We start from the raw sequence: 46,396 nt of genomic DNA, 5'->3' as shown, positions 1-46,396 counted from the left end.
AAAGCGAGTAGATTCCATGACCATTTGAAAATCAACAATGGAATTTAACAGAGCCAAGAATAAAAAAGTATAAGAATTATTAGTTTGCAAAAACTATTTACATTAATAGAAAATGCGGGGTAACCATATTGGGATTCTTTAAGAAGAAATATAAGAATGAACAATCTATTAATGCTAATAAGTTAGAAATCGATGCTGTTTCTTTGAAAGATACACTCGCAACTTTTAAGGATTGTGATGACTTAACCCAAAATACCATCCCTCAGTATCAGCTGCACTATCTATATTTTGAGAATCTCGTAAATGAAATAAAAGTAAAGGAATTTTTAGTTGATCCCTTTGACGTCAATAAGTCTCCTGAAGTGGAACAAATCCTGGCACAGGAAAGATATACAGAAATTAAAGATAAAAACATTTTATATCAGGGTCTTTTAAGTGGGGAAGCCGCGATTTTTCATAAAGACAAGGCTTACCTCGTCAATGTTTTTGGCCCCGAGACCCGCGCAGTTAATGAATCTGAAACGGAGTCGGTAATCACCGGCCCGCATGAAGCTTTTAATGAATCAGCCGGCCAAAGCATCTCGCTAATCCGTCGAAGAGTAAGGAGTTCACATTTAAAAACTATTAGAATATCCGTTGGCGAGATAACAAAAACCGATATTTATCTTCTATATATTGAAAATATTGTTAACAAAGACTTTGTAGAAATGTTTAACAAGAGAGTTGGATCGATTAAAATTGATGGCATTTTCGATTCAAATATGCTCATTCAAATGATTGAAGATAATCCTTACTCGATCTTCCCGCAATACTTAACGACAGAAAGGCCTGATGTCGCTGCTTCAAAATTGATTGAAGGGAAAATTGTCGCCATTACGGATGGAAGCCCGACAGCTACTGTGGCTCCTACCAGTTTTTTTGATTTTTTTAACTCACCGGATGATTATTACCAACGGTGGGCACTTGGGTCTTTTTTGCGATTATTAAGATACATTGCCTTTGGGATCACTATTTTTTTCACTGCCTTTTATGTATCACTTACTACTTATCATTATGAAATGATTCCAAGGCCTTTACTCCTCACATTGTTGGAATCGCGCAGCAGGGTTCCTTTCCCTCCTCTGTTGGAAGCTCTGTTAATGGAGATTACCATTGAACTATTAAGAGAGGCCGGAGCCCGTTTGCCTACAAAAATCGGGCAAACAATTGGCATTGTAGGGGGTATCGTTATTGGACAGGCTGCGGTAGAGGCAGGATTCACAAGCAATGTCTTAATTATCTCCGTCGCAATATCAGCCATAGCTTCATTCGTGATTCCAAGTTATATGATGAGCGCTTCGATTCGGCTGGTCCGTTTTGGTATCATCATACTCGCTGGGATGTGGGGCAATTATGGTATCATGCTTGGTATTGCTCTCGTGCTGATTCATTTAACTGGTATCACTAATATGGGTACCTCTTATTTAACACCTATTACACCACTTTATCCGCAGGATTTAAAAGACGTTTTCATAAGATCTCCGTTTTCCATGTTGAAATCGAGACCGGTCCAATCAAGGACACCTAATCCAATTCGCGAAAAAAAGAAACTATAGGTGAACTAAAATGAAAGAAAAATTACATTACATCCATTTGGTCCTTTTAATTTACTTAATTCAATCGGGAGTAGCTTTGTTTACTCTGCCTAATGTACTAGCATATGATTTTGGAACAAATGGTTGGATTGCGGTATTGCTGGTGTCTTTGCTTGTTTCTTTGAATATTTTATTAATAGGAGGCGTATATAAGCTTGGGAATGGAAAATCTTTGTTCATTATTCTTGAAAATGGCTTACCTCGTCTTCTGCTGTATCCCGTCTATATCTTTCTTATCCTCTTATGGTCACTGCTTGCCTGTATTGTAGGAAAACAATATATTAACCTTTATCAGATTATTTGCTTTCATACCACTCCGGTAGCGATACTAAAGCTAACCTATGATGTATTAGTCTATTTACTCTTGATTAAAGGGCTTTATAATATTGCAAAAGCCTCGACAATCATATTTTCGATCACCATTTTCCTGGCCCTGTTATTTACGACTCAGTTTCATGGAATTGAGTTGGCCCGCTTTACACCCTTTCTTTTTAAAGAAGGCAATGATTGGTTACACGGTATGATCGATACGTACATTGCCTTTTTAGGATTCGAACTTTCCCTCCTTTTCATCCCGTATATCAATAAAGAATCAAGATTTATTAAAGCAATGCTTGTTGGCAATTTAATCACGACCTTTATCTATACATATACCTGTTTTGTGATTTTCGGATACTTTGGCCATGCTTATTTGAGAGAATTACTATTTCCCCTTATGAATCTGCTATCAACGATCCATTTTCCTTTTCTCGAACGGCTGGAAAACTTACTGTATGGGCTTTTCCTGTTCAAAGTTTTGATTACTTCTGTCATGTATTATTGGGCAGCAACGGAAGCAGCAAAAAGGATCTTCAAGAGAACAGATGAAAAGCTTTTATCCTTTTTAATCATTGCCATAACCTACTTCATTTCCTTAGTTCCCGGTACATTGGATCAGATCTCTGAATGGCTCTCATTTTTATCGAAAATAGAGATAACCATAGCGATTGGCCTCCCGGCTGCAGCCATATTGTTGCTAATGATCCAGAAAGGAGGAAAAAAATATAGTGATGTCCAGAAACGCTAAAATTAAAATCATGATTATTTTAAATGTGCTGTTCTTTCTTACCGGCTGCAACGATATAAGGATATTAGAGGACCAGGCGATGATCCAAACAATCACTTATGATCTTGAAAAGAAAAATGATGATTCCAAAGTGGAAGAAATTAATGTTTCCGTGTCGATTCCTATAGCTGAAGAAAAAGGGAAACAGAAGATAATCCATGCAAAAGCAGGAAGCAGTAAAGAGGCACGACTAAAATTGTCCTCCCAAACCGGCTGGAACTTGGTTAATGGGCAGTTAAGAACCATTCTGATCGGAAAAAGCCTTGCGGGTTTGGGAGTGCGGACCCACCTTGATGCTCTTGAAAGAGACCCTTCAATCGGAGGAAGGACAAAGGTTGCGATCGTTAATGGTGACGCTGCTGCGATGCTTTCCACCGACTATGATAAGCAACAAGGGACATATGAATACATTGATCGATTAATCGAAAAAGAAGTTCAAAATAATACATTTCCAGGACTAAGTCTTTACCATTTTGAAACAGATTATTATGACGATGGTGTCGATCCTGTGGCCCCGCTGCTCATTAAGAAAAAGACATATGTAGGTGTTGATGGAATCGCCTTATTTCAAGATGATCGTTATGTGACCAAAATTGATTCTACAAGGGCCATCATTTTCTCGCTCATCCATCAAGAATTAGACGATGGCCACATAAATTTTCGATGGACGGGTAATAAAGAGGCTGACCCTGAATTTGTAGCTTTCTCAAATGTAAAAAGCAGTAGAAAACTGAATGTCAAGCATGACCCAAAGTCGAAGGACTTCACGGTTAATATTTCAGTAAAAGTTAAAGGGTCTATTTTGGAATACTTAGGGAATAAAAGCATTAGAGAAAATGAAAATAGAGCCTACATAGAAAGAAAATTGGAAGAATATCTCGAGCATGACATGGAACGATTAGTTGCATTTACCCAAAGACATAATGTAGATAGCTTTGGACTAGGAAAGGCCGTCCGTAACAGCTTAGATTACGAAGAGTGGAAAAGCCTCAATTGGCGAGACGTTTATCCAACCGTAAAGGTCAATTGTAAAGCGACAGTCGAGATAAGGGATTATGGTTTGGTTAAATGAAATATTTGAGTAGTGGTCAATTTCTATTTTGTTGCGGGTTCCCTCTGTTTTGTAGCCGGAAGTCTTCCTTTTGTAGCGGGAATTTTCTTTTTGTAGCTGGGACCGTTTGTGTACCGGGAATTTCCGTTTTTACGCCGTTCCCCTTTTTTATTGCGAAGTTTCTGACTATCAACAGCTCTTTCAGGAAAAGGATAGCGTTCCTTATTTAAGGTTACGCTTGAAACAAAACATCTAAACAGTGTGTAATACTTGGTATAAAAAGGATTATAATTAGAATGTAGAAACAGAAATCCAGGGGGGATATCATGTGATGGGCACCAGTTTAATTTTGTTGACGACTATATTGCCAATCGCAATAGTTGCATTTATCGTAATGGCTATAGCGAAAAATGATAAGAAGGGTGGAAAGGATATGTTTAAACAACTGTATGTATATTTAGTGCTTTTTGCTACATTGATGATGTCAATTGGTGGTGGAATCGGTATTTTCATGGGGGTTGCCGACCTTGTGAGCCCCAGCAATATGTATTATGAATATGAAAGTTATGAAAGCTATAAGTCTGGTAATTATGAGGAAGGTTCCACAATTGATGAAGCTCAAATGCGCGAAAACTATGAGCAGATGATCGAAGATGCTAAAGCATCGGCGAGACAACAAGCAAAAAATACGATCATCAAAAGTTTAGGATTTATTGTTATTCCGCTTCCGATTTTTCTCTATTTCAATAAAAGCAGGAAAAAGAAAGAAGAAATTGTAGATTAAAGATTTATAACCGTGTAAGCAATTATTTTCTATGTAAATCATATCTCGATCTCAATCATAAACTTATAGGAACACAAAGGGAGCCGACTATTCGGCTCCTTTATTTTTTTGCATTGTCCGTTCCTGCTTGTCTTTTTTCGATGTCATTCCCCCCGACAGAATGAATTTCATGGCATCTTCCGACTTTACATCAATGATTTCTACCTGATCTTTAGGGATTAAAAAGGTGAACCCTGCAACCTGGAAGGTTTGCTGGATATAGACGGCCACATGATCCTTTAACGGGTCATGCAGGCTTGCCAGATCCTCAGTCGTAATGAATCCCATGCTTTTGATTTCCGTGCCGGGAATCGTGATAAGGGCTACTTTTGAAAAGGATTTCTTCTCCCCTAGAAACGAATTGATCGTGTCTTTGATAATGGAATAGATGGTTTTAACAATTGGTATCTTTTCAAGAAGCCGATCAATCAACCGGAAAATCGTCCCCGTCAAAAATTTTGTGGACAACCAGCCTAAAACCGTAATAAGCACGATCGTAACCAGCAATCCAATCCCTGGAATATAATCGTCTTTCAAGTATGGTTTCAGGACATTCCCAAGGATCCCGTCTAAAAACATGAATGTTTTATAGACAACATAAATTACTAGGATAATAGGAACAATCGTCAAAATGCCGTTTATGAAATTGCGTAAAATAGTCTTCATCTATATATCTCCTCGTCGTTGTTTTTAACGGATATGCTTCCCGATAAATTCCGTAACTGTCTTCTCATATCCCTCTTGATTGGCGTCGTATGCGTTGCCATGTTCTGCATTCGCCACTAAAAACAGCTCCTTCTCGCTCCTGGTTACTTCATACAGACGACGGACCATCTCTACAGGTACGAAGGTATCTGCCTCACCATGGATGAAAAGGATTGGTTTATCTGTCCTGCCCACTTGCTTTAAAGCTGACGCTTCTTCAAAGGAGTATCCCGCCCTGATTTTTGTCAGTAAACTGGTACTCTGCAAAAGTGGAAATTCCGGAAGATGGTACATTCTCGATAATTGGTAGGAAAGCACATCTTCAGCTGATGTATACGCACAATCTGATACTATCCCTTTTATTTGATCAGGCAGCTCTTCGCCGCTGGTCATTAATACGGTGGCTCCACCCATTGAGACGCCATGGAGGATGATTTCCGATTGCTCTCCGTTCAATTTCAGTACATAATCGATCCACTGCAAGTAGTCTTTCCGTTCGTCCCAGCCAAAACCAATATAGTCCCCTTCGCTCTCCCCGTGACCACGGGCATCTGGCAGCAGGACATTAAACCCGAGCTTTTCATGATAAAATTTCGCATAAGTGCCCATATCCTTCGCTTTCCCGGAATAACCATGCGCTATGATTACTGTCTTAAGTGTCGGTTGCTTCGCTTCTAAATAATATCCCTTCAGCTTCAGGTCATCACGGGATGTGATCGTAACGTCTTCAAATGCGGTCTTCCCAATCCATTCCCGCCCTTCATAGGTCGTGGTCATCTCACTCGACACTTCCAGGTCCGGGTTTCCCTCGAGAAAATCCTTCGATGACCGTGCTACTGCGATATTATAGAAATAAAAGCTAGCCCCGATATCGACTAACAAGATCAATGCGAGAATGACGGCCAGAATTTTAGTCGTTTTTTTCTTCATCGAACATCACCTCAGCTTATAAATGAGATTCGTAGATTCATCTTATAACTTTTTCATGGTGAAATACTATAAGTATCGAAAAAAATCGGCAGGTAATTCCCTGCCGATTAACTGATTTAATTTATTTTCACTCTGCCTCAATACTCAGAACAGCTTTGCTTTATGGTTATTCTCTATCCAATCTCTTCATCGCATCAGCAACAAACTCTACATCTGTCCCAACGATGATTTGCAGATTGTGGTCATTCATCTTCATGACTCCCTTAGCACCATGTGCTTTTAAGGATGAATCATTTACCTTGCCCATATCCTGTACTTCCAAGCGAAGCCTTGTTGCACAGTTGTCGATGGAAGTAATGTTTTCTTTTCCGCCAATATCGTTCATGAATCGATGAGCCATTTGTTCATACTTATCATCGCCTGCTGACCCATTTTCGTCCACGATGAAAACATCATCATCTTCGCGTCCAGGCGTTTTTAAATTCAGCATTTTGATTAAACTATAAAATATCACGAAGTAAAGCACACCGAAAACCAAACCTACAAGCAACAGCATCAGTGGCTGCTCTGCAATATTAAAGTTCAATAAATAATCTAGTCCCCCTGCTGAGAAGGTGAAACCATTCCTGATATCCAGCAGAGAAGTAACCCACATCGAAAGGCCTGTCAAGACGGCATGGATCCCATAAAGCAAAGGTGATAAGAACATAAAAGAAAATTCAATAGGTTCTGTGATACCTGTTACGAATGATGTTAATGCAACACCGGCAAGCATTCCTGTTACCGCTTTTCGCTTTTCTCGTTTAGCTGCGGCGATCATTGCAAATGCAGCCGCCGGCAACCCGAACATCATGATTGGGAAAAAGCCCGTCATATAAAGTCCGGCAGTTGGATCGCCTGCAAAGAATCGGGCAATATCACCAGTCTTATCTGCATACTCCCCAAATTGGAACCAGAATAAATTATTCAAAACGTGGTGAAGTCCTAAAGGAATCAACAACCGGTTAAAGAAACCGAAGATTCCTGAACCAACTGCACCCAAGCCAATAATCCAATTACCAAGATCGTTAATTAATCCCTGAATCGGCGGCCAGGCAATACCCGCAATACCCGCAAGTACGATCATTACTAATGAAGTTATAATCGGAACAAAACGCCGTCCGCCAAAAAACGCCAGCCATTCCGGCAATTTAATATTATGAAAACGATTGTATAATAGCCCCGCGATGATACCGGCGATGATTCCGCCGAGAACGGACATATTAATATCTTTATCTATCGCTTTTGCACCTTCAGTTAAAACCAAATAACCAATTGCCCCTGACAACGCGGCGGCCCCATTATTATCTTTAGCAAAGCCCATCGCCACCCCGATAGCAAAAATTAGTGCCAGGTTGGCAAATATTGCATTTCCTGCATTTGCAATAAAAGGGATATCCAATAAGTCAGGCTGTCCAAGTCGCAGCAACAATCCCGCTGCCGGTAATACGGCAATCGGAAGCATTAATGCTTTACCAATACGTTGCAAAAATCCTAACATAGAATCACTCCTTAAAAAAATTTATAAAACTATGAAAACGTTTCCTTACTTGTGATAATTTTACCATCATAGACATATAGATGTCTATACCAATTTTCCTCCTTTCATTTTTTTGCGAATAATAATATAAAGTACTTTCTACTATCAGTATATTAACAAAAAATCATGTTATGCTATAAAATCAACTGGTATAGACAACTATGCTTATAAGGTGTAAGATTAAGGAGTATAGAAAGGATGTAAAGCCTATGAATCCTGGAACTAATACCTTAATTAAGCATATCCATATTTACACTGAAAACACCGTGAAAGAGAATGGATTTATAAAAATCAAAAACGGCAAAATTATCGAAATAGGTTCATCCAATACCCAACTAACAGAACAAGACCAATATGAAGAAATTACGCTACCTGCTCACTGTAAAGCTATCCCCGGTCTGATCGATGTCCATATTCACGGCGTGAACGGAGCGGATACAATGGACGCGACAATCGGGGCATTGGAGACGATGGCGACGGCTCTTCCGAAAGAAGGCACAACAAGCTTCCTTGCGACCACAATTACCCAGGAAAACGAAGCAATTGAACGAGCGTTACGAAATGCAAGTGACTATATCAGCGATCATCAGTCTCCGGGTAAAGCAGAAATCCTCGGAATCCATCTTGAAGGTCCCTTTGTCAATTCGAAAAGAGCCGGAGCGCAACCAGTAGAATATATCGTTGATCCGAACGTGGAGTTATTTAAAAAGTGGCAAGAGCTCTCAAACGATACGATTAGACTTGTTACCCTTGCTCCCGAACAACCGGGCGGGCTTCAGTTAATCAAATATTTAAAGGAAAACGGAATCATTGCTTCCATCGGCCACTCAGATGCCACCTATGAAGAGGTTTTGGATGCGATCACTGCTGGAGCTACGCATGTTACCCATCTTTTTAATGGAATGAAGGGGATGCATCACCGGGAGCCTGGTGTCGTCGGCGCCGCTCTGTTGCGGGATGAATTGCAAACGGAATTGATTGCGGATGGCATCCATGTCAGACCGGAAATGGTCAAGCTCGTCTATAACCAAAAAGGACCAGGCGGACTTCTATTAATTACCGATGCGATGCGGGCAAAGTGTTTAAAAAACGGAACATATGATTTAGGCGGCCAAGATGTTATTGTAAGAGATGATAAGGCATTTCTTCATGACGGGACACTGGCGGGAAGTATATTGAAAATGGACCAGGCTGTTAAAAACATGCTCTCTTTCACCGATTGTTCGCTCGAAAGTGTCATTGAAATGGCATCCGTAAACCCGGCCAAACAGTTGAATGTATTTGACCACAAAGGAAGCATTGCTGAAGGGAAGGATGCCGACCTTGTTATTCTCGATGAAAACCATGATGTAGTGATGACATTTTGTAAAGGAAAACTTGCCTTTAAAAGGGAGTAGAGCGGAATGAAGATTATCGAAGTAAACGATTATCAAGAGATGAGTAAGCGGGCGGCAGATATAATCATTGAACAAGTCCGCAGCAATCCTGCCATCACCTTGGGTCTCGCAACAGGCGGGACCCCGATCGGGACTTATGCTGCATTAATTGAAGACCACAAAAATAAGCAAACTTCTTATGAGCAGGTCACCACCTTTAACCTGGACGAATACATCGGTCTCTCTGGGAATCATCCTAACAGTTATCGTTATTTTATGGATAACAAGCTGTTTCACCATCTTGATATTCAAAAATCCAGGACAAAAATACCCCGTGGCGATACAGGCGATAATCTGGAAGAATGCCGTTCATATGAACAGTCCATCAAACGGCACGGCGGAATTGACCTTCAAATCTTAGGCATCGGCAACAATGGACATATCGGATTTAATGAGCCTGGAACCTCTTTTGCTTCAAAAACGCATATCGTCGATTTAACCCCTGCCACAAGAAAAGCGAATGCAAGGTTTTTTGAAAATGAAACAAAGGTCCCCTATCAAGCAATCACCATGGGCATCGCGACAATTATGAAAAGCAAAGAAATCCTGCTTCTCGTTTCAGGGGACAAGAAAAAAGAAGCTCTGTATCAACTGTTGCATGGTGGGATTGATGAAAGCTTCCCTGCTTCCGTATTAAAAAAACATCCATACGTTACCGTTATCGCTGATAAAGCAGCTTTAGCTAAAGCAGAGAAACTTTACTAAGAGTCATGAATGGCGGCTAAAAGGAGAAATTTTTCATGATCAATAAGAATTCACCGGTGCCTATATATTATCAGTTACAGGAACAAATTAAGAACATGATTGAAAAAGGCGAGTTAACACCTGGAGATCTCATCTCTTCCGAAAGGGAATACGCCGAAAGGTATCAGATCAGCCGGATGACGATTAGGCAGGCATTGACCAAGCTGGTTGATGAAGGATATTTATATCGCGTAAAAGGAAAAGGAACCTTTGTCACAGAAAGAAAGATCGAACAGCCGCTTCAAGGCTTGACCAGCTTTACGGAAGATATGAAAGCACGGGGCATGGTGCCAGGCAACGAATTGCTCAGCTTTGAAATTATACCCGCCAATAACCTGATCGCAGGTCATCTGAACATTCAAGAACATGGACCGGTATATGAAATCAAACGCATCAGGTTAGCAGACGATGTACCAATGGCTTTGGAAACCACCTATATTCCTGCAAATCTTATTAAAGGATTAACCGATGAAATTATGAGGCATCAATCATTATACGACTATATCGAGGATCAGCAGCATATTAAAATCGACCGGGGTGAACAGGTCATTGAATCTTCCATCGCCGATCAAATGGAGTCGCAATATTTGAAGATTAAAAAGGGATCACCTATCCTGCTTATCCAAAGAAAATCTTACTTAGAAGACGGCACCCCGATTGAGCTTGTTAAATCTGTATATCGTGCCGACCGCTATCGATTCATGATTAATATGAAACGGTAATCAGTGAAGAACCGCTGGAGGTTTTTAAATGTTCGACTTGTATTTCAAGAAAATCAAGCAACTATTATCGACGGTAGAGCAAAATGAAAAAGAAACGATAACAAAGGCAGCCGAAGCAATAGCCGAATGCATCCAAAGGGATGGACTCATCTATGTGTTTGGCTGCGGCCACTCTCATATTTTGGCTGAAGAGCTATTTTACCGGGCAGGTGGTCTTGCCCCGATTCATCCCATCTTTATTGAGGATTTGATGCTGCATAAAGGTGCGGTTCGCTCCTCCGTTCTTGAGAAAAAAAGCGGTCATGCAGCAACATTCATGGGGAAAATCAAGATTACCTCTAAGGATCTCCTCATCGTTGTTTCTACTTCCGGCATAAATCCGGTTCCGATTGATGTTGCTGCAATAGCAAGACAGAACGGAGCTTTTGTGATTGGAATTACGTCGACGGGTTATGCAAAACTTCAGCCTTCCAGGCATAATAGCGGAAAATATTTAGCTGATGTGGCTGACCTTGTGATTGATAATCATATAGAGGTCGGAGATGCCCTTATGCAACTTCAAAGTGTAGAAGTTCGGTTCGGTCCAGGATCTACGGTTATCGGCGCTGCGATTGTCAACGGAGTGATGGTGGAAGCCGTGAAGATCATGGCTGAGAATCAGTTGGAGGTTCCAATCTTCAAAAGCGGCAATACAGATGGAGCGATTGATCATAATAGAAGGTTAATTGATAAATATAAAGATAGAATCCCTTTGTTGGATGATTAGGAGAGCCGAAAAAAATCCAGGAGCTAATGCCCCTGGATTTTAAGACAATAAATATACCCTTGTTTCGTATGGCTGTAGTGTGCAGTTCTGCGGCAAGTGCTGGTCCGCAATATTATAGTTCGCAATGAGGAGTTCGGATTCAGAATAAGTTAACTCTACAGGAACTGTAAATTCCGTCTCACTAGCATGGAAATTACAAAGAACGAGTGCCTTTTTGTCTTCCAATGTACGCGTGTACACAAACAATTTAGGATGCTCCTCCATCATCAGCTGATACGTGCCATAAACAAACAGTTCGTGCTCTTTTCGAAGATAGATAAGTTTCTTATAGAAATGCAAAATCGAATCTTGATTGTTTACTTGTTCCTCTACATTAATTTTTGTGTAATTCGGGTTGACACCAATCCAGGTTTTATCCGACGTCGTAAATCCGGCCATGTTCGTGGTGTCCCATTGCATCGGCGTACGGGAATTGTCCCGGCCCCTTGTCCAAATGACGTTCATAATCTCTTCGTGTGGTCGGCCTTTTGCACGTTCAATGTTGTAATAGTTATTCATGCCAACATCATTGTAATCGTTAATAGAAGGAAATTGAACATTTGTCATGCCAATTTCCTGGCCCTGATAAATAAACGGCGTGCCTTTCATCAGGAAATATAGCGCGGCCAGCATTTTGGCGCTTTCTTTCCAATACTCCCGATCATTTCCCCAACTGGACACCCTTCGAGGCTGATCATGGTTTTCTATGAATAACGCATTCCATCCTCTGCCTTCAAGACCAGTTTGCCATTTGGTCAACACCTTCTTTAATGCCATGACACCTATTGATTCCTCTGAGTCCTTGTCCCAAAGGTGTAAATGTTCAAACTGAAAAATCATGTTGAAATAGCCGTTATCTTCGCCCACCCATTTATCGGCGTCGTCAAGTCCTACTCCATTTGCTTCTCCGACAGTCATCACATCATAGTTTTTAATCGTTCTTTGAGTGAATTCAGATAAGAATTCATCAATGCCTTCTACATTCATCATATATTCAAAACAAGGCACGTATTCTAATTTCTCTGGATTAGCCATATCCGGGAAACCTGGTTTCTTTTTGATATGGGAAATAGCGTCCACACGGAAACCGTCTATGCCTTTATCCAGCCACCAGATAACCATTTTCTGCAAAGCTTCTCTTACGTCAGGATTTTCCCAATTCAAATCGGGTTGTCGTGAAGAGAAAAGGTGCATGAAGTATTGTTCAGTTAGTTCATCATATTTCCAGGCAGAGCCGCTGAAAATGGACTCCCAGTTATTTGGCTCTTTTCCATTTTTACCGTCACTCCAAATGTACCAATCCCTTTTTGGGTTATCTTTCGATGAACGAGACTCGATAAACCATGGGTGTTCATCGCTAGTATGGTTGATAACCAAATCCAGAATCAATTTCATATCGCGCTTATGAACTTCTTCAAGGAGTTCGTCGAAATCGGACATAGTCCCGAATTCTTCCATGATATCCTGATAATCTGAAATATCGTAACCATTATCATCATTCGGTGATTTGTACATAGGCGATAGCCAGATTACATCGATTCCCAATTCTTTCAAATAGTCTAATTTTGAGGTAACTCCTTTTAAGTCGCCTATGCCGTCGCCATTGCTATCCTTGAAGCTGCGGGGATACACCTGATAAGCGATGCTTTCCTTCCACCATTTTCTATTCATTATGCACCTCCAAATATTTTGGATGTTGTCCTTACGCCCACCACATCTGAGAAGGTGATTCTTCAATCAAGACAGCTTTTAAGTTTGTGACTGCACGTTTAAAGCCCTCATCAATCGACATAATCGGATCCTCGTGTTCGATGCTGACCACATCATCATAACCATATGTGCGAAGAGCACTCATCATGTCAGACCATTCTTTCAAACTATGCCCGCATCCTACAGAACGGAACGACCAGGCTCGTGTTTTCACTTCCCCATATGGCTGCATGTCTGTTAAACCATACATATTCACATTCTCTTGGTCGATGTATGTATCCTTGGCGTGAAAATGGTGGATGGCATTTTCTTTTGCCAGAATCTTAATCGCGGCGACCGGGTCAATTCCCTGCCACCATAAGTGGCTTGGATCTAAATTGGCACCGATTGCGTCACAGGTCTCTTCTCGCAGTTTTAATAGTGTATAGGGTGTATGGATCAGGAAGCCGCCATGAAGCTCCAAACCAATTTTTACGTTGTGCTGTTTGGCGTACTGCCCTACTTCTTTCCAAAATGGAATCAGTTTTTCTTCCCATTGCCATTTCAGGACGTCTCCATATTCATTTGGCCACGGAGTGACAGGCCAGTTCGGATATTTGGCTCCTTCATGATCACCCGCTGTTCCCGAGAAACAGTTTACAACCGATACTCCTAAGAGTGATGCAAGTTTAATAGTTTTTAAAAGCGTTTCGTGAGATTCTTGCGCAAATGTTGCTTCAGGAGAAATCGGGTTGCCATGACAACTGAAAGCGCTGATAGTTAAATTTCTTTCCTGTATTTTCTGCATGTACTGGTTGCGTGCTTCTTCACTCTCCAATAGAGTGTCGATATCGCAGTGGGCCTTTCCCGGATAACAGCCGGTGCCAATTTCTACAGCGGTTAACCCCGCATTTTTCACGGTATCCAGCATGTCTTCGAAGGACTTGTCGGCAAAAAGGACGGTAAAAACACCTAATTTCATATCAATACTCCTTTTCTTGATCAGGATTTATCATTTTCATAGATTGCTTCGATAATTTGTGATACTTGAAGGGCCTCATGGGGCTGGACGATAAGCTCAGCATTCCCAAGGCAAGCATCCACGAAATTTTGCGCCTGGGACAGCCCAAAATCTTCGTTGCCAGGCAGCCACGCCGCCTCACTGTTTAACAGCATTCCGTTTTTTGCCGTGTAGAGCTCAAACGGAAAAACGCTCAAGCCTCCGTTTGTTCCTGAAATGCTGACATGCTCCTGATCGTCTTTAATATTCGCTGCCCAAGATGTTTCAAAAAGCATGGAAGCACCATTTTCAAACTTTATATAGGCTGTTACATGGTCATCGACATCAAAGGTGTCATGATCATACTCGCCCCATATATTGATTTGATTTGGCGTTTTACTGAGCCTGTTGTATGTACTACCAGTTATGGAAATCGGTTTTTGGTTTCCTGTCAGCCAAAGCGCTAAATCAAGTAGATGGCATCCATAATCAATTAAGCTGCCGCCGCCTTGAAGATCTTTATTCGTAAAAACGCCCCACCCGGGTACCTTGCGGCGTCTTAACGCTTGGACTCTGGTTACAAGCGGCGTCCCAATATCCTGCATCGCCTTTTTCGCTGCTTGAGCTTCCTTCATGAAACGATAATGATAGCCAATCGCCAGAACCTTGTCCGCTTTTATTGAGGCGGAAAGCATCGCCTCGCCTTCTGCTACATTCAGGGCCATTGGCTTTTCACACAAAACATGAACCCCGGCCTCCAAGGCGGCAATGGAAATTTCAGCATGGAACTTATTCGGCGTACAAATACAGACTGCATCGACTTTTGAAAATAGGTCGTGATAGTTTTCAAATACATGAGGGATCCTGTACTTTTCTGCAGTTTCCCTCGCTCGTTCGATATTTACGTCGCTTAGGGCCATTATTGTACACTGATCACGCAACTCCAGAAAAGCAGGAATATGGCGGGTTTGAGCAATCCCGCCAACGCCGATGATTCCGATTCGCAATGTAGTCACATTAATGCCGCCTTTATTCGGACAATTTGTTTGGTTGCATTCGATTCGATCGCAGCCAAAATGACTTCCAATGACTTCATGCCTTCTTCGCCTGGAACAGGCGGCTCCTTATCATTAAGAATCGAATCGACAAAATTCTCAATAACGTGTGAGTTACTTTGGCCTCCGTCTTCATTGGACTGAATTTGTCCAAGCTGATAGTTTACTACTTCGCCATTTGCATATTGAATGACCAAGGAATTGATCGGGTCATCTTCTAAACGAAGGATGGCTTTCTCCCCATAAATAATCGTTGAGTTATCCTCATTGCCTACATAAGCCCAACTGGCAGCAAGAGTTCCAATAATATTGTTTTCTGTTTTCAGCACACAAACGGCATTGTCGTCTACATCCGCGAAATCTTTGGCGCTTGTTTCGACAAATGCACCCACCTCAAAAATTTCTTCGCCGAGCACATACCGGAGTAAATCTGTCTTATGGACGCCTAGATCACCCATGGCACCAATGAAGGCTTTATCCTTTTGAAAAAACCAGCCGCCTTTTCCTTCGACACTCCAGCCTTCCGGTCCGCCATGGCCGAATGCTGTACGAAAGCTGTATATTTTGCCGATTTCTCCGTTCGATATCAATTGTCGCGCTTTTTGATGGGATGCTACAAAACGCTGGTTATGAGCAATCATTAACTTTTTGCCGCTTCTTTTAGCAGCCGCGATCATCGCTTCTGCTTCTGCTTTAGATGTGGCCATCGGTTTTTCACAAAGCACATGAAGCTCAGCGTCTGAGGCCGCAATCGAAATCGGGGCATGAAGATAATTCGGTGTACAAACACTGATGGCATCCACTTCACCGCTATGCAATAACTCCTCATAGCTCGTATAAGCTTTGACTCCATATTTCCCTGCCACTTTTTTTGCACGCTCTTCCACAATGTCGCAGACCGCAACAAGCTCCACACCTGGATTTGCTGCGTATTCCGGTAAATGACGATGCTGGGCAATGCTGCCGCATCCAATAACGCCAATTTTTATCTTTTCCATTGTTTTTTTCCTCCCTAAGCTTTCTTAATTTCCTCTAGTGGTTGTGCATTTCCGTATACAGGCCTGTTGCGTTCCACAGGCTTAGCCCATTTTACGGCGTTGATGATCACACGTTGAATCTGCTTATTATGGTACGTCGGATATGTCTCGTGTCCGGGTCTGAAATAAAACACTTTTCCATTACCGCGACGATATGTACAGCCGCTACGGAAGACTTCGCCGCCTTCAAACCAGCTCGTAAAAATAAGTTCATCAGGTTCGGGAATATCAAAATGCTCCCCGTACATCTCTTCTTTTTCTAATTCAATATACTCAGCAATTCCCTCTGTAATCGGATGGCTCGGGTTCACGACCCAGAGCCGTTCTTTTTCATCGGCTTCCCGCCACTTTAAATCACAGCTTGTACCCATTAACGTTTTAAAGATTTTGGAAAAATGGCCCGAATGAAGAACGATCAGACCCATTCCATCAAGAACGCGCTGCTGTATCCTTTGAATAATTTCATCTTTTACTTCTTCGTGGGCCAAATGCCCCCACCAAACTAATACATCGGTATTGCTCAGAACATCATCAGTTAAACCATGCTCCGGCTCATCAAGGGTAGCTGTGCCTGCTTCAAATCCTTCTGTTTTTAAAAATTCAGCAATCGCACCATGAATGCCGGTCGGATATAGATCTCTCACCACCGGATTTTTTTGTTCATGCCGATTTTCATTCCATACAGTTACTTTTAACATATTGATAACACTCCTTATCTATTATGACGAACCGCCCATTAATCGGGACATGGCTCATATATATTTGGATAATCGCTCATATATTCTGTTTATCGAGCACGAGCACATCCAATCTATTAAACGCTTAAATATCCCTATAAGTTATCAATAAAGTGTAATGATTTCTTATACAAAGCAAAAAGCAGAATGAGTCACTGGGCCCCACAACTGCTTATATATGCCTTCACTCTTTGGATGTTTGGAGCGATATTTCATTCGGGGTGATACCCTCGAAATTTTAAAATACTTTTTCGAAAATACTTGTCATCCTGGGATCCATCATGACTAGAGATTTCATGTTTTTTCAAATGGCTGTTCTCTTTATAACTTCTTCAAACACACCTATTTCCCCTGCTTTTAACCACTAATTCAATTTGGGAAGAATACGACATAAGATTCGCCAAACTTTATAGAAGACAGACGAGAGATAAACGGAAAACTTTCATAATATATTCGCTTTTAAAACCACAAAAGGAAAAAACTTCTAATAAAAGCTTATACTAGACATAAACAATACCGGTCGTATTCCAGAAGCCTCTTCTTTGTAAAAGATACCTTCAATACATCCCCTGCTTCTGATTTACAACAAGAGGCAAATCCTTTTCTTCACCACGATGCATGATTCGATCCAAAATTTCTGCTACATAGTTCGCGAAAGCCTGTTGGGAGCGATGTCTTGGTCTCGGCAGTTGAATCGCTTTATTCAATACTATTTTTCCATCTTCAATCAAGATAACTCTGTCTGCAATCGCGACAGCTTCTTCGACATCATGGGTCACTAATATCGATGTGAACTTTTTCTCTGTCCAAATCGCTTCAATCAATTCTTGCATTTCGATTCTTGTTAAGGCATCAAGAGCACCTAATGGCTCGTCGAGAAGAAGGATATCTGGCTTGTGGGCTAAGGCCCGCGCCAAAGCTACCCTCTGCTTTTGTCCACCTGAAAGCTTGCCCGGCCAATCTCCGCTCCGTTCCGCTAAGCCAACATTGCGCAAGGCCTTCAGCGCTTCTCTTTTCCAATCCCCTGTCAGTCCCATTCCAACGTTATCGATTACCCGCTTCCATGGAAGCAGCCTTCCATCCTGAAACATCATGCGGGCTTCCTTGTTTAACCGGTCCAACGTCTTGCCATTAATTGAAATCGAACCCTTATCATATGGTTCTAACCCTGCTACTAAGCGCAAAAGTGTGCTTTTACCGCAGCCGCTTTTTCCGACAATGGCGATAAATTCCCCAAACCTTATATGGAGATCGATCCCCTTTAGTACCTGCCGGCTATCATAAGATTTCTGAATTCCGTCCAGTATGATATGGGTGTTAGGCACATGAGATATCAACTTGACTTTCCCCCTCTATTATAAATTCCATTGAAGCCATTTCCTTTCAATGATTCTGGCGATGACATCTGAAAGCTTACCGAACAAGGCGTATAGCACAATACTTAATACAATGACGTCCATTTGCATAAATTCACGGGCATTCATGGCCATATAGCCAATTCCTGAATGGGCCGATATCGTCTCTGCGACAATAAGCGTCATCCACATTACACCAAGCGAAAAACGGATTCCAACCAGGATAGACGACAGGGCTCCGGGAAAGATGATCGTCCAAAACATTGAGAATCCCTTCAAACCATATGCCTTGCCCATTTCAATAAGCCCCTTATCCACAGACTTAATACCATGGTAGGTATTAATATAGACCGGAAACAACACACCAAGGGATACGATGAAGATTTTAGACGTTTCATCAATTCCAAACCATAGAATAACCAGAGGGATTAAGGCAAGATGCGGGATATTCCGCAGCATTTGGATGGATGTGTCTAAGAGCAGTTCAGATATCCGCGAAATGCCATTGAAAAGCCCCAGTACAAACCCAATCATGCCTCCAATCAAAAACCCTGTTACAGCCCTTCCTAAACTGATCGAAATATGATCCGCCAGTTCACCGGTCTTAGTAAGCTCTACTGCTGCTCCTATTACCTCGAAAGGGGCAGGCAGAATCCGCGCAGGAATAGCACCTAACGATGCGAAGAGTTGCCAGCTGATGAGCAGAAGGATTGGAATTGTCCAGGGAATGACTAATTTCCATGCTCCTTTTACGCTTCGCTTCAAAGTTTCATCCCCCTTTCATTATTTTCCGACCATCCGTTCCGTGTCGAAAGCATCCCTCACATTGATTTTCTTCGGAATGATTTTCAGTTTATAATACGTGTTGGCAATCTGCTGTTGTTCGGTCAAAATATCTTCGGTCAAGGGGTCCACCCCGTATTCCCGCCGTTCAGCTGACATCAATAAAGATTGTTTATCAATCTTAAGCAGGGGAGACAGCATGGCAACTAATTCTTGATGATTTTCATTCGCCCAATCAGATGATTTCTCTATTTCAGCTATAATGATGTCCACGATGTTACCGTGATTCTTTTCAAAGTCGGAGTTTGCCAAAAAGAAGTCACGGTCTGTAGTCAGACCCTCTCCGTTGACGAGCATTCTCGCTTTCGAATGGATTTGCGTATCGGCTGTAAACGGATCCCACACCACCCAGGCATCAATATTTCCTTGTTCAAACGCCACACGAGCATCTCCAGGCTGCAAAAAAGAGGGTTTTATATCTTGGTAGGATACGTTTGCTTTCTCGAGCGCCTTCACCAGCAAATAATGGGAACTGGATCCCTTGGCAAAGCCAATTTTCTTTCCCTTTAAATCGGCAACCGATTTAATTGGGGAATTTTCAGGAACCAGAATGCCGCTTCCTTCCACTTTTGTTTTTCCTGCAGCCACATAAACAAAAGGAGCGTCCGCTGCCTGCGCAAAAATCGGCGGTGAATCTCCGGTTCTTCCAAAATTAATGCTTCCGACATTCAAAGCCTCCAAAAGAGCAGGTCCTGCCTGAAATTCCTTCCACTCCACTTGATACCCTTTTTTCTTTAAGCTTTTTTCCAGAGTTCCCCGGGATTTCAAAATAACAAGTGGTCCATTCTTTTGATAGCCGATTTTGACAACCTTTTCGTTCGGGCTTGAACTTTTCCCTGCAATCTCATCTTTTTCTCCAGCGCAGCCTGATAGGATTAGTCCTGCTAAAATGATGAAGCAGAAAATAGAAACTAATTTTGGATGATTCTTTGTGTTCATCATACGATTTCAACCCTTCTCCTCTTATATAAAATTCCCCGGTCCTGTTGACAGAGTATGTTGAAAAGCAAACTAGGTTCCTGTCCCTGTTTAGAGAAACTTCATACATAAATTCAATCCCTTGTATGCAAAATATAATGAGAATTGTTAAGGAGGGATATAGTTGGGAATTTTAAGCGGCAATCCAAAAGAAGAGCCCCTGCATTCAGGAGAGGTGTTCCATCTTTGGACTCATTTGCAGGCAACAAAAGGGTTATTGGTCACTCTTCAGGTTTTAATTAACCATACGGGAGATAACGATTTAAAAATACTTTTAGGGGATCTAAAGGATAATTGCATCAAGCAAGAGGAACAACAGGTTGAGGCCATTTTAAAAGAGAGCGGCATCCGCCTTCCGCCTGCACCACCTGACCGTCCTAACGTTGAACTGCAGGATATTCCGGCTGGAGCCCGGTTCAATGACCCGGAAATCGCTGCTATGGTGGCGAAGGAAATAGCTGCAGGTATGGTATTATCCAGTTCTATTATGGGGTTATCTATCAGGGAAGACATAGCTGAGATGTACGGGGAGTTTCACGTACAGAAAACTGAATACGCAGGAAAACTGCTGAAAATCAATAAAGAAAAAGGCTGGATTGTCCCGCCGCCATTAATGGCCAAGTAGGATGCAATCAACCAAGAGAAATCAAATATGTATATAAGGATGTGTACATCAAGTGGCCTCCGCAAATAAAGGCATGTCCATCGTAGCTATAGGCTCCATACCGCTCATTATGACATTAGGCAATTCGATGTTAATCCCGATCCTGCCTTCCATGAAATCAGCCTTAAAGCTAACCGCGTTACAAGTAAGTTTAACAATCACTGTTTTTTCGGTATCAGCTGCCATTTTCATTCCCGTACTCGGATACCTTTCTGACCGTTTCTCCAGAAAGATCATCATTATCCCATCATTGATTCTATATGGGATCGGCGGGCTGCTGGCGGGCTTTGCTGCATCAACATTCGCAAACCCATATGTTTGGATACTCGTGGGACGCATTCTGCAAGGAATCGGCGCATCAGGCACGGCGCCCATTGCGATGGCTCTCGCCGGTGATCTGTTTAAAGGCGGCGAACAAAGCAGGGTTCTTGGTGTAGTCGAGGCATCAAATGGCTTCGGGAAGGTAATATCGCCTATCCTTGGTTCAATCTTTGCCACCATTACATGGTATGCCCCTTTTTATGCGTTCCCGGTTTTCTGTGTTTTGTCGATTTTGCTTACATGGTTGTTTATCAAAGAAAAGCGGAATAAGCAGGCTCCGCCTCCGTTCGGCAAATATGTGCTTGGCATTAAGCATGTATTCAAACAGGACGGAAGATGGCTGCTGGCCACATACCTTGCTGGGGCCACCTGTTTATTCACTTTATTCGGCATACTGTTTTATCTTTCGGATGTCCTGGAGAAACAATATAACATTGACGGAGTGAAAAAGGGGCTCATACTCGCTATTCCGTTACTGGTTATGTGCGCCACTTCTTATATAACAGGAAGTAAGATTGGGAAGAATTTAGAATTGATGAAAAAACTGATTGTCATCGGATTTTCATGCATGACTCTTTCATACGGATTATTGGTTTTCTTTGAAAAACTAGTACCTTTTTTATTTATTTTGGCCCTCAGCAGTTTGGGTACCGGCCTCGTTCTGCCATGTATCAATACGCTGATTACCGGTTCAGTGGGAAAAGAGTTAAGAGGCTTTGTCACTTCTCTCTATAGCTCGGTCCGATTTTTAGGAGTTGCCGTCGGGCCGCCAATCTTCACAAGACTGATTGAGTGGTCGCGGACAGGCATGTTTCTTTCGATAGCTGCCCTGACCTTAATAGTCGGCATGCTTGCTTTAATAATGATTCATGTAAAAGGAAAAAACGGGGAACCCAAAAATGACACGCCAGTCCGCTACAATTATGTGTAGCCTACTTTTTCCGCCAGCTTAACGTGTATGTTTGATGATAATTTATTTTGAAAATGAGATCAACCATCATCGTTGACATCCATTGGCTGATGAGGGCTTGGACGATAATTTCCCATGCTATGATCGAAGCTGTCAGCAAAAAAACGCAGCCGTTAATGAACAATAACGGTTTTCCAGGCATTATGTTTCTTGAATTAGAGATTATTAAGGCGATTACTCCAACTCCACCGTTGGAGACGCCTTCCCTTAAAAGAATCCCTACACCAGTACCCAGAAAAACGGAACCGATAAACAAGTCGAGCCAAACATTTCTGGCCGGAACAACAATCTCCTGCTGGAACGCATAAATGGAAAGTGAAGTAATCGTCATAGCGAGCATCGTCCATAAAGTGCTGCGATTTCCCAAGTACTTGATAGCGAGCAGGAGCATTGAAAAATTCACAAGCCAGAGAGCAAATCCGATATGAACTTGAAACCAATGATTTAATAAAACAGCCATTCCTCCCGCCCCACCGGACGGAATCGCGTGCGGAAATAAGAAAACACCCATGCCAAACCCCTGAATGGTCCCTCCCGCTACAACTAAGACACTTTTCCTCCAATGTTTCCACATGAAATCCTTCCTATCTTCAATGAACTCGGGCCAGTTTTGGGTCAAGCCTACTTCCTATTCCTATTCATTTTCGATGGGGGATATGCTTCGTGAATCACTTTCGTTGCCTAAATTCTGTTTTTGTTGCCGGATCCTTTTTTTATTGCGAATATTTCCGTTTTGTTGCCGATTTGATTGGTTTTGTTGCCGGAACAAAAACTTTTCCTGTTTCAAAAAACAAATGTTTATATATATTTATCAGTCAACTGCAAAAGAATAAATTACCGACAGAGCCATGTCTGCCGGTTTTGGGTTTACGCATATTTCTTACTCTCTTCATCCTTAAAAAAGCTTCTCATCGCATGGAACACGTCTGCCTTCTGCTTTAAAATATAATAGCGGAATTTTTCATTGTTGATGTTCTTGTAGGCGCTCATGAGAGTGGAATGCCTATTGTACTGGTTTACTTCTCCGTATCCAAACATATTCGATACCTTCATCAGCTGCTCCACGAGCTTGACGCAGCGCGCATTGTCCGAAGTTAAATTGTCACCGTCCGAAAAGTGGAACGGATAGATGTTGAACTTCACCGGGTCGTATTTGTAGTCAATGAGCTCCAGGGCTTTCCGGTAAACCGATGAGCAAATGGTTCCCCCGCTCTCCCCTTTTGTAAAGAAGTCTTCCTCCGGAACGATTTTCGCCTCGGTATGATGGGCGATAAATTCAATCTCGACAGTCTCATATTTGGTTCTCAGGAAACGGTTCATCCAGAAGAAAAAACTGCGTGCCATATACTTTTCCCAAATTCCCATCGAGCCTGAGGTGTCCATCATCGCAAGCACGACGGCTTTAGAATCCGGTTTGATCACTTCATTCCACGTCTTAAATTTCAAATCCTCCTGATAAATCGGATGAAATCCCGGGGTACCAGTTAATGCGTTACGTTTGAAGGCGGTTATCATTGTTTTCTTTTTATCGATGTTGCCCATCAGTCCCGTTTTCCGTATATCATTGAATTCGATGTGCTCTACGGTGTTTTCATCGCGCTCTTTTTGCTGTAGATTCGGAAGCTCGAGCTGGCTGAATAAAGCATCTTCAATCTCCATCATTGAAACTTCCGCTTCATAATAATCCTCACCTGCCTGGTCTCCCGCCCCCTGGCCTTTTCCCGGGCCATTTTGTTGGGAGGCGGAACCATCCCTGGCTACTACATCCCCCACCTTGCTGTCGCCGTCTCCCTGCCCGACATGCTTATTTTTATCATAGTTATATCGTATTTTATATTCATCCAATGAGCGGATCGGGATTTTGACAACATCACGTCCATTTGACATTATTATGCTTTCCTCTGAAATTAAATCAGGCAGATTATTTTTAATCGCTTCTTGAACTTTTTCCTGATGACGCTGTTGGTCATCATAGCCTTTGCGGTGGAGGGACCAATCTTCCTTCGAAATCACAAACTGATGATTGTTCTCTTCTGACATTATTTTTCCCCTCCTTATTTTTTTCTGCACATTTTCACATATCCATTCATATGATATGTTAGTGTGAAACCCTCCCTATAAAATTTTTCTATTTGTCCTTAACTGTATTTTATAGGTTTAGTTGAGGGTATATCCCCTTGGCAATGTTAATTTATTACTCTATCTTATGCAGGGATAGTGAATAATTTACAAAAAATTTTGACAAAAGGGCGTTAGTCCATAAAAATGAGACAACCTATTACTACATTAATATAAAAAAAAGCCCCCAAATCTGGAGACTTTCTAATCCTGTTCCACTTCTTCATGCTGTACAGTGCCGGGACGTTTATCCCAATCTTTTAATTCTTCATTTGTCCTTAAATTCTCCATTTGCTTACCGAGTTCTTTCATCTCTTCAAAATCTTTCGCCATAGAGCTGTTTTCCGGTACATGATCTTTTTTGATTTCTTTCGCCATCAAAAATCACCTCTGCTTATCATTTACCCGCAGTCACAAAGCGATAAACAGTGTCCATATTACATATTTTTCGATAAACGGGGTATAGATAAAGCATTATATGAAAACAAGGAGGAACTGGAGATGGATACAACGATCCATGTAAGAGAAGCAACCTCAAGCGAAGCGATTCAAAAGATAGAATCCCTGCTGATGCAAAGCGAAGGTATTGAGAGAGCGATTATCGATACGGACGACGGTGAGATAAAGGTTGAATACGATCAAAACAAAATTTCCCGCCAGCAAATCATTACGAAGCTAACGACGCAAGGGTTCCATGCGACTTCTGAATAAAACAAAAACCCTGTCATCTGGCAGGGTTTTAGCTTGGGTCCACTTCATCTAAAGACAAAGTCGTTACATTAGTGGATTCGCCCTTTTCAATTTCCTCTTCTGTCGCACTTTCATTAATTCGATCCTCATAATCGAAGCCGGGCGCTACTGTACGCTCCGTTTCCTGTTCCGGATTCTTCTTAACCATCTAAACCGCCTCCTTTCACCTTACTTTCCCCGGAGGCAGAGGAGTCTATTCAATGATGGAGTTACTGATACAGCTTTACGATTTCCTGAAGCTTCATCGCCAGACCGACTTTTCCTTCCACCTTCAATCCACCCGTCATGAATGCCATCGTCGTATTCAAATCATCTTTAAGCAGCTTGGAGAAGTTTTTATCTGACAGCTTAAGAATGACCTCCGCTTCATATGGAGTTCCTTCAACTACCTCCACCCGGCCATCCTTAAGAACGATCTGGACCGATCCGCTCTCATCCAGATTGATCTGATAAACCCGGTCTTTTTCATTTTCGATGTGTACCGGATTTGCATTCATTTTAGACACCAATTCATTTAGTTCATTTTTGACACCCATAATATTCCCCCACAATCTTTATTGGAATTTTCGAAAAATAGTCACCAATAATATACCATTTTTCACTTGAAAGAAAAAAATATATGGATCTACCGACTTAGGAAAAGAGGGAGAAATATTCTTTTTTCATTTACAAATCCATTTAAAAATTGTATAATAATTCCAAATAGATGGAGGGATTATCTATGAGTGAAGAGAAAGAACCTAATGTAATTAGAGACACTGCAAAGGGTTTTTTGAAGTCTTTTACTTGGGGTTCTGTTTTTGACCCTGAGATGTCACCCGAAAAAACAGAGGAAACTAGAGAATTTACGACAAAAGAAGTTGCCAACCATTTGACTGGTAAAGGGAAATTGTCGGATGAAGATGTAGAACAGTTGAAAAGGGCTGCAAAATACATGCCTTAATATATAAAAATTTTGCTCGAGATTTTAATTTAGCCAGTCCAAAATTCGTAGCGGAAATTTTAAGAATTGAAATGGGTTTTCGATTGATTAGTAATCTTAAAATTGTCCATAGTTGCAAATTTTGTACTTTCTAACCCGCCAAAAAGAAGCTGCTGGCCATCGCCATGCAGCTTCTTTTTAGAATGGTATCCTATCGATTCAACAAACTTCCCACATACCTTAACAGCTCATTGGCGGATGTAGAATTATATCCATGCTCTTCAATCAATCTTGCGACGACTTCATTCACTTTCCTCAGCTGTCTTTCATCCGGGGTTTTTGAGGAAGTCGTAATTTTCACAACATCCTTTAGGTCAGCGAACAGTTTCTTTTGGATCGCCTCACGCAGGCGGTCATGAGAATTGTAGTCAAACCGTTTTCCTTTGCGGGCGTATGCGGAAATCCGGATCAAGATTTCTTCACGGAACGCCTTCTTCGCATTTTCAGAGATACCGATCTGCTCTTCAATGGAGCGCATGAGCTTTTCATCCGGGGAAATCTCCTCTCCGGTCAACGGATCGCTAAGCTTCGACTTGTTGCAATAGGCTTCGACATTATCGAGATAATTGTCCATAAGCGTTTTGGCAGATTCCTCATACGAATACACAAATGCCTTTTGCACTTCATTTTTCGCGATTGTATCGTATTCCTTTCGGGCCAGTGAGATAAAATTCAAATAGCGTTCCCGAAGCTCATTTGTAATTGAAGGATGCTGATCCAAGCCTTCTTTCAGTGAGCGCAAAACATCAAGCGCATTGATGGATGGGTTCTCCTCTTTTCGGATGATGGTCGACGAAATCCTATTGATCACATAACGCGGGTCAATCCCGCTCATTCCTTCGTCCTGATGTTCTTTTTTCAACTCGTTAATATCTGCGGACGTAAAGCCTTCCACATTTTCACCGTCATACAATCTCATTTTTTTGACAAGGTCGATGTCGCCTTTTTTCGGATCCTTCAACCGGGTCAGGATGGTGAACATTGCCGCCACCTTTAATGTATGCGGAGCAATATGCACATCTGAAACATCGCTCTCCCGGATCATTTTTTCGTATATCTTTTCTTCTTCACTCACTTTCAGATTATACGGGATCGGCATCACGATAATTCTTGAATGAAGGGCCTCATTTTTCTTGTTGGAGATAAACGACTTGTACTCCGTTTCATTGGTGTGGGCGACGATGAGCTCATCAGCCGAAATGAGCGCAAACCTTCCAGCTTTAAAGTTTCCTTCCTGGGTAAGGGAAAGCAAATGCCATAGGAATTTTTCATCGCATTTCAGCATTTCCTGGAACTCCATCATCCCCCGGTTTGCCTTATTGAGCTCCCCGTCAAAACGATAAGCGCGTGGATCCGATTCAGAGCCGTACTGGGCAATCGTCGAAAAATCGATGCTTCCCGTTAAATCGGCGATATCCTGGGATTTCGGATCGGATGGGCTGAAGGTTCCAATCCCGACACGTTTATCCTCGGATAGGAAGATCCTTTCTACCAGAACATCTTCTATCCTGCCGCTGTATTCCTTTTCCAATCTCATGACATTGAGCGGCGATAAATTCCCCTCAATCCGAATCCCGTATTCCTCATGGAAATCCTCGCGTAAATGCTGTGGTATAAGGTGAAGCGGGTCTTCGTGCATTGGGCAGCCTTGAATCGCATAAATTGCTCCCTGATTTTGAAGCGAGTAGGCCTCCAGTCCGCGCTTCAACAGCGCTACAAGCGTTGACTTTCCGCCCGATACAGGACCCATCAACAGAAGAATTCTTTTTCTCACATCAAGCCTTTTGGCGGCCGGGTGGAAATATTCCTCTACCAGCCTCTCAAGCGGCTCTTCAAGACCGAAGAGCTGGCCGCTAAAAAAATTGTATCTACGGACCCCATTGACTTCTTCTATACCTGCGTCTTTGATCATGTTATAAACGCGTGAATGAGCCGACTGAGCAACCAATGACTGTACCTTAAGAATCTCTAAGTATTCCGCGAAGGTGCCTTCCCATTTCAGCTTCTGTTCATCTTCTCTGTACTTCTCAATCTTCTTCAAAATATCCATTTAAGGAACCTCCCCCTGTAACTTTCAGAGATGATACTTTACTCTATGCTCGGAATTGCCTGAACATGAGTATGGATGATGAAAACTGGATTCAAGGCATATAAAAACCTAATAAAGGAAGGTTTCTTCGAAATTGTTACTTGACCCCGCCCCGTTAAAGTTATTAAATTGTTAATATAAGGAATAATGAGAGTGAAGTTAATATATTTAATGAAACGGGGCGAAAAAATGAAGGTAGCAATGAAGTATATCATTCTCTACGTCAATGATTTCGAAAAGAGCATGCATTTTTACAATAAAATCCTTGGGCTGCCGATAAAGATGGAGTCTGGTACATATGTTGAATTTGATACCGGTTCAACAACTTTATCGATTAACACCCGTGATTCTGTCCGAGAGTTAACGGGCTTAGATGTCCCTGGCGATTCAGAAGCATCCCGGACTTTTGAAGTCGGATTTGTCGTAGAAGATGTCGCCGCTACAATCGAAGCATTGCGCAGTCAAGAGGTTCCAATTATCGTGGAACCAGTTACCAAGCCCTGGGGACAAACGGTTTCCTATGTAGGTGATCCGGATGGGCATTATATTGAGATTTGTGATTCAGTTGGATAATATGAATTGTAGCGGGACTGAGGTGATTAGAGTTGTCTTATAAATGGTTGTTTCAAGCTAGTTTAGCTTTTATAATATTGCTGTTTTCGACCGGGGCCAGCTGGTATGAGGGAAGCGGGATTTTGGAGAATCCATGGGAGTGGGGATATTCAACTCCTGTTACACAGCTGCTTAACGTTGAATTGAACCATGCTACTGATATTTCACAATTAGACTACTTTGTTTATGCTGCAAAATTCCATCCATTTTTTCCTGTTATCATGTTTATTAGCGGAATCTATTTATTCATTCTGTTGGGATATCGATTATTACAAAAAAATCATAAACGTTTTTCCTATTTTGCTTTTGGCGTTGGTACCTTGCTTTTATTTCTATGTAATATTGTCTCTAATTCACCTTCAATAGGGGCAGATATCTTTTTCAAAATCATGCTTTCCGGTGGCATCGGGCTTATTTCCGTTGCTTTCATCCTTTACTTTCAAGTTTTTAAAACAATATGGCTCAAGTATGTAAGCTAGGAAAAATTTATAACCGTTTTCATTCACAGACAATAAAGATTAAGGTATAATATTTTTATATATGGCAAATTGGGACTATATGGTTTGCTAGAGGAGGGCTACATAATGGGTACAGTACTTATCCTTGCTATTAGTGTTACATTTTTAGTCGCTATTTTCACTGCTGGTTACGATGATAAGCCCGGTGTAAAAAAATAAGCATAAAAGAAAGCTGCCACCCGGCAGCTTTCTTACTTGTTACCGTTTGTTTAAACCTTGCCTTTCGACGAATTCCTTCATATACATCCGGCTCTTTTTATCGAGCATACCAGCCATTTGGCCTGTCCACGTATCCTTCCGTTTACCATTTGTTCTTTCCTCATAATATTGGGAGACGATTTCGTTATACTCCTGTAACTCTCCGATGAATGTTTCGTTATCCTGCTGATAATTATTTTCGTGATAGACATTTGAACGTGGAAGCCTAGGCTTCTTGTCCGTGATATGCTTAGGATATCCTACTGTCATGCCAAAAAGTGGAATGACCCTTGATGGGATGTTTAATAATTTCGTTACGGTCGGAAGATCATTTCGGATCCCGCCGATATAGCATATCCCCAGGCCCATTGATTCAGCGGCGAGCGCGGCATTTTGGGCGGCGAGCGCGGCGTCGATGCAGGCAACCATGAATTTCTCTGTGCTTTCAAGGGATTCTGTGAGGTCTTTCTTTTCCATTTCGGCAATGACATCATGTCTATGTAAATCGGCGCAAAAGACAAACAGATGCCCGTTTTCTGCGACATACTCCTGCGACCCGACAACATTAGCAAGCGTAGCCTTCTTTTCCTGGTCCGTAACCCCAATGATTGTATAAGCCTGTATAAAGCTGGATGAAGAGGCTGCCTGGGCACAATCAACAATGGTCTGAATTTGATCCTCAGATAACAGCCTATCCTCAAAAGACCTGATGGAGCGATGGTTTAAAATCCGTTCGATTACTTCATTCATAATTACTCACCTCTATATGTATCATTCCCTCTATTCGATTTGAAGAAACTGCAAAGCAACAGAGAAAGCTTCCCTGTTGCCTCGTGGGGGGCGGGGGCCCCCTTCTATAGCTTGCCGATTCGATCTAAATCGCGAAAATCCTGTTGCCTTAATGCTTCATACACGAGTATCGCAGCGGTATTGGACAGATTAAGTGATCGGACTTTATCCGTCATCGGAATCCGCAGGCAGCGATCTTTCTGTTCCCGGATCAATTCCTTGGGCAAACCGGTTGTTTCACGGCCGAACACAAAGAAATACTCTTTGTCGCGGTCACTATAATCAAAAGTCGTGTGCGGCTTTTCGCCAAATTTAGAAAGATAGAAAAATTCCCCGCCTTTATTTTTTTCAAAGAATTCCTCTAACGAATCATAATAAGTGATGCTGACGTGCTCCCAATAATCCAATCCTGCCCGTTTCAACATTTTATCATCGGTCGAAAAGCCAAGCGGACGGATTAAGTGAAGGGCTGTATCCGTCGCCGCGCAGGTACGGGCGATGTTTCCTGTATTTGATGGAATTTGAGGCTGATATAAAACTACATGTATGGCCAATATTTTCACCTCGTCTGTAAAATCTACAAGCTATTATATCACTATTTCTCCAGTTTCAAGAAATCTCAAGTCCCATCCAGAATGATATAGAATTTATATTTGATATTCGGCGTGTAGGCCGTAGAATCCTCATATGCCCAATATCGCCGGCGGCTGTTTGTCGTATGGGCGTTAACGAGAGGCATCCCGTTTCTGTCCTTCTCTGTCACGATTGTGTTGTGGTCATAGCGTCCATTTCCTTGGAAATCGTAGCAAATAATATCTCCTAACTGCAATTCCTGAGCTGAACTGACTTTTTTTGTGCTTACGCCGCGGCTGTTTTCCAGCATTAGCATCAACGAATGAGCGACCGTCCATGTATAGCTCCAGCTATTCCCCTTCATCCACCAGCCCTTCGACTTATTGCCCACACCCCACATCGGGATTCCTCCGGCATGCAGACATTGCGAGATAAAATTGGTGCAATCATCATCGAATTTTTTATACGCCGGGTTAAATTCATTCCACCATCTTTCGGCATATTGGACGGCCTTCAACCGGTCATACGTATAAGCCAGCCTTTCATCCGGTGCGCTCGGATTCATTCTCAACGCAAAATCAGGTGTTTCTGTTTTCGGTCTTTTTTCTTTGTCTTCAACCAGTTTTTCGTTTACAAACCGGGCTGTCCGATACTCAATGCCTTCTTCATCATAAAAAAAATCAACCTGTTTCGTAAGGAAGCGATAATGAATCATGTAATCCAGCAGCGTATCCTGACTGCGTCTCTGTTCAGAAAGAATATGCGCCTCAGCTTTAACCTGGACGAATTCTGCCTTTCTTTTCTGCAACGATTGCAGCTTCCTCTCCAGTTTTTCTCCTAAAAGCGTACGGTCACGGGTTTCACCCGTTACAAAATGATTTACTCTTTCCTTCAACAAAGCCTCTAATTGTGTTCTCAAGGTCAGTCCTCCCCATAAAGTGCCCTATTGCATATCTATGAAGAAGAGGCCTGTATCAAAACAAAAACCCGGCGGATGCCGGGTCGGTCTATCTGGCTGATTGTTGAAACTGCAGCCCTTTATTAATTTCATTGATTACTTCCTTGTCGCTTTCCGCTTCGAGTGCAGACGTGAGTTCCGCTGTCGCGGTCCCGCCGCCGATTTTTCCAATCGCCCAGGCGGCCGTGCCCCTGATGACTGGACGTGGGTCTTCCTTCATGACTTTGATCAGGTCTGGCAGTGCTGTCTCGTCTTTATAATGAGCAAGCGCGATGATTGCGTTTCGCTGGATCGGCTTCTTTCCTCTCCAAGAACCTGAAACATGTCCGAACTTTTCTTTGAATTCCCGATTGCTGATTGTCAAAAGCGGCTTCAATAACGGCTTGGCAATTTCAGGATCCGGCTCTGTTTCAGGATGGAAATGAAAATCCTTCCCTTTATTCTCCGGACATACGGTTTGGCAAGTGTCACAGCCATACAGCCGATTCCCGATTTTCTCCCGGAATTCATCCGGCAGGAAACCTTTTGTTTGTGTCAAAAATGCGATGCAGCGCTGGGCATTCAACTGGCCGCCTGCAACTAGCGCTCCGGTCGGACACACATCGATGCATTTATTGCATTCCCCGCAACGATCCTCCATTGGCTGATCTGGTTCCAATGGAAGGCTGGTGATCATCTCTCCCAAATACACATATGAACCAAATTCCGGGGTGATGATGCTGCAGTTCTTCCCGCTCCAGCCGATCCCGGCCCGTTCTGCGACAGCGCGATCGACGAGCTCGCCCGTATCGACCATCGATTTCGTCACTGCTTCAAGCACCTTGCTTTTAATGAACGCTTCAAGCTGCTTCAACTTGTCCCTGAGGATGACATGGTAATCAGTTCCCCATGACGCCCGGGCGAATATCCCCCGCCGCTCGCCCCGTTTACTTTGCGGGGCATCCTTCATTTTAGACGGGTAGGCAATGGCAATTGAGATAATCGAACGGGGCTCCGGAAAAATCAGCTCAGGCTGAATCCTTTTATCAATATCCGGTTCTTCAAAGCCCGATTGAAACCCGAGCTCAGCCTGGCGGATCAGCCTGTTCTTCATTTCTCCGAACGTATCAGCCGTCGTAAAACCAATTTTATCGATACCGATTTCCTTGCTATATATAATAATGTCTTCTTTCAATTGTTGATAATCCATCACTTAACCTCCTTCCCACTTTCAAATGAAAGAAGTTTCCCTTATAGTTAAAATTAAACCACTGTTATTTATCATAAACGATTTTCCATTATTTTTGGAGGTGAAACCATTGGTAACTTCTATCCATGCTTCCCTATGCAATAAAATACCCGATTTTAAAGCGGGAATCATTACATATGACGGCATTCAAGTAGGGGATTCACCGCAGATGGTAAAAGGGAGACTGCAGCTGTTTCAGGAGTCGATCTTTTTTGATTTGCAGGAAAAGGAACTGACCGATTTTCAAGGCATTAAAGAATGGCGTCAGGTTTTCAAAGCAGCCGGAACCGACCCGTCCCGGTATCGCCCATCTGCAGAAGCCCTTTACCGCCGGATTAAAAAACAAAACTACTTACCTTCTGTTAACTCGGCGATCGATTTGAATAACTTCTTCTCGCTGCAATACGAAGTGCCGATCGGCATCTATGATACGGATCAAGTCAGCGGCGATACCGTCATTAAAATCGGCGAGTCGGGCGATGATTACACCGGCATCAATGGCCGGACGAATTCGATGCATAACATGATTGCCTCCGCCGATGGCCAGGGCACGTTCGGAAGTCCTTTTGTCGACTCTGAGCGGACAAAGGTGACAGAAGAAACGAAGAATGCCCTGCAAATCATTTATTTAAGGCCTTCGATAACAATCGAAGATGGTCTCAAGCTAACGGAATCGCTCATGGACATGTTCGTCCAGGTTCATGGTGGTGAAGCAACGTGCAAGGTCATCACCTGTAAGGGCTGATGACCTGCAGCTTAGGAGGTTGTCGCTCCTTTATTGTTGCTGCGTATCCGCCAATTTCAGCTGCTGCTTGGCCAGCTTTTGATACAGTTCATGGCTTTCGAGCAGCTCGGCATGACTTCCTTTGCCAGTTATCCTTCCGTTCTCAACAACAAGCAGCTGATCTGCTTCCACTACTGTTGAAAGGCGATGGGCTATAATTAACGTAGTCCGTCCTTTCATCAGGTTCTTCACCGCATGCTGCACCAGCAGCTCCGATTCGCTGTCAAGATTGGATGTCGCCTCATCAAGGAGAAGAATCTTTGGATCACGTAAAATCGCCCTGGCGATTGCGATACGCTGTCTTTGTCCGCCCGACAGCTTCACGCCCCGTTCTCCCACTTCCGTTCCATAGCCATCTGGCAATTCTGTAATGAACTCATCGGCATTTGCCATTTTCGCTGCAGTATACACCTCTTCATCCGTTACCTCGCGCTGCACGCCATAACAGATATTTTCTTTAATCGTTCCTGTCATTACCGGGCTGTCCTGCGAGACATAGCCAATTTGCGTCCTCCAAACGGACAAATCCAGCTCCTGAATCGGGATACCGCCAATGCTGATTGACCCCTTAACTGGATCATAAAATCTTTCAATTAAAGAAAAGATCGTTGTTTTACCTCCGCCGCTCGGACCAACCAAAGCGATCGTTTTATTGGCGGGAACCGTAAAACTGACGTTGTTCAATATCTCTTTGGATTGATTATACGAGAAAGATACATCTTGAAAAGATAAATCTGTCTGCAATAATGTGTCTGGATTCCCTTCATATTTTTCACTCTGAAGTGTCAGCAGCCCTTGAATCCGGTCTGTAGCTCCCATCGCTTTTTGGAAAGCGGTAAAGAAGGAAGCTAGCTGACTGAATGGTACGACGATCTGAAACATATAAATGATGATCGCGACGAGCGTTCCCGCGGTTAACTGCCCAGAAGCGACCCGTACACCGCCATACCCAATTAGTACAACCAAAACGACCATCAGGATCGTAGTCATGAATGGAGAAATGACCGCCTGAATTTTCGCTTCCTTCAATCCAAAACGGAACAATTGCTGAACACCGTGAAAACCTTTTTCTCTTTCAATCTTTTCCCCGTTATATGATTTAACCAGACGAACTTCACTAAGCACCCTGCCCAGATTGCCGCTGAATATGGCCATTTCATCCTGAGTCTGCCTGGAAACCTTATACATCTTCCTTCCAAGCGGCATCAAAATCAAAAGCGATAGCGGGACAATGCCTAACATGATCGCCGTCATTCGCCAATCCAGTATAAAGAGGATGATGATTGAGCCGATAATCGAAATAATCCCGGAAATAAACGTTACCAGGTGATTGGTGATAACCGTCTTAATCGTATTCGTATCCTGCGTGATCCGGCTCAGCGTTTCCCCTGACTGATTGGCGTCAAAAAAAGAAACCGGCAAATGCAAGATATGATTCCACAGCTTACGGCGAATACCCGCGACAATTTTCTCACCGATATAGGTCAAAAAGTAATAAGAGAACCCTCCTGCCAGCGTTTGTGCGATAAACGTAACCACTAACAGGATAATGACAGTGGTCTCCACTCCATTCCCTGACATCATGTCTACAAGCCTTTTTGTAAAAAGCGGAACAACCAGACTTGCCGCTGTTTCCAGCAGACTTAATATCAAAACCGCCACAATGATCATCATCGGCGGCTTCTCTGAATTCAACAAATGAAAGAAAGGCTTCCATTGAATTTTTCCCTCAGCTTCTTTTCTCCCTGCCATACATAACCCCTGCCTATATATAGATTCATGAAAATGAATCGATTCTAATTTTTGCATCATAAAAAGCATACCACAGAAGATGGTATGCTCCTAAAATAAAACGCAATGCCCCGTTCTCATATGTAACGAAACACTGCGTTGTGACTATGTATGGAGCGGGTGATGAGAATCGAACTCACGACATCAGCTTGGAAGGCTGAGGTTTTACCATTAAACTACACCCGCAGATATTTGTCGTCTTTTGTCTTTTAAGAATAAAACTTATTATATACCCACATTTTCGTATAGGCAAGCAAAATACGTTCGTTTATTTGGTTTTTTTCTTAGTAATATTTTCAAAGGAAAAGAAGTCTAGCTTGTTATCATTATACAACCCTTTAACGCATTTATTCTTAAAAATTAATAGAAAACCCCCTTCACGCAAAATGCTCCACATTCTGCATAAAGGGGGGCGGGTACAGTACTATGGTTTTAATACGACTTTAATGCATTCATCTTCATGATCATTAAACACTTTATAAGCATCACTTGCCTGATCAAGCGGCACTTTATGCGTAATGATCTCCGTCGGATCAAATTCTCCGTTCGTAATTTTATCAAACAGCATTGGCATGTAGTGAATAACTGGTGCCTGTCCCATCTTCATCGTCACGTTTCTTTCAAAGATATTGCCGAGCGGGAACATATTATACATTGAGCCATAGACTCCAGTCAGCTGAATCGTGCCAAATTTTCTTACCGCTTTCAAAGCGATTTGGATGGCGCTCAACGTTCCGCCTTGCAGCTTCAGCTTTTGCTCAACCGCTTCAACGACCGACTTTTTACCGTCCATCCCAACGCAATCGATGACCACATCTGCTCCGCCTTCTGTAATTTCTTTCACATATGAACCCATATCATCATACTCATCAAAATTATATGTTTCCACATTGTTCATCTTCTTAGCATGGTTTAAACGGTACGGGAGATTATCAATCGCAATGACCCGTTTTGCCCCTTTCATCCAGGCAAACTTTTGCGTCATTAAGCCGATTGGTCCACAGCCTAGTACAACGACCGTATCGCCTTTCTTCACGCCGGAATTTTCAACGCTCCAATAAGCGGTCGGCAGGACGTCAGACATAAACAGCAAAGCTTCATCTTCAAGCTCGGAGGACTCAGGAATCACAAACGGCATAAAGTTGCCATAAGGAACACGCAGCAGCTCTGCCTGTCCGCCGGGATAATTTCCATATCGTTCTGTAAAACCGAAATACCCGCCTGTATCGATAGCCTCATTGCCATTGGAGTTATCACATTGGCTTTCCAGATCATGCTGACAATAATAACAATGGCCGCAGGAAATATTAAACGGGAGGACGACTCTGTCCCCTTTTTTTACCTTTGTAACTTCCGAACCTACTTCTTCCACAATTCCCATTGGCTCATGGCCAATCACATAGTCTTTGTGGGCCGGTAACGCGCCCTGGTAGATATGAAGATCAGAACCACAAATAGCCGTTGACGTAATACGAACGATAATATCGTCCTTCTTCTCAATAGACGGGTCTGCCACCTGTTTCACTTGAATATCTTTTGCTCCTTGAAAAGTTACTGCCTTCATCTAAACCCTCCTAAGTATGGAATACTTGAAATATACCCACTATTTTTATTAATAAGTCACGTTTGGAGGAAGTTTTGAGAAAAATATAGGATAAAGTCACTCTATCTATTTAGCTGGCAGGAATTTAGTATTACTTTCTTGCTTGCTTCTTATTGTTGTATTATTAATCTGATAACTCACTAAGGGAGCAAATCACTATGGATAAATTATATTTCACAATCGATGATGATAGAGTAAGACAACTATCCCAGGCAGACCCAAAACTTAAAAAATTAATTGAAGTCGTTGGCATAATTGACATTCCTCTAAATACAGACTATTACCGCTCGATTGTAAAGCAAATTATCGGGCAACAACTTTCATTAAAAGCAGCCGCAACCATTGTCGGGAGAGTGCAGCAAGTTTGGCAAGACTTTAATCCGGAATTACTAGATGAAATGGAGGACGAACATATAAGAAGCGCCGGTGTTTCGAGGCCAAAAATAAGTTATATCCGGGATCTGGCACAAAAACATAAATTGAAAGAAGTGGATTTCTCGACTATTCACCTGCTTGAAGATGAAGAGGTCATTACAACCCTGACCAGCGTCAAAGGCATCGGCAAATGGACCGCCGAAATGTTCCTTATCTTTTCTTTAGGGAGATTGGATGTACTATCCTATGGTGATGTAAGCATTAAAAATTCAATCCGCTGGCTTTACCAGATTGGCAAGGACGAACCGCTTGATTTAGATCATTTCTATGAGAAGTGGAAGCCTTATAATTCGATTGTGTCCTTGTATTTGTGGGAGGCCATTAATTTGGGGATGATTAAGGAGTATCCGGATGGGGTTGGGGAGTGAATGCCATGAGATTGATAACCAGCATCTATGATGCGGTAGTTCACTTATATGTTGAAGCCGTACTTCGACCGATATGGATTCTCCCCGCCTTCACTTAAATTGTGCTCTCCTATTCTTCAATATTATAATGTTTTTCGATAAATGTTTTCTCTTCTTCTGCAGATAGGATGCCTGTAGCTTTTCCAACGTTTCCGCCTTGAAGATTCCATATCGAATTATGGTCTTGGTCTACCTTGGAATAATCATTTTGTTCCCAGCGTTTCAGAATGTCCAGATATAATCCCGCACTTTCATATTTTGTGTTATTGCTTTCTATTATGGTGATCAATCGGTTTACACGTTCTTCAGTTAGAGGCAGAAAGCCCCACTTGTCTTCTGCTACAACTTTTTGGTGGGACATGTTGTGAATGGCTTCTTGTATCGAATATTCATCTATGTCCATCGGAAATTCTTCTTCAACATTTCGCTTGTTTTTTTCAGACACCTCAATGACTTTATTGCCTTTTGGCGCTGTTTCTTCTTTCACTGCTAATGTTGGTTTTGCAGCCGGCGTACGTTCCATGGATGTTAAATAATAATACACTCCGCCAGATAAAACGGCCACAAGTGCAATTAAACCTAGCAACCATGCTACTATTTTTATAAATTTTCGCATATTTTTCTCCTTTAAATTTCATCCTGAAGTTTTGATTCTGTTTTTGTTTTAGATATTCCTTCCACTTTTCATTTAAATTCACTTTTTAACTAACCATGGTTCATTGCAAACGTGACATATATGGCATTTAGCGAAAACTTATTATTTAGTTTTAAAAAACAAAAAAAGACTCCAACATAATCGTTGAAATCTTTTTTCTAATACACTTTGTCGACCAATTTGATACCGGTGACCGGGATCGATCCGAAACTCTATGAGGAACACGATTTTGAGTCGGTTATAATATTAACAGCGGTGCCTTACCTACAGTTTCATGGGGTTTGCCGTATTTCGATGCTCTTCTTTTATAATCCCCGCATACGGTTCGACAGTTTCTAAGTGTGCGGTTTAATTATACTCTTTTTTTCTCATTTTTCTCTTCTTTCGTTTCTTGCTTATTTCCTGCTTCTAAACTTCATTCATAACTTGTAAAACGTAAAAAATGACCATACTGCCGGATTCATTCCTTAGGAGTTTGCTCAATAATAAAAAAACACTGATATAGCAGTTCTAATACTGTTCTATCAGTGTCCGTTTCCTCACGCTTTCAATTTTAATAAATTCATAATATGGCTAAAATAACTTTGATCCAAGTAGATTTTCACCAGCAAATTAATGAACAGTAGGTCTAGCCTAGTTTGGATAATATGGCTCTAATTTGGGACAATTCATTTTCATAATTATCATTCTGATTAAAGCTCGAAAGTAAATTGAAAAATTCTTCTGCTTTATTTATTAAAGTAGATAAAAAGAATCTTTCATTCACAAGGATTTCAACATTATTTACTGAAAATAGTATATTGCTGTTAGTTGCTTTTTTCATGATGATCGGAATAGGTTGATCTGGAAAATATGATTCAGCATTTCCATTTTCTAAGTACTCTTCAATCATATTTAAATAATAAGCCCATAGGCTGTCTACCTCATCCCAGTAAGTTAATGGGCTTACTTCTCTTCCCTTATAGCTAATATAGATGGCACCCTCTATATCTACATTCCTGTTTAAAGGGTTATGAAATTGTTCACTCAACAAAGCTGTTACTTCCATCTGATCATGGTTTAGATGGATAAAATAAGCATATGGATCCTTTTCTATATCTGCTAAATCGTACACAGGTGTCTTTAAAATATATGTCTCTACTTGCAAATCTGTATACATGTTTTATCTATCCTTTTCAAAATATATTAATACACAGGATAAAGCTGGTGAATATGCCCTTTTTTGATTCCTAAAACGTATTTCACACCATTTACTTTCCCTGACAGTAATTAATTGTATTTTAACAAATGGTGATTATGTTACTCAAAAATTGTAAGGTTCACCCAAATTGACAAGCATGTGCGGTCATACCATTCCATAAAACATTCGTTACACCTATGCAGAATAACAGCTTTATGTATAGCCCGTTCCAAAGGTACAATACTATCAATTAGGTATGGTCTATCTTTACAAATGAAAGGATTATATCATTATTGTAGACCAAATTAAAAAGACCACATTGTGGTTTTTACCTATTCTTCTACTAGAGAAGAAATTTTTTAGTAGATGTTGATGCTTTTTTAAAAAATGATTCAAACGAGTTTGCCAATGGTTGTGGAATCCAATTTGCAGCGTGTGCAATTGCAAAAACAGAAAAATCATAATCTTTAGTATCAACTACAATTGGGTCACCAAGTAATTCCTCATATCCGATTACATACCAATTTTCATGCCAACCACTGATATGCGGAGCCTGTTCAAAAGAAACATATATGTCGAAGGAATTGCGGATCGAGCTTGTATTATCCAGAGAGCCAAATGTCAAGTACACGTGTCCAACATGTAATCAAGAACATTCCTATCAGGTCACGATAAAGGAAAAGAGACTACAAGAAATCCAAGCAAAAGTAGCCCATTTTACCGAGGAATACCTTATTCCACAAGAACCTGAAGTGCCAAAAAAGGCGAAAAAGAAAAAGGAAAACGAACAGGAGCAAATGCAGTTTGAATTTGAAGATAAGTGACCATTAAGGTTAGCCTTTTCTTTTAATTTCGAAAGAAATAAGCAAAACAAAAAGGAAGGGAGAACCTTCCTTACTGCGGGGTTGTTAAATAAACAATATAAATAAAAGAGCGTAAATGCCAACAAGTATAAAGAAGAATACTGTAAATGCATTCAATACATGAAGATTACTCGAACGGTGAAGTTTATAATGTTCAACCCCCCGTACCGCTTCCATAGTGATTAAAATGAAGAACAGCGGAACATAGTCTTTTGTAACCCCATTAAGAACCAGGATTCCTACTAAGATTAACAATAAGAAGAAAACAATATACCCCCACTTTGTGTTAAATCCAGCCTTTTCATATGTCCGATCAATATTAAACTTTTTAGTCACCCAACGAGCAATTAGATAATATAAAACTAAAAAAGCTAATAGTCCTAAAAAAAACATAAAATCTCCTCCTACTAATTTAAATTATACAATTATCTGTACCATTGTGTTTCCAAAATTTATGGTGGATCTTCATGGTTATAAAGGAATTTCAAAAAATCCTTGCAAATATGTTCTATAATGCAAATGAACTCATTAATTAACCAAGAATCATTCGTGAGAGAATGAATTTGAGGTGGTCTATATGCTTTTACTCCCATTAAGCCGATGCTGTTATCTACAAGGAGTGAGATAGTAGATAATGGTAAAGCTCTTTATGATATTAAGTGGGATGGATGGCGAATTCTTCTTCACAAAAAGGGAAACCGCATTGAGGCATATACAAGGCATGAGAATGTCGTTATAAACAAATTCCCTGAATTACAACAAGCGGTTCATCAAATTTAAACCGATCATGCCATTATAGACTGTGAGGGTGTGGTTTTGAGGAATGGTGTTTCCGTTTATGATGATTTTGCGTATAGGGGGTTGCTTGACTTCCACTGATAAGATAGAGTCGGCAACAGAAACGCATCCAGTAACCTTTGTAGCCTTTGTTGTACTGGAATCTAATAAATCACTCATTCAAGTACCAATAATCGATAGAAAAGAGAAATTGGATCAAATCATTGAACCTTCTGAATCTATCATTACGACTCCTTATGTGATCGGTGAGGGGAATCACTTATTCAATATCACACATGATAAGGTCTTGATTTACCGGAAACGGGCCTGCCAATAACTGTGGTTTTCCACCTTTCTTTGGATACATTATTCTTAACCCGGTTAAATTTGGCTGAAGCTCTTCATCGGCAAGAAGTGCACCTTTTTTAGCCAGTGACTTCTTATACGAAATCATTGCCTCGCGGTAATCCTTTCCGTCGGCTAGCCCCGCCTCCGAGTACTCTGTGGCTTTGACAATCAATAAAAATCTCATTGTTTTCCCGCCTCGTTTAAGTTGGAAGAAATGAAGAGCAGAATAGACTGCTCAACTATTCCTTTACCAGCATAATCGACAAGGATGAGTAATAATTTTATGTAAATGTTCCTTTTCCACATTCCATTGCGCGATTTAGTAGAAGGGTTCGTTCACGTTCATTCTGGGTTAATGATGCCGCACGTTCAAATTCTGTCCGAGCTTCATCGTATCGCCCTAGCTTCATCAGGAGATCCCCGCGAACACTCGGCAATAGATGATATTTCTTTAAGGTTGGGTCTGCATTCAACTCGTCTACAATCTGGATGCCAATGTCCGGACCAAATGCCATGGATATAGCAACTGCCCGGTTTAATTCTACGATTGGCGAGGGCATTACAATCGAAAGCGCTTCGTAAAGAGCAGCAATTTGTGGCCAATCTGTCTCCTCTGGAGTCGGTGCCTGAGTATGGCAAGCAGAGATGGCTGCCTGCAATGAATATGGCCCAAGTGAACGCCCTAACGTCCGGCTGCGCTCCAGTGCTGCCAAACCACGGCGAATCAATAATCGATTCCACTGTGCCCGGTTTTGATCCATAAGAAGAACAGGTTCTCCTTTCGAATTAACTCGAGTTTTGAACCGGGAAAATTGAATTTCCATTAAAGCAACTAGTCCATGAACTTCCGGTTCATTAGGTACGATCTCGGCAAGGACACGTCCCAGTCTCAGTGCCTCTTGGCATAGTAAAGGACGGATCCACTGGTCCCCGGAAGTTGCTGAATATCCTTCATTAAACATAAGGTAAATCACTTCAAGTACGGTCGACAGGCGATCATTAAGTTCCTCTCCAAGAGGTACCTCAAAAGGAATCTTTTTTTCGTTAAGGGTTCTCTTAGCACGGACAATTCTCTGAGCAATGGTTGATTCTGCGACGAGGAATGAACGCGCAATTTCTTCCGTCGTAAGTCCGCATAACAGGCGCAGTGTCAAGGCAACTCTGGCATCCTGTGATAATACTGGATGACAGGTCATAAAAATCAGACGAAGGAGATCTTCACCAATCTCCCCATCCAGAACATGATCTATGTCTTCCTCAGTATATATATCCGTATTTTTAGCAATCTCTACATACTTTTGATCACGAATCTTCGTTCTTCGCAAAAGATCAATCCCACGCCGTTTCGCCGTCGTCATCAGCCATGCGCCAGGATTATCTGGTATCCCTGCATGCGGCCATTTTTCAAGAGCAATCACCAAGGCATCTTGAGCCAGATCCTCTGCAAGACTAACATCCCGTACCATTCCGGTTAACTTTGCAATGAGCTTTGGTGACTCTATTCGCCATATCGCATCAATCGTTCGTTGTTTTTGGGGCAAACTCACGCCTTCTTTTGCTCCTCTACATGTTTGCGAAGTGCTGCTTCTTTTTCCAGAAATTCTGGATTATCTGTCAAGTCCACCATCTCAAATACCTGTCTAAGCTCAATTTCTCCCTGTCCAAATCCATGTGGATCTGGCATCCGTAATGCCCATTCAATAGCTTCTTCTCTTGATTTAACTTCAATCAAAGTATACCCCGCAATTAATTCTTTTGCCTCCGTAAACGGACCGTCCATAATCTTTGGTTTACCACCCTGTTCCGGATAGGAAATCCTTATTCCGCTTGAACTAGGATGTAGTCCATCTCCTGCTAATAAAACACCTGCTTTCACCAATTCTTCGTTATATTTCTGCATAGCCTCAATAAGCTCCGGGCTAGGCATTCTTCCTTCCTCTGAATCTGTAGTCGCTTTTACAATCATCATAAATCTCATAAGTAATAACCTCCTATGGTGAAGCTTCATTCTAATCGGTGCAAAATCGCATAAGCAAATCCGCTTCTATTTATACAACGAATACCTGCCTGTTAAATCGACAATCGAAATTATTTTTTTCATACTTTTTTGTAAAACTTTTTGCCTAATTAGTAATTAGCCGAAAAAAATACTGTAAGCTTCGGCGATATCTTTTTTGTATCTAGCTTCTTAGTATGGCCAAGACCTTTTTTATCAGCAATTGCGCATTAGGGAGCACGTATGCCAATGCTTGAGCACTATGACGAAGAGATACTGGGCTCTCTGTCCCTTCTAGCACCGACCTTGGCATCCTAACACTACTCCACCATTCAGCAGATAGTTCCTTTCCTTCCATTTAAGCAACCGTCATAATGCGCATCATGCTGACAACAAATGATGGTGCCCCCCACTTAATGGCTTCAGCTCTGTTATTCTTGGAAGTCCGCAAAAAAAATTTTATAAACTTTCTTTGCCAAAAATATTGAATTAATTGGATACTTAAAAATTCCATTTCATCTTATATATACTCCAATTGTGTAATAATTCCCTTTAAAAAATGGGGGCCATTTTGTCTTTTTAGTTCTACAATACTAGATATTTGATTAAACGGATTTTATTGCTGAACAAAGTTAAAAAAGCACACATTTTATTATTTGTTCCAAAACTCATATGTAAGTAAACGATTAGGTCACAGCGATATTGAAACAACATTGAAGGAATACACACATGTATTAAAGAAGTTAAGGTTACAAGACGAGCAAGTAGCAGTAAAAACATTTGAGAACATGTTTGTGGAATTAATGTGTAAAGCAATTCGAATTTATATCGTTCCATTTCTTATAGTCAATGGAAATGAAAAAGCTCCAAACCTTCTATATCAAGGTTTGGAGCTTTTTCAAACTTAATAATCGTATCTAAAATGACACTAAGGATACCGGTGGCCGGGGTCGAACCGGCACTCCAGAGGAACACGATTTTGAGTCGTGCGCGTCTGCCAATTCCGCCACACCGGCAAATAAATATATGGAGGCGGCAACCGGATTCGAACCGGTGGTAAAGGTTTTGCAGACCTCTGCCTTACCTCTTGGCTATGCCGCCAGATCTTGGAGCGGAAGACGGGATTCGAACCCGCGACCCCAACCTTGGCAAGGTTGTATTCTACCACTGAACTACTTCCGCAAAAATGGCTGGGCTAGCAGGATTCGAACCTACGCATGACGGAGTCAAAGTCCGTTGCCTTACCGCTTGGCTATAGCCCATCAATCATATATGTTATAAAACTTTAATGGATATAAAAATGGGGCGACTGATGGGAATCGAACCCACGAATGTCGGAACCACAATCCGATGCGTTAACCACTTCGCCACAACCGCCATAATTAAATGAAATTGGCAGGGGCAGTAGGAATCGAACCCACACTGGAGGTTTTGGAGACCTCAGTTCTACCTTTAAACTATGCCCCTAAAAATTGAAATGGTGGAGGGGGGGCAGATTCGAACTGCCGAACCCGAAGGAGCGGATTTACAGTCCGCCGCGTTTAGCCACTTCGCTACCCCTCCATATACAAAAAAGAAGATGGTGCCGGCAAGAGGACTTGAACCCCCAACCTACTGATTACAAGTCAGTTGCTCTACCAATTGAGCTACACCGGCATATATAAAATAGATTTCCCAATCTCACCTGATTTTACAAGGGTTGTCCTGATCTCAAAAAGCTTATTCAAGCAGCAGCTTGATCAATATGCTGATATAAATCGATGAAGTCTATTCGTTCATGCTTTACCAATTGAGCTACACCGACAAAAAAATAATCAGTTTTTAAATGGTGGCTCAGGACGGAATCGAACCGCCGACACAAGGATTTTCAGTCCTTTGCTCTACCGACTGAGCTACTGAGCCAAATACTTTTAAAAAATAAAAATGGCGGTCCGGACGGGACTCGAACCCGCGACCTCCTGCGTGACAGGCAGGCATTCTAACCAACTGAACTACCGGACCATTATGATTGCGGGGACAGGATTTGAACCTGCGACCTTCGGGTTATGAGCCCGACGAGCTACCAGACTGCTCCACCCCGCGACAATATGAATGACGCTATTTACTTATGTGTTACATTTCATTGCGTTATTCTATGTAATGAAATGGTGGAGGATGACGGGATCGAACCGCCGACCCTCTGCTTGTAAGGCAGATGCTCTCCCAGCTGAGCTAATCCTCCAATATGAGATAATGGTGACCCCTACGGGATTCGAACCCGTGTTACCGCCGTGAAAGGGCGGTGTCTTAACCGCTTGACCAAGGGGCCATTATATAAATGAAATGGCGGAGAGCAAGGGATTTGAACCCTTGATACGCGGTTAGCGTATACACGATTTCCAATCGTGCTCCTTCGGCCACTCGGACAGCTCTCCAATAATGGCTCCGCAGGTAGGACTCGAACCTACGACCGTTCGGTTAACAGCCGAATGCTCTACCACTGAGCTACTGCGGAACGATTTAAGCTTGGCGACGTCCTACTCTCACAGGGGGAGATCCCCCAACTACCATCGGCGCTGA

At 42.0% G+C, this 46,396-nt stretch carries 47 protein-coding genes and 16 tRNA genes; 18 read left to right on the top strand and 45 right to left on the bottom strand.

Annotation, left to right across the window (positions count from 1 at the left end; translation table 11 throughout):
• Nucleotides 1-128: 128 nt before the first annotated feature.
• From D0463_RS12135 to D0463_RS12120, 4 genes are all read left to right on the top strand, one after another.
• The gene (locus D0463_RS12135) at nucleotides 129-1,595 is read left to right on the top strand and encodes a spore germination protein (RefSeq protein WP_254052785.1); all 1,467 of its coding nucleotides are present in this window, start codon (nucleotides 129-131) and stop codon (nucleotides 1,593-1,595) included.
• A gap of 10 nt (nucleotides 1,596-1,605) precedes the next feature.
• The gene (locus tag D0463_RS12130) at nucleotides 1,606-2,700 is read left to right on the top strand and encodes a GerAB/ArcD/ProY family transporter (RefSeq protein WP_117307655.1); all 1,095 of its coding nucleotides are present in this window, start codon (nucleotides 1,606-1,608) and stop codon (nucleotides 2,698-2,700) included.
• Nucleotides 2,684-3,811 carry a Ger(x)C family spore germination protein gene (locus D0463_RS12125; RefSeq protein WP_117307654.1) on the top strand — a complete coding sequence of 376 codons (1,128 nt, stop codon included), beginning with the start codon at nucleotides 2,684-2,686 and terminating at the stop codon, nucleotides 3,809-3,811. Before D0463_RS12130 ends, D0463_RS12125 begins: the two co-directional genes overlap by 17 nt.
• Before the next feature lie 310 nt (nucleotides 3,812-4,121).
• Nucleotides 4,122-4,574 carry a hypothetical protein gene (locus tag D0463_RS12120; protein ID WP_117307653.1) on the top strand — a complete coding sequence of 151 codons (453 nt, stop codon included), beginning with the start codon at nucleotides 4,122-4,124 and terminating at the stop codon, nucleotides 4,572-4,574.
• An 87-nt stretch (nucleotides 4,575-4,661) separates the two neighbouring features.
• On the opposite strand, the gene D0463_RS12115 is transcribed toward D0463_RS12120, so the two are convergent.
• From D0463_RS12115 to nagE, 3 genes are all read right to left on the bottom strand, one after another.
• Nucleotides 4,662-5,279, bottom strand: a complete 618-nt coding sequence (locus D0463_RS12115) for a DUF502 domain-containing protein (RefSeq protein WP_117307652.1) — start codon at nucleotides 5,277-5,279, stop codon at nucleotides 4,662-4,664.
• A 24-nt stretch (nucleotides 5,280-5,303) separates the two neighbouring features.
• Complete coding sequence (locus D0463_RS12110) at nucleotides 5,304-6,248, bottom strand: alpha/beta hydrolase (protein ID WP_117307651.1); 945 nt, start codon at nucleotides 6,246-6,248, stop codon at nucleotides 5,304-5,306.
• 166 nt (nucleotides 6,249-6,414) lie between these two features.
• Complete coding sequence (gene nagE / locus D0463_RS12105; RefSeq protein WP_117307650.1) at nucleotides 6,415-7,788, bottom strand: N-acetylglucosamine-specific PTS transporter subunit IIBC; 1,374 nt, start codon at nucleotides 7,786-7,788, stop codon at nucleotides 6,415-6,417.
• Between the two features lie 248 nt (nucleotides 7,789-8,036).
• Here nagE and nagA point away from each other — a divergent pair, with 248 nt between their 5' ends.
• The 4 genes from nagA to D0463_RS12085 are packed head-to-tail and all read left to right on the top strand — an operon-like array spanning nucleotide 8,037 to nucleotide 11,495.
• Nucleotides 8,037-9,224 carry an N-acetylglucosamine-6-phosphate deacetylase gene (gene nagA, locus D0463_RS12100; RefSeq protein ID WP_117307649.1) on the top strand — a complete coding sequence of 396 codons (1,188 nt, stop codon included), beginning with the start codon at nucleotides 8,037-8,039 and terminating at the stop codon, nucleotides 9,222-9,224.
• Nucleotides 9,225-9,230: 6 nt separating this feature from the next.
• Entirely contained in the window at nucleotides 9,231-9,968 is a 738-nt protein-coding gene (nagB, locus tag D0463_RS12095) for a glucosamine-6-phosphate deaminase (protein WP_117307648.1), read from the top strand.
• Nucleotides 9,969-10,003: 35 nt separating this feature from the next.
• Nucleotides 10,004-10,729 carry a phosphonate metabolism transcriptional regulator PhnF gene (phnF, locus tag D0463_RS12090; protein WP_117307647.1) on the top strand — a complete coding sequence of 242 codons (726 nt, stop codon included), beginning with the start codon at nucleotides 10,004-10,006 and terminating at the stop codon, nucleotides 10,727-10,729.
• Between the two features lie 28 nt (nucleotides 10,730-10,757).
• On the top strand, nucleotides 10,758-11,495 hold the full coding sequence (locus D0463_RS12085; RefSeq protein WP_117307646.1) for an SIS domain-containing protein: 738 nt from the start codon (nucleotides 10,758-10,760) through the stop codon (nucleotides 11,493-11,495).
• A gap of 39 nt (nucleotides 11,496-11,534) precedes the next feature.
• On the opposite strand, the gene D0463_RS12080 is transcribed toward D0463_RS12085, so the two are convergent.
• From D0463_RS12080 to D0463_RS12045, 8 genes are all read right to left on the bottom strand, one after another.
• Nucleotides 11,535-13,205, bottom strand: coding sequence for a glycoside hydrolase family 13 protein (locus tag D0463_RS12080; RefSeq protein ID WP_117307645.1), 1,671 nt, complete (start codon nucleotides 13,203-13,205; stop codon nucleotides 11,535-11,537).
• A gap of 31 nt (nucleotides 13,206-13,236) precedes the next feature.
• Nucleotides 13,237-14,205, bottom strand: coding sequence for a sugar phosphate isomerase/epimerase family protein (locus D0463_RS12075; RefSeq protein ID WP_117307644.1), 969 nt, complete (start codon nucleotides 14,203-14,205; stop codon nucleotides 13,237-13,239).
• A gap of 20 nt (nucleotides 14,206-14,225) precedes the next feature.
• The gene (locus D0463_RS12070; RefSeq protein WP_254052784.1) at nucleotides 14,226-15,239 is read right to left on the bottom strand and encodes a Gfo/Idh/MocA family protein; all 1,014 of its coding nucleotides are present in this window, start codon (nucleotides 15,237-15,239) and stop codon (nucleotides 14,226-14,228) included.
• Nucleotides 15,236-16,276 (bottom strand): Gfo/Idh/MocA family protein, encoded by a 1,041-nt coding sequence (locus D0463_RS12065; RefSeq protein WP_117307643.1) that lies wholly within the window; start codon nucleotides 16,274-16,276, stop codon nucleotides 15,236-15,238. The genes D0463_RS12070 and D0463_RS12065 overlap by 4 nt, the downstream gene beginning before the upstream one ends.
• A gap of 14 nt (nucleotides 16,277-16,290) precedes the next feature.
• Nucleotides 16,291-17,013: a ThuA domain-containing protein gene (locus tag D0463_RS12060; protein ID WP_117307642.1), complete on the bottom strand. Its 723-nt coding sequence runs from the start codon at nucleotides 17,011-17,013 to the stop codon at nucleotides 16,291-16,293.
• A 596-nt stretch (nucleotides 17,014-17,609) separates the two neighbouring features.
• Nucleotides 17,610-18,386: an ATP-binding cassette domain-containing protein gene (locus D0463_RS12055; RefSeq protein WP_254052786.1), complete on the bottom strand. Its 777-nt coding sequence runs from the start codon at nucleotides 18,384-18,386 to the stop codon at nucleotides 17,610-17,612.
• Between the two features lie 21 nt (nucleotides 18,387-18,407).
• Nucleotides 18,408-19,172: an aliphatic sulfonate ABC transporter permease SsuC gene (gene ssuC, locus D0463_RS12050; RefSeq protein ID WP_117307640.1), complete on the bottom strand. Its 765-nt coding sequence runs from the start codon at nucleotides 19,170-19,172 to the stop codon at nucleotides 18,408-18,410.
• Nucleotides 19,173-19,190: 18 nt separating this feature from the next.
• Complete coding sequence (locus tag D0463_RS12045; protein ID WP_254052783.1) at nucleotides 19,191-20,192, bottom strand: sulfonate ABC transporter substrate-binding protein; 1,002 nt, start codon at nucleotides 20,190-20,192, stop codon at nucleotides 19,191-19,193.
• A gap of 160 nt (nucleotides 20,193-20,352) precedes the next feature.
• Between D0463_RS12045 and D0463_RS12040 the strand changes: the two genes are divergently transcribed.
• Nucleotides 20,353-20,853, top strand: coding sequence for a DUF3231 family protein (locus D0463_RS12040; RefSeq protein WP_117307639.1), 501 nt, complete (start codon nucleotides 20,353-20,355; stop codon nucleotides 20,851-20,853).
• Between the two features lie 73 nt (nucleotides 20,854-20,926).
• Nucleotides 20,927-22,144 carry an MFS transporter gene (locus D0463_RS12035; RefSeq protein ID WP_117307657.1) on the top strand — a complete coding sequence of 406 codons (1,218 nt, stop codon included), beginning with the start codon at nucleotides 20,927-20,929 and terminating at the stop codon, nucleotides 22,142-22,144.
• Nucleotide 22,145: 1 nt separating this feature from the next.
• On the opposite strand, the gene D0463_RS12030 is transcribed toward D0463_RS12035, so the two are convergent.
• The 3 genes from D0463_RS12030 to D0463_RS19620 all read right to left on the bottom strand — a co-directional run bounded on the left by D0463_RS12030 (nucleotide 22,146) and on the right by D0463_RS19620 (nucleotide 24,679).
• The gene (locus tag D0463_RS12030) at nucleotides 22,146-22,757 is read right to left on the bottom strand and encodes a YitT family protein (protein WP_117307638.1); all 612 of its coding nucleotides are present in this window, start codon (nucleotides 22,755-22,757) and stop codon (nucleotides 22,146-22,148) included.
• A gap of 293 nt (nucleotides 22,758-23,050) precedes the next feature.
• Complete coding sequence (gene yhbH, locus D0463_RS12025; RefSeq protein ID WP_117307637.1) at nucleotides 23,051-24,223, bottom strand: sporulation protein YhbH; 1,173 nt, start codon at nucleotides 24,221-24,223, stop codon at nucleotides 23,051-23,053.
• A gap of 282 nt (nucleotides 24,224-24,505) precedes the next feature.
• Complete coding sequence (locus D0463_RS19620) at nucleotides 24,506-24,679, bottom strand: hypothetical protein (RefSeq protein WP_174234323.1); 174 nt, start codon at nucleotides 24,677-24,679, stop codon at nucleotides 24,506-24,508.
• A gap of 123 nt (nucleotides 24,680-24,802) precedes the next feature.
• On the opposite strand from D0463_RS19620, the gene D0463_RS12020 reads away from it, so the two are divergent.
• Nucleotides 24,803-25,012, top strand: coding sequence for a heavy-metal-associated domain-containing protein (locus D0463_RS12020; RefSeq protein WP_117307636.1), 210 nt, complete (start codon nucleotides 24,803-24,805; stop codon nucleotides 25,010-25,012).
• Nucleotides 25,013-25,040: 28 nt separating this feature from the next.
• Here the strand turns inward: D0463_RS12020 and D0463_RS19615 are convergent, their stop codons facing one another.
• Both D0463_RS19615 and D0463_RS12015 read right to left on the bottom strand, forming a co-directional pair.
• Complete coding sequence (locus D0463_RS19615; protein ID WP_174234325.1) at nucleotides 25,041-25,199, bottom strand: hypothetical protein; 159 nt, start codon at nucleotides 25,197-25,199, stop codon at nucleotides 25,041-25,043.
• Nucleotides 25,200-25,260: 61 nt separating this feature from the next.
• On the bottom strand, nucleotides 25,261-25,587 hold the full coding sequence (locus D0463_RS12015; RefSeq protein WP_117307635.1) for an SCP2 sterol-binding domain-containing protein: 327 nt from the start codon (nucleotides 25,585-25,587) through the stop codon (nucleotides 25,261-25,263).
• Nucleotides 25,588-25,772: 185 nt separating this feature from the next.
• Here D0463_RS12015 and D0463_RS12010 point away from each other — a divergent pair, with 185 nt between their 5' ends.
• The gene (locus D0463_RS12010) at nucleotides 25,773-25,994 is read left to right on the top strand and encodes a hypothetical protein (RefSeq protein ID WP_117307634.1); all 222 of its coding nucleotides are present in this window, start codon (nucleotides 25,773-25,775) and stop codon (nucleotides 25,992-25,994) included.
• Nucleotides 25,995-26,184: 190 nt separating this feature from the next.
• Here D0463_RS12010 and D0463_RS12005 read toward each other — a convergent pair whose 3' ends face one another.
• Entirely contained in the window at nucleotides 26,185-28,083 is a 1,899-nt protein-coding gene (locus D0463_RS12005; RefSeq protein WP_117307633.1) for a PrkA family serine protein kinase, read from the bottom strand.
• A gap of 228 nt (nucleotides 28,084-28,311) precedes the next feature.
• On the opposite strand from D0463_RS12005, the gene D0463_RS12000 reads away from it, so the two are divergent.
• A complete protein-coding gene (locus tag D0463_RS12000; protein ID WP_117307656.1) occupies nucleotides 28,312-28,695 on the top strand; it encodes a VOC family protein in 384 nt (127 codons plus the stop codon).
• 32 nt (nucleotides 28,696-28,727) lie between these two features.
• Entirely contained in the window at nucleotides 28,728-29,213 is a 486-nt protein-coding gene (locus D0463_RS11995) for a YjdJ family protein (protein ID WP_117307632.1), read from the top strand.
• A gap of 237 nt (nucleotides 29,214-29,450) precedes the next feature.
• Here the strand turns inward: D0463_RS11995 and nfsA are convergent, their stop codons facing one another.
• The 4 genes from nfsA to queG form a co-directional block, all read right to left on the bottom strand.
• Nucleotides 29,451-30,200 carry an oxygen-insensitive NADPH nitroreductase gene (gene nfsA, locus D0463_RS11990; RefSeq protein ID WP_117307631.1) on the bottom strand — a complete coding sequence of 250 codons (750 nt, stop codon included), beginning with the start codon at nucleotides 30,198-30,200 and terminating at the stop codon, nucleotides 29,451-29,453.
• Between the two features lie 104 nt (nucleotides 30,201-30,304).
• Nucleotides 30,305-30,802 (bottom strand): tRNA (uridine(34)/cytosine(34)/5-carboxymethylaminomethyluridine(34)-2'-O)-methyltransferase TrmL, encoded by a 498-nt coding sequence (gene trmL / locus D0463_RS11985; protein WP_174234324.1) that lies wholly within the window; start codon nucleotides 30,800-30,802, stop codon nucleotides 30,305-30,307.
• Nucleotides 30,803-30,858: 56 nt separating this feature from the next.
• Nucleotides 30,859-31,731 carry an amidase domain-containing protein gene (locus tag D0463_RS11980; RefSeq protein WP_117307629.1) on the bottom strand — a complete coding sequence of 291 codons (873 nt, stop codon included), beginning with the start codon at nucleotides 31,729-31,731 and terminating at the stop codon, nucleotides 30,859-30,861.
• Between the two features lie 88 nt (nucleotides 31,732-31,819).
• Nucleotides 31,820-32,959, bottom strand: coding sequence for a tRNA epoxyqueuosine(34) reductase QueG (queG, locus tag D0463_RS11975; RefSeq protein WP_117307628.1), 1,140 nt, complete (start codon nucleotides 32,957-32,959; stop codon nucleotides 31,820-31,822).
• Between the two features lie 109 nt (nucleotides 32,960-33,068).
• Here queG and D0463_RS11970 point away from each other — a divergent pair, with 109 nt between their 5' ends.
• Nucleotides 33,069-33,743: a B3/B4 domain-containing protein gene (locus D0463_RS11970; protein WP_254052782.1), complete on the top strand. Its 675-nt coding sequence runs from the start codon at nucleotides 33,069-33,071 to the stop codon at nucleotides 33,741-33,743.
• A 30-nt stretch (nucleotides 33,744-33,773) separates the two neighbouring features.
• On the opposite strand, the gene D0463_RS11965 is transcribed toward D0463_RS11970, so the two are convergent.
• The 3 genes from D0463_RS11965 to D0463_RS11955 all read right to left on the bottom strand — a co-directional run bounded on the left by D0463_RS11965 (nucleotide 33,774) and on the right by D0463_RS11955 (nucleotide 37,137).
• Nucleotides 33,774-35,534, bottom strand: coding sequence for an ABC transporter ATP-binding protein (locus D0463_RS11965; protein WP_117307626.1), 1,761 nt, complete (start codon nucleotides 35,532-35,534; stop codon nucleotides 33,774-33,776).
• A gap of 151 nt (nucleotides 35,535-35,685) precedes the next feature.
• A tRNA-Gly gene (locus tag D0463_RS11960) sits at nucleotides 35,686-35,759 on the bottom strand.
• Between the two features lie 238 nt (nucleotides 35,760-35,997).
• Nucleotides 35,998-37,137: a zinc-dependent alcohol dehydrogenase gene (locus D0463_RS11955; protein ID WP_117307625.1), complete on the bottom strand. Its 1,140-nt coding sequence runs from the start codon at nucleotides 37,135-37,137 to the stop codon at nucleotides 35,998-36,000.
• 197 nt (nucleotides 37,138-37,334) lie between these two features.
• Here D0463_RS11955 and D0463_RS11950 point away from each other — a divergent pair, with 197 nt between their 5' ends.
• A complete protein-coding gene (locus tag D0463_RS11950; RefSeq protein ID WP_117307624.1) occupies nucleotides 37,335-37,979 on the top strand; it encodes a DNA-3-methyladenine glycosylase family protein in 645 nt (214 codons plus the stop codon).
• Nucleotides 37,980-38,088: 109 nt separating this feature from the next.
• On the opposite strand, the gene D0463_RS11945 is transcribed toward D0463_RS11950, so the two are convergent.
• Nucleotides 38,089-38,634: a DUF6241 domain-containing protein gene (locus D0463_RS11945; protein ID WP_117307623.1), complete on the bottom strand. Its 546-nt coding sequence runs from the start codon at nucleotides 38,632-38,634 to the stop codon at nucleotides 38,089-38,091.
• A gap of 667 nt (nucleotides 38,635-39,301) precedes the next feature.
• Nucleotides 39,302-39,832, bottom strand: a complete 531-nt coding sequence (locus D0463_RS11940) for a hypothetical protein (protein ID WP_117307622.1) — start codon at nucleotides 39,830-39,832, stop codon at nucleotides 39,302-39,304.
• A gap of 593 nt (nucleotides 39,833-40,425) precedes the next feature.
• Here D0463_RS11940 and D0463_RS11935 point away from each other — a divergent pair.
• A complete protein-coding gene (locus tag D0463_RS11935; protein ID WP_117307621.1) occupies nucleotides 40,426-40,677 on the top strand; it encodes a hypothetical protein in 252 nt (83 codons plus the stop codon).
• An 84-nt stretch (nucleotides 40,678-40,761) separates the two neighbouring features.
• Here the strand turns inward: D0463_RS11935 and D0463_RS11930 are convergent, their stop codons facing one another.
• Entirely contained in the window at nucleotides 40,762-41,109 is a 348-nt protein-coding gene (locus D0463_RS11930; RefSeq protein WP_117307620.1) for a DUF4181 domain-containing protein, read from the bottom strand.
• Nucleotides 41,110-41,316: 207 nt separating this feature from the next.
• Here D0463_RS11930 and D0463_RS20280 point away from each other — a divergent pair, with 207 nt between their 5' ends.
• Nucleotides 41,317-41,496 carry an ATP-dependent DNA ligase gene (locus tag D0463_RS20280; protein WP_117307619.1) on the top strand — a complete coding sequence of 60 codons (180 nt, stop codon included), beginning with the start codon at nucleotides 41,317-41,319 and terminating at the stop codon, nucleotides 41,494-41,496.
• Between the two features lie 277 nt (nucleotides 41,497-41,773).
• On the opposite strand, the gene D0463_RS11920 is transcribed toward D0463_RS20280, so the two are convergent.
• From D0463_RS11920 to D0463_RS11835, 18 genes are all read right to left on the bottom strand, one after another.
• The gene (locus D0463_RS11920; RefSeq protein WP_117307618.1) at nucleotides 41,774-42,025 is read right to left on the bottom strand and encodes a YciI family protein; all 252 of its coding nucleotides are present in this window, start codon (nucleotides 42,023-42,025) and stop codon (nucleotides 41,774-41,776) included.
• Between the two features lie 97 nt (nucleotides 42,026-42,122).
• A complete protein-coding gene (locus D0463_RS11915; protein WP_117307617.1) occupies nucleotides 42,123-43,388 on the bottom strand; it encodes an RNA polymerase sigma factor in 1,266 nt (421 codons plus the stop codon).
• Nucleotides 43,385-43,819, bottom strand: coding sequence for a YciI family protein (locus tag D0463_RS11910; protein WP_117307616.1), 435 nt, complete (start codon nucleotides 43,817-43,819; stop codon nucleotides 43,385-43,387). The genes D0463_RS11915 and D0463_RS11910 overlap by 4 nt, the downstream gene beginning before the upstream one ends.
• Nucleotides 43,820-44,772: 953 nt before the next feature.
• Nucleotides 44,773-44,853, bottom strand: a tRNA-Leu gene (locus D0463_RS11905).
• Between the two features lie 11 nt (nucleotides 44,854-44,864).
• A tRNA-Cys gene (locus D0463_RS11900) sits at nucleotides 44,865-44,938 on the bottom strand.
• Nucleotides 44,939-44,944: 6 nt separating this feature from the next.
• A tRNA-Gly gene (locus tag D0463_RS11895) sits at nucleotides 44,945-45,019 on the bottom strand.
• Nucleotides 45,020-45,024: 5 nt separating this feature from the next.
• Nucleotides 45,025-45,099 (bottom strand) — tRNA-Gln (locus D0463_RS11890).
• Between the two features lie 39 nt (nucleotides 45,100-45,138).
• Nucleotides 45,139-45,214: transfer RNA gene (locus D0463_RS11885), tRNA-His, on the bottom strand.
• A gap of 16 nt (nucleotides 45,215-45,230) precedes the next feature.
• Nucleotides 45,231-45,304, bottom strand: a tRNA-Trp gene (locus D0463_RS11880).
• Between the two features lie 11 nt (nucleotides 45,305-45,315).
• Nucleotides 45,316-45,400 (bottom strand) — tRNA-Tyr (locus tag D0463_RS11875).
• Between the two features lie 17 nt (nucleotides 45,401-45,417).
• A tRNA-Thr gene (locus tag D0463_RS11870) sits at nucleotides 45,418-45,493 on the bottom strand.
• Nucleotides 45,494-45,663: 170 nt separating this feature from the next.
• A tRNA-Phe gene (locus D0463_RS11865) sits at nucleotides 45,664-45,739 on the bottom strand.
• A gap of 22 nt (nucleotides 45,740-45,761) precedes the next feature.
• Nucleotides 45,762-45,838, bottom strand: a tRNA-Asp gene (locus D0463_RS11860).
• A gap of 7 nt (nucleotides 45,839-45,845) precedes the next feature.
• Nucleotides 45,846-45,919 (bottom strand) — tRNA-Met (locus D0463_RS11855).
• A gap of 63 nt (nucleotides 45,920-45,982) precedes the next feature.
• A tRNA-Val gene (locus D0463_RS11850) sits at nucleotides 45,983-46,058 on the bottom strand.
• A 12-nt stretch (nucleotides 46,059-46,070) separates the two neighbouring features.
• Nucleotides 46,071-46,145, bottom strand: a tRNA-Glu gene (locus tag D0463_RS11845).
• A gap of 15 nt (nucleotides 46,146-46,160) precedes the next feature.
• A tRNA-Ser gene (locus D0463_RS11840) sits at nucleotides 46,161-46,251 on the bottom strand.
• 5 nt (nucleotides 46,252-46,256) lie between these two features.
• Nucleotides 46,257-46,331: transfer RNA gene (locus D0463_RS11835), tRNA-Asn, on the bottom strand.
• Nucleotides 46,332-46,396 lie beyond the last annotated feature (65 nt).

Origin of the sequence: Bacillus sp. V59.32b, assembly GCF_003429085.1 — a bacterium.
GTDB lineage: Bacteria > Bacillota > Bacilli > Bacillales > DSM-1321 > Peribacillus.
This window is presented reverse-complemented; position numbering and strand designations above follow the sequence as displayed.

What these genes read in the sequence shown, in the direction of transcription:
- D0463_RS12130 (WP_117307655.1), top strand. Translation starts at nt 1,606, where the DNA reads ATGAAAGAAAAATTACATTACATCCATTTGGTCCTTTTAATTTACTTA.
- D0463_RS12125 (WP_117307654.1), top strand. Translation starts at nt 2,684, where the DNA reads ATGTCCAGAAACGCTAAAATTAAAATCATGATTATTTTAAATGTGCTG.
- D0463_RS12120 (WP_117307653.1), top strand. Translation starts at nt 4,122, where the DNA reads ATGGGCACCAGTTTAATTTTGTTGACGACTATATTGCCAATCGCAATA.
- D0463_RS12115 (WP_117307652.1), bottom strand. Translation starts at nt 5,279, where the DNA reads ATGAAGACTATTTTACGCAATTTCATAAACGGCATTTTGACGATTGTT.
- D0463_RS12110 (WP_117307651.1), bottom strand. Translation starts at nt 6,248, where the DNA reads ATGAAGAAAAAAACGACTAAAATTCTGGCCGTCATTCTCGCATTGATC.
- nagE (WP_117307650.1), bottom strand. Translation starts at nt 7,788, where the DNA reads ATGTTAGGATTTTTGCAACGTATTGGTAAAGCATTAATGCTTCCGATT.
- nagA (WP_117307649.1), top strand. Translation starts at nt 8,037, where the DNA reads ATGAATCCTGGAACTAATACCTTAATTAAGCATATCCATATTTACACT.
- nagB (WP_117307648.1), top strand. Translation starts at nt 9,231, where the DNA reads ATGAAGATTATCGAAGTAAACGATTATCAAGAGATGAGTAAGCGGGCG.
- phnF (WP_117307647.1), top strand. Translation starts at nt 10,004, where the DNA reads ATGATCAATAAGAATTCACCGGTGCCTATATATTATCAGTTACAGGAA.
- D0463_RS12085 (WP_117307646.1), top strand. Translation starts at nt 10,758, where the DNA reads ATGTTCGACTTGTATTTCAAGAAAATCAAGCAACTATTATCGACGGTA.
- D0463_RS12080 (WP_117307645.1), bottom strand. Translation starts at nt 13,205, where the DNA reads ATGAATAGAAAATGGTGGAAGGAAAGCATCGCTTATCAGGTGTATCCC.
- D0463_RS12075 (WP_117307644.1), bottom strand. Translation starts at nt 14,205, where the DNA reads ATGAAATTAGGTGTTTTTACCGTCCTTTTTGCCGACAAGTCCTTCGAA.
- D0463_RS12065 (WP_117307643.1), bottom strand. Translation starts at nt 16,276, where the DNA reads ATGGAAAAGATAAAAATTGGCGTTATTGGATGCGGCAGCATTGCCCAG.
- D0463_RS12060 (WP_117307642.1), bottom strand. Translation starts at nt 17,013, where the DNA reads ATGTTAAAAGTAACTGTATGGAATGAAAATCGGCATGAACAAAAAAAT.
- D0463_RS12045 (WP_254052783.1), bottom strand. Translation starts at nt 20,192, where the DNA reads ATGATGAACACAAAGAATCATCCAAAATTAGTTTCTATTTTCTGCTTC.
- D0463_RS12035 (WP_117307657.1), top strand. Translation starts at nt 20,927, where the DNA reads ATGTCCATCGTAGCTATAGGCTCCATACCGCTCATTATGACATTAGGC.
- D0463_RS12030 (WP_117307638.1), bottom strand. Translation starts at nt 22,757, where the DNA reads ATGTGGAAACATTGGAGGAAAAGTGTCTTAGTTGTAGCGGGAGGGACC.
- yhbH (WP_117307637.1), bottom strand. Translation starts at nt 24,223, where the DNA reads ATGTCAGAAGAGAACAATCATCAGTTTGTGATTTCGAAGGAAGATTGG.
- D0463_RS19620 (WP_174234323.1), bottom strand. Translation starts at nt 24,679, where the DNA reads ATGGCGAAAGAAATCAAAAAAGATCATGTACCGGAAAACAGCTCTATG.
- D0463_RS12020 (WP_117307636.1), top strand. Translation starts at nt 24,803, where the DNA reads ATGGATACAACGATCCATGTAAGAGAAGCAACCTCAAGCGAAGCGATT.
- D0463_RS19615 (WP_174234325.1), bottom strand. Translation starts at nt 25,199, where the DNA reads ATGGTTAAGAAGAATCCGGAACAGGAAACGGAGCGTACAGTAGCGCCC.
- D0463_RS12015 (WP_117307635.1), bottom strand. Translation starts at nt 25,587, where the DNA reads ATGGGTGTCAAAAATGAACTAAATGAATTGGTGTCTAAAATGAATGCA.
- D0463_RS12010 (WP_117307634.1), top strand. Translation starts at nt 25,773, where the DNA reads ATGAGTGAAGAGAAAGAACCTAATGTAATTAGAGACACTGCAAAGGGT.
- D0463_RS12005 (WP_117307633.1), bottom strand. Translation starts at nt 28,083, where the DNA reads ATGGATATTTTGAAGAAGATTGAGAAGTACAGAGAAGATGAACAGAAG.
- D0463_RS12000 (WP_117307656.1), top strand. Translation starts at nt 28,312, where the DNA reads ATGAAGGTAGCAATGAAGTATATCATTCTCTACGTCAATGATTTCGAA.
- nfsA (WP_117307631.1), bottom strand. Translation starts at nt 30,200, where the DNA reads ATGAATGAAGTAATCGAACGGATTTTAAACCATCGCTCCATCAGGTCT.
- queG (WP_117307628.1), bottom strand. Translation starts at nt 32,959, where the DNA reads ATGGATTATCAACAATTGAAAGAAGACATTATTATATATAGCAAGGAA.
- D0463_RS11965 (WP_117307626.1), bottom strand. Translation starts at nt 35,534, where the DNA reads ATGGCAGGGAGAAAAGAAGCTGAGGGAAAAATTCAATGGAAGCCTTTC.
- D0463_RS11955 (WP_117307625.1), bottom strand. Translation starts at nt 37,137, where the DNA reads ATGAAGGCAGTAACTTTTCAAGGAGCAAAAGATATTCAAGTGAAACAG.
- D0463_RS11950 (WP_117307624.1), top strand. Translation starts at nt 37,335, where the DNA reads ATGGATAAATTATATTTCACAATCGATGATGATAGAGTAAGACAACTA.
- D0463_RS11945 (WP_117307623.1), bottom strand. Translation starts at nt 38,634, where the DNA reads ATGCGAAAATTTATAAAAATAGTAGCATGGTTGCTAGGTTTAATTGCA.
- D0463_RS11940 (WP_117307622.1), bottom strand. Translation starts at nt 39,832, where the DNA reads ATGTATACAGATTTGCAAGTAGAGACATATATTTTAAAGACACCTGTG.
- D0463_RS11935 (WP_117307621.1), top strand. Translation starts at nt 40,426, where the DNA reads ATGTCGAAGGAATTGCGGATCGAGCTTGTATTATCCAGAGAGCCAAAT.
- D0463_RS11930 (WP_117307620.1), bottom strand. Translation starts at nt 41,109, where the DNA reads ATGTTTTTTTTAGGACTATTAGCTTTTTTAGTTTTATATTATCTAATT.
- D0463_RS20280 (WP_117307619.1), top strand. Translation starts at nt 41,317, where the DNA reads ATGCTGTTATCTACAAGGAGTGAGATAGTAGATAATGGTAAAGCTCTT.
- D0463_RS11920 (WP_117307618.1), bottom strand. Translation starts at nt 42,025, where the DNA reads ATGAGATTTTTATTGATTGTCAAAGCCACAGAGTACTCGGAGGCGGGG.
- D0463_RS11910 (WP_117307616.1), bottom strand. Translation starts at nt 43,819, where the DNA reads ATGAGATTTATGATGATTGTAAAAGCGACTACAGATTCAGAGGAAGGA.